The organism is Paucilactobacillus suebicus DSM 5007 = KCTC 3549 (genome assembly GCF_001434475.1).
GTDB classification, from domain to species: domain Bacteria; phylum Bacillota; class Bacilli; order Lactobacillales; family Lactobacillaceae; genus Paucilactobacillus; species Paucilactobacillus suebicus.
This window is the reverse complement of the sequence record NZ_AZGF01000020.1, coordinates 1-42,521: the sequence shown is the minus strand read 5'-3', so window position 1 is coordinate 42,521 and position 42,521 is coordinate 1. Positions and strand designations below refer to the sequence as shown.

General features: G+C 38.8%; 40 protein-coding genes. 35 read left to right on the top strand and 5 right to left on the bottom strand.

Going from position 1 to position 42,521, the window contains the following annotated elements:
- Positions 1-50: 50 nt before the first annotated feature.
- Positions 51-395, bottom strand: coding sequence for a hypothetical protein (locus FD16_RS08465; RefSeq protein WP_155804429.1), 345 nt, complete (start codon positions 393-395; stop codon positions 51-53).
- A gap of 52 nt (positions 396-447) precedes the next feature.
- On the opposite strand from FD16_RS08465, the gene FD16_RS08460 reads away from it, so the two are divergent.
- From FD16_RS08460 to FD16_RS08435, 6 genes are all read left to right on the top strand, one after another.
- The gene (locus FD16_RS08460) at positions 448-648 is read left to right on the top strand and encodes a hypothetical protein (RefSeq protein ID WP_010623231.1); all 201 of its coding nucleotides are present in this window, start codon (positions 448-450) and stop codon (positions 646-648) included.
- Positions 649-1,036: 388 nt separating this feature from the next.
- On the top strand, positions 1,037-2,266 hold the full coding sequence (locus FD16_RS08455) for an acyltransferase (RefSeq protein WP_010623230.1): 1,230 nt from the start codon (positions 1,037-1,039) through the stop codon (positions 2,264-2,266).
- Positions 2,190-3,725: an AMP-binding protein gene (locus tag FD16_RS08450; RefSeq protein ID WP_010623229.1), complete on the top strand. Its 1,536-nt coding sequence runs from the start codon at positions 2,190-2,192 to the stop codon at positions 3,723-3,725. The genes FD16_RS08455 and FD16_RS08450 overlap by 77 nt, the downstream gene beginning before the upstream one ends.
- Before the next feature lie 4 nt (positions 3,726-3,729).
- Entirely contained in the window at positions 3,730-4,884 is a 1,155-nt protein-coding gene (locus FD16_RS08445) for an acyltransferase (protein ID WP_010623228.1), read from the top strand.
- A 442-nt stretch (positions 4,885-5,326) separates the two neighbouring features.
- The gene (brnQ, locus tag FD16_RS08440) at positions 5,327-6,706 is read left to right on the top strand and encodes a branched-chain amino acid transport system II carrier protein (RefSeq protein WP_010623227.1); all 1,380 of its coding nucleotides are present in this window, start codon (positions 5,327-5,329) and stop codon (positions 6,704-6,706) included.
- A gap of 250 nt (positions 6,707-6,956) precedes the next feature.
- Complete coding sequence (locus FD16_RS08435) at positions 6,957-8,153, top strand: cation:proton antiporter (protein ID WP_010623226.1); 1,197 nt, start codon at positions 6,957-6,959, stop codon at positions 8,151-8,153.
- Positions 8,154-8,348: 195 nt separating this feature from the next.
- Here FD16_RS08435 and helD read toward each other — a convergent pair whose 3' ends face one another.
- Complete coding sequence (gene helD, locus FD16_RS08430) at positions 8,349-10,655, bottom strand: RNA polymerase recycling motor HelD (RefSeq protein ID WP_405045380.1); 2,307 nt, start codon at positions 10,653-10,655, stop codon at positions 8,349-8,351.
- A gap of 353 nt (positions 10,656-11,008) precedes the next feature.
- Here helD and trpS point away from each other — a divergent pair, with 353 nt between their 5' ends.
- From trpS to FD16_RS08310, 24 genes are all read left to right on the top strand, one after another.
- Positions 11,009-12,025: a tryptophan--tRNA ligase gene (gene trpS, locus FD16_RS08425; RefSeq protein ID WP_010623224.1), complete on the top strand. Its 1,017-nt coding sequence runs from the start codon at positions 11,009-11,011 to the stop codon at positions 12,023-12,025.
- A gap of 163 nt (positions 12,026-12,188) precedes the next feature.
- Entirely contained in the window at positions 12,189-13,106 is a 918-nt protein-coding gene (locus FD16_RS08420) for a Ppx/GppA family phosphatase (RefSeq protein ID WP_010623223.1), read from the top strand.
- A 128-nt stretch (positions 13,107-13,234) separates the two neighbouring features.
- Positions 13,235-14,491 carry a hydroxymethylglutaryl-CoA reductase, degradative gene (locus FD16_RS08415; protein WP_010623222.1) on the top strand — a complete coding sequence of 419 codons (1,257 nt, stop codon included), beginning with the start codon at positions 13,235-13,237 and terminating at the stop codon, positions 14,489-14,491.
- Between the two features lies 1 nt (position 14,492).
- Positions 14,493-15,446 carry a hypothetical protein gene (locus tag FD16_RS08410; protein ID WP_010623221.1) on the top strand — a complete coding sequence of 318 codons (954 nt, stop codon included), beginning with the start codon at positions 14,493-14,495 and terminating at the stop codon, positions 15,444-15,446.
- A 4-nt stretch (positions 15,447-15,450) separates the two neighbouring features.
- The gene (locus FD16_RS08405; RefSeq protein ID WP_010623220.1) at positions 15,451-16,149 is read left to right on the top strand and encodes an NAD-dependent protein deacylase; all 699 of its coding nucleotides are present in this window, start codon (positions 15,451-15,453) and stop codon (positions 16,147-16,149) included.
- Positions 16,150-16,203: 54 nt separating this feature from the next.
- Positions 16,204-16,527 (top strand): hypothetical protein, encoded by a 324-nt coding sequence (locus FD16_RS08400; RefSeq protein WP_010623219.1) that lies wholly within the window; start codon positions 16,204-16,206, stop codon positions 16,525-16,527.
- A gap of 63 nt (positions 16,528-16,590) precedes the next feature.
- Positions 16,591-17,451, top strand: coding sequence for a DUF72 domain-containing protein (locus FD16_RS08395; RefSeq protein ID WP_010623218.1), 861 nt, complete (start codon positions 16,591-16,593; stop codon positions 17,449-17,451).
- 130 nt (positions 17,452-17,581) lie between these two features.
- Positions 17,582-19,606, top strand: a complete 2,025-nt coding sequence (gene metG, locus FD16_RS08390) for a methionine--tRNA ligase (protein WP_010623217.1) — start codon at positions 17,582-17,584, stop codon at positions 19,604-19,606.
- A 227-nt stretch (positions 19,607-19,833) separates the two neighbouring features.
- Complete coding sequence (locus FD16_RS08385; protein ID WP_010623216.1) at positions 19,834-20,643, top strand: TatD family hydrolase; 810 nt, start codon at positions 19,834-19,836, stop codon at positions 20,641-20,643.
- Positions 20,630-21,187 (top strand): ribonuclease M5, encoded by a 558-nt coding sequence (gene rnmV, locus FD16_RS08380; RefSeq protein WP_010623215.1) that lies wholly within the window; start codon positions 20,630-20,632, stop codon positions 21,185-21,187. Before FD16_RS08385 ends, rnmV begins: the two co-directional genes overlap by 14 nt.
- A gap of 1 nt (position 21,188) precedes the next feature.
- Positions 21,189-22,085 (top strand): 16S rRNA (adenine(1518)-N(6)/adenine(1519)-N(6))-dimethyltransferase RsmA, encoded by an 897-nt coding sequence (gene rsmA / locus FD16_RS08375; protein ID WP_010623214.1) that lies wholly within the window; start codon positions 21,189-21,191, stop codon positions 22,083-22,085.
- Between the two features lie 86 nt (positions 22,086-22,171).
- Positions 22,172-22,420, top strand: coding sequence for a Veg family protein (locus FD16_RS08370; protein WP_010623213.1), 249 nt, complete (start codon positions 22,172-22,174; stop codon positions 22,418-22,420).
- A gap of 151 nt (positions 22,421-22,571) precedes the next feature.
- Positions 22,572-23,426, top strand: coding sequence for a 4-(cytidine 5'-diphospho)-2-C-methyl-D-erythritol kinase (ispE, locus tag FD16_RS08365; RefSeq protein ID WP_010623212.1), 855 nt, complete (start codon positions 22,572-22,574; stop codon positions 23,424-23,426).
- A 683-nt stretch (positions 23,427-24,109) separates the two neighbouring features.
- Complete coding sequence (locus FD16_RS08360) at positions 24,110-25,021, top strand: PLP-dependent cysteine synthase family protein (protein ID WP_010623211.1); 912 nt, start codon at positions 24,110-24,112, stop codon at positions 25,019-25,021.
- A gap of 23 nt (positions 25,022-25,044) precedes the next feature.
- Positions 25,045-26,184 carry a trans-sulfuration enzyme family protein gene (locus FD16_RS08355; protein WP_010623210.1) on the top strand — a complete coding sequence of 380 codons (1,140 nt, stop codon included), beginning with the start codon at positions 25,045-25,047 and terminating at the stop codon, positions 26,182-26,184.
- A gap of 22 nt (positions 26,185-26,206) precedes the next feature.
- Positions 26,207-26,758, top strand: coding sequence for a serine O-acetyltransferase (gene cysE, locus FD16_RS08350; protein ID WP_010623209.1), 552 nt, complete (start codon positions 26,207-26,209; stop codon positions 26,756-26,758).
- Positions 26,759-26,789: 31 nt separating this feature from the next.
- Positions 26,790-27,749, top strand: a complete 960-nt coding sequence (locus FD16_RS08345) for an alpha/beta hydrolase (RefSeq protein ID WP_010623208.1) — start codon at positions 26,790-26,792, stop codon at positions 27,747-27,749.
- Between the two features lie 176 nt (positions 27,750-27,925).
- Positions 27,926-28,543: a metal ABC transporter ATP-binding protein gene (locus FD16_RS08340; protein WP_010623207.1), complete on the top strand. Its 618-nt coding sequence runs from the start codon at positions 27,926-27,928 to the stop codon at positions 28,541-28,543.
- Positions 28,543-29,331: a metal ABC transporter permease gene (locus tag FD16_RS08335; protein WP_010623206.1), complete on the top strand. Its 789-nt coding sequence runs from the start codon at positions 28,543-28,545 to the stop codon at positions 29,329-29,331. Before FD16_RS08340 ends, FD16_RS08335 begins: the two co-directional genes overlap by 1 nt.
- Positions 29,332-29,500: 169 nt before the next feature.
- Positions 29,501-30,346, top strand: coding sequence for a pur operon repressor (purR, locus tag FD16_RS08330; RefSeq protein WP_010623205.1), 846 nt, complete (start codon positions 29,501-29,503; stop codon positions 30,344-30,346).
- A gap of 1 nt (position 30,347) precedes the next feature.
- Positions 30,348-31,715 carry a bifunctional UDP-N-acetylglucosamine diphosphorylase/glucosamine-1-phosphate N-acetyltransferase GlmU gene (gene glmU, locus FD16_RS08325; protein WP_010623204.1) on the top strand — a complete coding sequence of 456 codons (1,368 nt, stop codon included), beginning with the start codon at positions 30,348-30,350 and terminating at the stop codon, positions 31,713-31,715.
- Between the two features lie 66 nt (positions 31,716-31,781).
- Positions 31,782-32,759: a ribose-phosphate diphosphokinase gene (locus tag FD16_RS08320; protein ID WP_010623203.1), complete on the top strand. Its 978-nt coding sequence runs from the start codon at positions 31,782-31,784 to the stop codon at positions 32,757-32,759.
- A gap of 149 nt (positions 32,760-32,908) precedes the next feature.
- Entirely contained in the window at positions 32,909-33,526 is a 618-nt protein-coding gene (locus FD16_RS08315; RefSeq protein ID WP_010623202.1) for a hypothetical protein, read from the top strand.
- A gap of 91 nt (positions 33,527-33,617) precedes the next feature.
- Positions 33,618-34,334, top strand: coding sequence for an outer membrane protein assembly factor BamD (locus tag FD16_RS08310; RefSeq protein ID WP_010623201.1), 717 nt, complete (start codon positions 33,618-33,620; stop codon positions 34,332-34,334).
- Positions 34,335-34,379: 45 nt separating this feature from the next.
- On the opposite strand, the gene yidA is transcribed toward FD16_RS08310, so the two are convergent.
- From yidA to FD16_RS08295, 3 genes are read right to left on the bottom strand one after another with little or no spacing between them, the layout of a single operon-like run.
- Positions 34,380-35,192, bottom strand: coding sequence for a sugar-phosphatase (gene yidA / locus FD16_RS08305; RefSeq protein WP_010623200.1), 813 nt, complete (start codon positions 35,190-35,192; stop codon positions 34,380-34,382).
- Positions 35,193-35,204: 12 nt separating this feature from the next.
- Complete coding sequence (locus tag FD16_RS08300) at positions 35,205-36,557, bottom strand: HD domain-containing protein (protein ID WP_029508453.1); 1,353 nt, start codon at positions 36,555-36,557, stop codon at positions 35,205-35,207.
- Positions 36,558-36,571: 14 nt separating this feature from the next.
- Positions 36,572-37,393 (bottom strand): lipoate--protein ligase family protein, encoded by an 822-nt coding sequence (locus tag FD16_RS08295; RefSeq protein ID WP_010623198.1) that lies wholly within the window; start codon positions 37,391-37,393, stop codon positions 36,572-36,574.
- A 120-nt stretch (positions 37,394-37,513) separates the two neighbouring features.
- Here FD16_RS08295 and FD16_RS08290 point away from each other — a divergent pair, with 120 nt between their 5' ends.
- The 5 genes from FD16_RS08290 to FD16_RS08270 all read left to right on the top strand — a co-directional run bounded on the left by FD16_RS08290 (position 37,514) and on the right by FD16_RS08270 (position 42,442).
- Positions 37,514-37,942 carry a YwiB family protein gene (locus FD16_RS08290; protein WP_010623197.1) on the top strand — a complete coding sequence of 143 codons (429 nt, stop codon included), beginning with the start codon at positions 37,514-37,516 and terminating at the stop codon, positions 37,940-37,942.
- 45 nt (positions 37,943-37,987) lie between these two features.
- Positions 37,988-38,575: a DNA-directed RNA polymerase subunit delta gene (gene rpoE, locus FD16_RS08285; protein WP_010623196.1), complete on the top strand. Its 588-nt coding sequence runs from the start codon at positions 37,988-37,990 to the stop codon at positions 38,573-38,575.
- 176 nt (positions 38,576-38,751) lie between these two features.
- A complete protein-coding gene (locus FD16_RS08280) occupies positions 38,752-40,350 on the top strand; it encodes a CTP synthase (protein WP_010623195.1) in 1,599 nt (532 codons plus the stop codon).
- 471 nt (positions 40,351-40,821) lie between these two features.
- On the top strand, positions 40,822-42,102 hold the full coding sequence (locus FD16_RS08275) for a UDP-N-acetylglucosamine 1-carboxyvinyltransferase (protein WP_010623194.1): 1,281 nt from the start codon (positions 40,822-40,824) through the stop codon (positions 42,100-42,102).
- A 94-nt stretch (positions 42,103-42,196) separates the two neighbouring features.
- On the top strand, positions 42,197-42,442 hold the full coding sequence (locus tag FD16_RS08270) for a type B 50S ribosomal protein L31 (protein WP_010623193.1): 246 nt from the start codon (positions 42,197-42,199) through the stop codon (positions 42,440-42,442).
- Positions 42,443-42,521 lie beyond the last annotated feature (79 nt).

Sequence of the window (42,521 nt, the reverse complement as noted above, 5' to 3'; positions counted from 1 at the left end):
CCAGTCGAAAGACTGGCGGTTTTTTATTTATAAATAAAAATTATTGATTTTTACCGAAGAGCTTCGACCCCAATACTAAAAATTCGATCTAACTCATCGTAATCGCTAAAAATATTAAATTTTTGGTTTGTTCTTTGAATCCATTGAGGTATTGCTTTAACTCTGCCTACAAAAAAGCATTTATCTAATTCACTTATTTCCTGTCTTCTATTGATGAGCTGTTCTACAAAAAAATTAAAAAAAGCACTAATAAATTGATCATCATGACTTTGAAATTGAATTATGTCTTTAAGTTCGGAACTTTTTATTTGAGCTAATAGTTTAAAAGGATGCTCATACAAGGAATTTGTATCAATTGCCTCCTCATCCAAAACTTTTTGGAAGACTGCATTCAAAAACTCATACTTATCAGTAAAATGAACGTAAAATGATGAGGAACAACTGAAGATGCATGACATCGTAGAAAAAGTTGGTCAAGAATTAAAAATTCCAGTAAAGGAAGAATATGCTGACCCACAAGAATTAGACTTTGCGCATCAGTTGTTCGCCATGGATATTCCTGCTTCAAGTAAGTTAACCCGAGAAGCATTGAACTGGGTCCCAACTCATGCTGACTTACTAACAGATATGGAACGCTATTTTAAATAAGATCCGGAAAATAAATTTTTAGAATGTTGAATTAAAAGGTCACGTAACGAAGTACTAACTTTGTTACGTGACCTTTTTCATGAAATAATCAAATATTCGTTAGTTCTTCAAATTATTTACGTGAATATTCATATTATATCCTTCCTTTTTCGCATTTTGATCGTTGGCATTTCAAAACAGACGAGTAAATTTAACTCTTGAAATAAATAAACCAAAAGGAAGCGATCAAGATGAGAAAACATCGAAAACTAAGCAGAGCAGCATGGATCATCAGCAGCGTCGCCACTTTGTCATTGGTTGTCGCAATTATTAAGCTACATTAATTGCTAGTAAGAGATAGAGAGAAGAGGGATAATCATGATTCGATTTATTGAATGTGAGGTGCGTCATGGCATCTAAAAAGAAGCGCCCATATTTATACGAAGTTGATCTGATGAGAGTGATCTTCATCTTTGGGGTGCTTCTTAATCACACAACTACTGCGTTTGAACGAGCAACAACGAGTGGCTCTGCAAGCCAATTATTTTTTAACGGTTCACATTTGATGCTTCATTTTACCAGAATGGGCTTTATGTTCATGACTGGATTAGTGTTGACGTTGAATTATTATAATCGCAAAAAAAATTGGCCTTTGTTTTGGAAAAAGAGATATTTAAGTTCTGGAATTCCCTATGTTGCATGGAACGCTATTTTTATTGCGTTGGCAATGATTGGTACTGGGGTGGCCTTTAATTATTCAAGTTTCATTGGTAAGTGGGCTCACTCAATTTTATATGGCGATAGTTTTTACATGTACTATATTTTAGTCACTTTTCAACTATACCTACTATATCCACTCATTGTTAAATTGTTTAAAACGGTTAAAAATCATAATTTGATTTTGATTGGTAGCATTGTTATCCAATTAATTTTGTTAGTCACTTTCAAATATATTTTTCCACACATTGATACAAGCAACTGGTGGTACTTGTTCAGGTCTTATGGAGTCAATGTATTATCATATCAACTCTATTTTATCTTTGGTTCTTATGTTGCGGTTCATTACCGAGAATTCGATGAATGGGTTCATGCCCATGCCCGTGGCTTAGGTATTTCTACTGTACTTTTAGCATTCGGAACAATTGGACTTTATTTCTTTGATCGCAATGTTTTGCACTTAACGATGGCCAAAACACTAGAAGTACACCAACCATACTTGATGGTCTACGCACTTGTGATGATCTCGTTTGTTTTCTGGCTCGGTCGTCAATACGCATACAAACGACAGCATGGCTTGAATGCAAAGGTAGATTGGATTATTAGGATGGGTGCCAAAATTTCGTTTGGTGTATATCTTGATCAGACCATTGCTTTGTCAATTCTCAAAGGCATAATTTCTCAAACATCTCTGCCTTCTTGGGCGTACGTTTTTCTGTTGCCATTTGGCTACGTATTTGTGGCAGCCGGCTCATTCTTAATCGCTTGGTTCTGTTATAAGGTACCACCGTTTGGTATTTTAATCGGCAGGCCCCAAAAGAAACATCGAAAGGAAGTAACTGAATATGACAAAACTTACAAAACAACTTACAAAACAACTAGTATTACACCAAAACGAGGGTATGATCAAAGATTTGAATAGTGACCAATGGTTTACTGGTGGTCAAATTGCTAAGGATGTCGCTTCCTTACGTCAACATTTTATTAACCTCAAAGTACGCCAGTCTGACTTGGCACTTGTTTGTTTGGACAATTCAGCAGTCTATCCGGTGATTACTCAGGCATTCTTTGAGATGGGGATCATTGAACATCCGGTGGCAGCAACAACGCCGATTGCACAATTACAGTCCGAATTTAATGAACATGAATATGCTTTAGTAGTTGTCAAAGAAGAATTGGCTGCTCAAATAACTAATGATTCTAAATTGGAAAGGACTTCGATTCACCTAACAACGGAAGACAACTTAGCAGTGTTTATTAACACTAAACTTGTTAGTGATCGCGAAATTGAAAACCCTACTGAACCAGGTGAAGAAGACCTAGCATTAATTTTGAATACGTCAGGGACCACTGGAAAACCGAAACGCGTGGGTTTAACACATCGTATTTTGAACAATGCTGCTCATCATGATATTGAATCCCATGAGTTGACCGAAGATGATACAACAATGATTGTGATGCCAATGTTTCATATCAATGCACAAGTTATCTCGACTCTCTCGACTCGTCTGTCCTGCGGTAAAATTGTGATTGCACAAAAATTTAGTGCTAGTCGTTTCTGGCAGCAAGTTGCTGACAATGGTGTTACATGGGTTTCAGTTGTTCCAACGATTATTTCAATTTTACTAATCAACGACAAAGCTAACTTAATTTATTCACAATTACGTGATCAAATTCATATGCGTTTTGTGCGAAGCTCATCTTTCTCACTGCCAGAAAATAAATTTATTGCTTTCCAAGATAAATTTGATACTCAAATTTTAGAAGGCTATGGTATGACTGAAACTTCAAGCCAATGCACAATCAATCCGTTCAACGCTCAAAAAATTGGATCGGCCGGTAAGGCATTCGGCACAGAACTTGCTATTTTGGTGAATGGTAAATACGAAACTAACGATACTGAGATCGGTGAAATTGTTGTCCGCGGTGATCATGTCATTTCAAGTTATATTGATCCACAACCGACATCATTTCAGGATGGTTGGTTTCTAACTGGTGACCTAGGTTATCTTGACGAAGATGGTTACTTGTTTGTCAAAGGACGTAGTAAGGACATGATTAATCGTGGCGGTGAAAAGGTTGCACCAGCTGAAGTTCAGAGCATCCTATCGCAACTTGACTTTATTGAAGAAGTTGCTGTGATTGGTATGCCAGATGATTTATATGGTGAAGCAGTAACAGCGGTAATCAAGCCTAAAGATTCAATGGCTGATCATGATGAAATGGAGCAAAAACTGTTTGACTATGCACAGTTTAACTTAGCTAAGTTTGAACAACCAACTCAGGTTTACTTTGTTGAAGATTTTCCACGTAATCCAACCGGTAAGATTTTGCGTCCTAAATTAAAGGATGAATTACTTAGCGTTTCTGCTGGAAAGTAACAATATGAAGGTATTACAAAAGAGAACTAATTCACCATACTTGTTAGAGTTTGATTTGATGAGACTACTACTCATTATGGGAGTCTTGTTCACTCACACGGAAACGACAATGGGTAACGCAACCGATCCGTCATCTTGGAGCCGAATGGTTTTTAGCTACTCACATTTGATGTTGCACTTTACTCGCATGGGCTTCGTATTTATTACGGGGTTTGTGTTGACATGGAACTACAGTAGGCGACGCTTTAATTGGCTTAATTTTTGGCAGAAACGGTATGTTCGCATAGGTATTCCATATGTGTTCTGGATAACTGTGTATTTAGCGGGAATTATGCTGATTAAGACAAGTCGAATCAATTCTGCAAATTATTTTCACAATTGGCTTTCAACGATTCTTAATGGCAGCCAATTTTATATGTACTATTTAGTGTTGGCGGCTCTTTTGTATCTAATTTTTCCAATTTTTATTTGGGTATATGATCGGTTAGCAAAATATCACGCATTAATATTAATAGCCAGTTTTGTGTTACAGATGGTGTTAGTTTATATTGCTAAGTATGTCAGTTTGGCAGCCAATGTTCATCCGATGCTATCCGTGATTTATTATCACTACGGGAATGATCCTTTGCTCTACCAGCTTTACTTTATAATGGGGGCAACAATCGCCTATCATTACAAAACTCTTGTTCCTCTGATTGACCATTTTAAGAAATCAATCACACTTGTAGCCGTGTTGTTATCATTTAGCACGATTGGGCTTTACTGGTTTAATATTCACGTGTTGAGATTTTCACACCACAAGTCAGAATCTATTCATCAACCACTAGTTATGTTAATGGATGTGATGATGATCACTGCGCTATTTGCACTTAGTCATTGGCTAGTACCAAGAGTGAAGTATTTAAACCAAATTCATTTTAGTGGGCAAATGACTTTTGGCATTTATTTAACTCAAACAATTTTTCTGACCGGTTTGGCGGGACTTTTAAGATTGACTGATTGGCCTTCATGGGTTTATTTAGTGACAATGCCACTGGCATTTGCGTTAGTTTTCTCAGTTGCTTACGGCTTTGTTGCCATCTTATCCAAAGGTCGACTTACTCGCCTATTAGTGGGCCTAAAATTAGAAAATAAGAATAAAATGAAAAAATCCTATTGACAACACTTTAAATACGCGTTATTCTACTTACAACATTAAAGATAAATTAGAACGTTGATGAGAAGAGTAGGCCTTTGCAGGACTTAAGAGACCCCTAGATTGGTGAGAATGGGGAGCTTGTACAGGTTGAAAGTAATCTCTGAGAGTTGAATGCGAGTTTCGAGTGTTCAATGGGTGCACCCATTATAGTGCCAAGGTATCGTCACAATTGTGACCGTACCTGGTGAGGCATGTTCTGTGAAGAATGTGCAATTATGAGGTGGTAACACGCGATGCGTCCTTATTAGACTAGATAGTCTAATAAGGACTTTTTTTATCTTTAAATTTAAAGAAAGAAGGCTTAAGCATGGAATGTTTCAAAGCGAGTAGTAACGGCGGAATAATTCGAGTCAGTCTCTTAGAATAGTCAGATGTTATTGATTTATTCAAAGGGGATTAGATTATGAAAGACAAAAAATTAACTAAAGGTAATTATATTTTTATCGGTTCAATGTTGTTCGGAATGTTCTTCGGTGCAGGAAACTTAATTTTTCCAATCCATTTAGGTCAATTAGCTGGTAGCAACTGGTTGCCAGCTGCAATTGGATTTTTAATCACAGGAACACTTCTGCCATTGTTAGCGATTATTGCGATTAGTATTACAAAGTCAAATGGTATTTACGATTTGGCCAAACCGATTAGTAAGAAATATGCAACGATTTTTATGATTTTACTTTGTGCGACACTTGGGCCACTGTTTGCAACACCACGGACGGCAACGACACCGTTTCAGATCGGATTTGCACAACATTTGTCAGCAAGTCAAACACCAATTGCATTATTCATCTATTCACTGATTTTCTTCGGCATTACTTGGGCATTTGCTAGAAAACCAGGGGAAATTATTAATTCGATCGGTAAGTTGTTAAATCCAGCGTTCTTAATATTATTGGCTATCATCTTTGGTTTTTCTTTCATGTCACCAATGGGCAAAGCATCAGGTCAAGCAACAACATCAGCTTACCAACATGCATCGTTTTTAAATGGTTTCTTGCAAGGCTATAATACGATGGATTGTATCGCAGGATTATTATTTGGTATCGCAATTGTTACAATCATTCGTAATCTTGGGCCAAAAGATCCAGCAAATATCGCAAAGGCAACCGCTAAGTCAGGTTTAATTAGTATCACTCTTGAAGCAATTATCTATCTGATCCTCATTTGGATCGGTGCTACAAGCCTTGAATACTTTAAGGTTTCAGCTGACGGTGGAATTGCATTTAGTCAAATTGCTAATCACTTTATGGGTATTCCAGGTGAAATCATTTTAGCAATAATGGCAACTCTAACATGCTTAACCACATCAATTGGATTATCGACTTCATTTGCTGAAGCATTGCACACACGTTTTCCAAAGATCAGTTATGCCAAATGGAATGCATTTACTTGCTTGTTATCATTTTTAATCGCCAACCTAGGACTTGACCAAATCATTGCATGGTCATTACCAATGTTAATGTTTGTTTATCCGCTCGCAATTACTTTAATTGCACTTTCCATCTTATCGCCTTTATTTAAAAAGGCACGTATCGTTTATATTATGACAACGTTGTTTACGTTAATTCCAGCACTACTTGACGGAATCACTTCGGCACCTGCAATCATTTCTGCTAGTGCTTGGGCTAAAGCTTTATTGAAAATTGATTCATACTTGCCATTTGCTAGTTATGGAATGGATTGGGTTATTCCGGCAATTCTTGGATTCATCGTGGGTCTCATTATTTTAGGTTTCCAATTAGCAATGGGACGTTCTAACAAGACAATCGTGAGTCAAACAAATTAATAAATCACACATAAAATCACATCACATAGAAATATCACATATTAATTCAAGCACATAGTTTCAAAAACATATTGAAGTATTCTAACGATTAACACATAGAAAAACACATAGAAACGAAGTACTTTAACGATCAAACACATATAATATAAGTTAGACGTGAAAATGGGCATCGGTTTACGTAGCTGCTAAGTGTGGGCATAGCAAGCGCAAGTAGGCCGATTTTTCACATTACATAGAGGGAGGCGCAAACATGAAATTTATTGCAACATTAGCAGCATTATTGCTTTTGACGCAGATTGCCGCTCATCTTTGCCACCGATTAGAAATACCTGGTGTCCTCGGAGAAATATTGATTGGCATTATCGTGGGGCCGGCCATTCTTGGCTGGATTCATCTTGATCAAATGATGAATGAATTTCAAAATATTGGGGCCATTCTACTGATGTTTATTGGGGGATTAGAAAGTAATTTGGATTTGTTACGCAAATATTTACGGCCAGCAATTATTGTGGCCGTGATCGGCGTCATTTTTCCAGTAGTTTTAATGGGAGCTGCTAGTTTAATGTTTGGTTTTTCAATGATGGAATCACTGTTCATTGGAGTTGTTTTTTCGGCAACGTCCGTCAGCATTTCAGTAGCCGTGTTGAAAGAGTTCCACTACCTTGGAACTCGCGAGGGAGCGACAATTCTGGGAGCTGCGGTGGCTGATGATGTGATTGGCGTGATCTTACTCAGCATCATGATCAGCTTGATGCATCAAACAGGCATATCAACAAGTGGACCATCTACTAGTCTGATCCTAGTTTTCATTGAACAAATTCTATTTTTCACTGGCGTTTATTTATTGGTAAAATGGCTAGCGCCAATTTTAATGCGGTTAAGTGAAAGAATGCTAACGACGCTTGCTCCGACCGTTATGTCAATGGTGATTTGTTTTAGTATGGCAGCTGCAGCAGATTATGTTGGTTTGAGCGGCGCTGTTGGGGCGTTTTTTGCTGGAATTGCGGTGGCTCACACGAGAGAACGAGAAGTAATCGATAAAAGTGTGGAACCAATCGGATACGCCATATTTATCCCACTGTTCTTTGTTAGCGTTGGGCTTAATATGACATTGTCGCACTTGTCTCAGTCAGTAGTATTTGTACTGGTAATGACCGTGTTGGCATGCTTAACCAAGCTAATTGGTTGTGGTCTTGGTGCCGCAATTAGTGGCTTTGGGTTGCGAAGTGATTATTTAGTTGGTGCGGGGATGATATCTCGAGGTGAAATGGCGCTGATCACTGCTCAAATTGGCTTTAGTGCTCATTTGCTGTCATCAACTTATTATTCTGATATTATTTTGGTAATTATTTTAGCAACTGTGATCGCACCATTTGTTTTGAAACATGCTATTAAACATCATGGAACAACAGAACGGGAGACATCTGGAGTTGAAACCGTAATGTAAAAAGTGATAGCGAGAACATGCGATTTATCGAAAAAATAAGGCTCACAAGATCAAAATCCGAAATTTGATCTTGTGAGTCTTATTTGGTTAGTGACAGCCGTTTATTGCACCATTAGATTATATAAATTAAAGCAAGAATTAGTAATTTAGTACTGCTCATATTTCGACCAACTTAATTTTTTGAGTATATTGGCGCTACACTTTATGCTCAATCTCTAATAGCTCAGCAGGAGCTCCCGTAATGTACGGAGTCACTGAACCAATACTCAGCAATGTTAACGCATGCATTGCTCTGGAAGCCATTGTGTATAAAATACCGATCGAACGATCATTACCATAATTGTTTTCAGATACGTCGTAACAAATGACTGCATCAAATTCTAGCCCTTTTGCCAAGTAGATTGGTAACACGAGGATCCCAGTTGGCAACGTTCGATCTGTATCCGTTAGTAAAGAAACGTCAGTATGACGATGAAGTACTTGAAATACTTCGTTTGCCTGTTTTGCATTCTTAGTTAGAATAGCAACTGTTTTATATTCATCAGCTTGTTTTGTGGCCTCTTGTAGCAAGGCATCGTTCGCACCTACACTGTCATAGCGAACAACAATCCGTGGTCGGCTACCATGGCGGCTGAATGCCGTAATTTGATCACCATCCGGCAGCATGGCCTTAGCAAAGTTCGTAATTTCTGTTGTTGAACGATAACTTCGGTTTAGAGAAATTAAATTTGGCCGTTTAGCATTAAGAGCCGTGCTCAGACGCTCTAACATCACCTGTGGAAGTTCGATATTTTTAAATAAAGCCTGTTCACTATCGCCAAGAATGGTAAATTTAGCATTGGCAAAGACATGCTTGAAATAAATCAGCGAAGCAACCGAGTAATCCTGCATTTCATCAATAAAAACATACTGTAATGCACGATTTTGACCTGATCCAGTAATTAGGTCTCGTAGGTAAAGCAAGGGTGCACAATGCATCAGCTCGATTTGATGAAATTCAATTTGATGCTGATAACGGTTAATCATTGTTTGCCATTCATCATAATCAACGCTGTCCGTCAAATCCGATTGGCGCAAAAATGCACCATATTGAGCATAAAAATCAATGAAGTAGTTATTGTAAATGGCGTCATAGACGATCCTAAGTCGTCTACGTGCCAAACGCCGAGACAGATACCTAACTTGATCGTCTTCTGAATCGAATTCTTCTGGACGATGTTTTCCAAATAAATTAAGAATATCCTCGTCACCTAAGTGATTTAATTCCTCATTCACCCAGTCTTTTTTTGCTTCGGCTTTAATTCGTTGTTTTAATTCACGAATTAACGTGTTCTTGGTTGCTAGTATTTTATCTGTGAGATGGATAGCGGTTGGTTGTTTTGCAAAAATATTTTTGATATGGTCTGCACTAAAAAATACCTGACCTTCGAACAGAATGTTAGTAAATTGAATGTCGTCAATGTTTAGTTGAGCGGCATATCTGGCAACTTGCCGCATACATTCTGCGCCTTCAAGAACCGTTTGAACTGCTTTTTGATTGTTGGTTTGAGACTGTTCTGTTTCAAACCGTTCAAAAATCGTTTGGACATCCAAACCTTCAAGTCGTCTATTTAGAAATTCTGCCAAAGTAATTTGGCGCATATTGCGTTCACCCAAGCTTGGAAGAACTTCAGAAATGTAATGACTGAATAAACGGTTAGGTGAAAACAGTACTATTTGATCAGCATTTAGACTTGCCCGACTGTGATAGAGCAAGTAGGCAATTCGTTGCAGAATGGCAGATGTTTTACCACTGCCAGCGACACCTTGTACCAACAAGAGATCACTGGTGGTGTCGCGAATAATATCATTTTGTTCTTTTTGAATAGTAGCCACGATATTTTGCATGTACTGGTCGTTCTGACTGCCAAGTGCCGCTTGTAATACCTCGTCACCGACAGTTTCGTCGGTATCGAACATATTAGTGATTTCGCCATTTTTAATAGTAAATTGGCGTTTTTTTGTTAATTCAGTCGTTTGACTTCCAGCTGGTGTCTGGTAATGAACTTTACCTAACGTACCGTTGTAGTACACACCAGCAATTGGTGCACGCCAATCATATATCAAAAACTCAGATTTTTCTTCATTCATTAGCGAAGCAATGCCAATATACAACTTTTCTGAATTGATCTCTCCAGGATCCTTAATGTCAATTCGACCGAAGTATGGTGATCCCTGCAGGTTGTTCAGTGTGTCTAATTGGTGCCGCAAAATCGATTCGCTTTCAACAGCTCTTCTAACCAACTGCCGTTGTTGCTCAATCATCGCGTTAGTTTCCATTGCATCATCGACTTCATAAGTGTTAACAGACGCATTGTCACTGTAATTTTGTTCAACGGCACGCGTTTCATCATGAGCATTTGTTAAAAGATCCTTGGTGGTTTCAATCTGTTCTACTATTTGATGTTGAACGTTGGTCACTCTTTGTTGTTCTAGCTGTCGTTCATCTTGTTCTGTCACCAAAAAACCTCCATTTCAAAAATCCCGTTAAAAGTGTTTATTCATTGTAAGTCCTGTCACCAATGATCGCAAGCAATTGAGCCAAATATCCGCTAGTGATTAAGAATGTTTGTTATTTGAATTAGGGTTCTTTACTTTTGTTGCTTTGATCGGTACACTTAAAGAGTTATAAGTAGCGTCGATTCAGCGAGAAGTGCAGTTGGTGAGAAGACTTCAAGTACGCGAAATGGGTGAAGATGGTTTCCCGCCGTAAGGGATGAGAGGCAGCTCGAATGCTGCAAGTTAGGTGGTACCGCGCGACGACGTCCTATTGCATTATTGCAGTAGGCTTTTTTTATAGAATCGGAGGAAGCAGCATGGCAAAGAAAACAATTTTAACTGGTGATCGACCAACAGGTAAACTACACATTGGTCATTATGTTGGCTCACTTAAAAATCGAGTTGAATTACAAAATTCTGGAGATTACGATACATACATCATGATTGCTGACCAGCAAGCATTGACTGACAATGCACGTGATCCCGAAAAAATTAGACATAGTTTAATTCAGGTTGCATTGGATTATTTAGCCGTAGGAATTGACCCCGCTAAATCAACAATTTTAGTTCAATCGCAGATTCCTGCCTTGAATGAGTTAACAATGCATTACTTAAATATTGTCACTGTCTCACGTATTAGTAGAAACCCGACGGTCAAGACAGAAATTAAGCAGAAAAAGTTTGGTGAAAGCGTCCCAGCTGGATTCTTCATCTACCCCGTTAGTCAGGCCGCAGATATCACGGCATTTAAAGCCGATACAGTTCCTGTTGGGGATGACCAGGAACCGATGCTTGAGCAGACAAGAGAAATTGTCCGTTCATTTAACAGTATTTACGATAAGGATATCTTGGTTGAACCTGAAGGATACTTTCCAACCAAGGGACAAGGCCGGATTCCTGGTCTCGATGGCAATGCCAAAATGAGTAAGTCTTTGAACAACGCCATTTATTTGTCAGATGATGCAGACACAGTTTCCAAGAAAGTCATGTCAATGTACACAGATCCTGAGCATATTAAGGTCAGTGACCCTGGTCATGTTGAGGGTAATACTGTATTTACTTATTTGGATATTTTTGATCCAGATAAAGATCAAGTTGCTAAGTTGAAGGAACAGTATCAGGCTGGTGGTTTAGGTGACGTGAAAATTAAGCGTTACTTAAATGAAGTGCTGGAAGAGACCTTAAAGCCAATTCGCGAACGACGCTCACAGTACGAACAAGATATCGATTACGTTTATCAGATCCTAAAGGAAGGTTCTGAAAAAGCAAACATTGTTGCTAATCAGACGCTCAAAGAAGTTAGAGACGCAATTGGTATTAATTACTTTAAATAATAGTTAAGGATGACAGATTCAGTTATATCAGTAATGGTATGTTGAATCTGTTTTTTGCGCTTAAATACGATAATTTTGAGTGCTGTCTTGTTGATGAAATGGTATGATTAATAGGAATAAAAAAGTTAATGTAATTGATGTTTAATGTACTGGAGGTGAAATAGTGGAGAATTTGGCAATTGTGGATCTCGGCTCGAATTCAGTGAGAATGGCTATCACCGAAATTGCGGCTGACGGCAGCTTCCGGGAAATTAAACGAGTTAAGGAAGATTCACGAATTTCTGAAGGAATGGGACGCGAAAAAATCCTGCAGGAATCGGCAATGGAACGAACAATTGCTGCAATGAAACGGTTCAAAAAATTATACATTGGCTTGCCTAATCTACAAGTCCGTGCGATCACAACAGCCGCTGTTCGTCAGGCAAAAAATCAAGCAGAATTTTTAGAGCGAGTAAAAAAAGAAGTTGGACTGGATTTGCAAGTTTTATCAGGTGCTAAGGAGGCCTATTACGATTATCTAGGAGTCGTTAGAACTTTAAAACTTGAACATTGTCTTATCTTGGACACAGGCGGTGCAAGTTGTGAGCTGATATTAGTTCAGCACCAAAAAGCCAGAAATTTAATTTCAATACCAATTGGTGCCGTTAACTTATCGGAACAGTTTCATTTAGGTGGCTACGTGAAAGCCGTTGACCTGTTTAGAGCTCAAGTGTCTGTTAACGAAAGACTAACCAAAATTCCATGGCTTAAGTATGCGCATCACGTGCCCATTGTTTTATTGGGCGGCGCTAACAGAACTTTAGCAAGAATGAGTCGAAATTATCGACATAAGACACGGGGCAGTATTCATGGATATCGACTTTCATCAAGAGCGGTGTATGCCACCTATCGTGAGTTATTGAATAAAAATTTAGTTCAAAGAAAGAAAATATCCGGACTTGAACCAGAAAGAGCGGATATAATTATCGGCGGAATGTTACCACTTGTTTGTTTGCTTCAAAGGAGCAGTGACGGTCGTGTGATTTTCTCTGAAAGTGGTGTCAGAGAGGGCGTTATCGCGGAGTATGTTAAAAATAAGTAGAATGTAAAAAACTAATAGATTATGTGCGCTAACTGGTGGGTTAAACTATTTCTGACTTTGAAATGAGTTAATTCAGTGTTAGTCGCAATAATCTTGCTTTTTTTAGAGCTCTATTGTGGAGGATCTTCATGACAGATTGGCAACATGGTTTTTATAGACGCTCCCTTGCAGAACGTCAATCAATTATTGAAAGAACTTTTGACTTAAACGTTCAGCAACGTAATCTAATCGACAAAAAAAGTGATGAAATTGGTAATCAGATGGTAGAAAACTACTTTACTAGCTATTCATTACCTGAAGGACTGGCACTAAATTTAGTAGTAAATCAAAAAAAATATAGTGTACCAATGGTAACTGAGGAGCCCTCAGTAATTGCTGCTGCCAGTAATGGATCAAAGATTGTGGCAAAAAATGGTGGCTTTCTGGCTCCAGCACAACCACATTTAATGATTGGTCAAGTCGTGATAAACCAGGTTGAAGACTATTCAGCGGTGAAATCCTGGTTTACCAGTAATCAAGCACATCTGTTAGAAATAGCTAATGCTGCTCATCCATCAATGAAAAAACGGGGTGGTGGAGCTCGAAACTTACGTTTGCGATCATTAAAGGATAATTATTTGTCAGTTGATATCTCGATTGATACGGTAGATTCAATGGGAGCAAATGTTGTTAACACTATGTGTGAAGCGATTGGCAAAGAATTATCAAATGTGGGGATGCATGTTATCACGGCCATTCTCAGTAATTTAGCGACAGATAGTTTACAATCAGTGTCATGTAACATTGCCACGAGTGATCTGGCCACGGATAAAAAAAGTGGACGGGAAACTGCCCAGTCAATCGCCGAACTTAGCCATCTAGCACAAATTGATCCATACCGAGCTGCGACGCATAATAAAGGAATTATGAACGGCATTGACGCTTTGATGATTGCTACTGGTAATGATTGGAGAGCTGTTGAAAGCGGCGCACATGCATTTGCTGCGATGTCTGGTTCATACCGTGGCTTGAGCCAATGGTCGATTGATAAGGATATCTTGCATGGCGAAATGACCATTCCTTTACCTGTCGGAACGGTAGGTGGGTCAATTGGCATCGTGCCATTAGTTGGAGTAGGAAAGCAGATTACTAAGATTGACAATGCAAAAGAATTGTCGGCTGTTGTGGCAAGTATTGGATTGGCTCAGAATTTAGCCGCATTAAAAGCGTTAGCAACAACAGGAATACAATCAGGCCATATGAAGTTGCAGTATCGGTCACTGGCGATTGAAGTTGGGGCACAAACAAACGAAGTTGACGACTTGATTACACGACTTCAGGCACTAACTCGAGTTGATAAACAGTCTGTGAGACAAGAACTATTGAAGCTACGAAAGGATAAATAGTATGGCAGAAATTACTTTGAATAAAGAAGCACAGAGTTTGCTGGATGAAGTTAATGAAATGTACCCGGGTGTGGTGCTTGTTCATTTTGGTGACCAAAAAACTGGTTATGTTAGGCATGACCAGGCTAAGCAAGAAGGGCTATCAGGGGGAATCAAAATTACCGTTACGGACGTTACCGCGCCGAATTACACTGCCTCCCACGAGCTTTTGCATTTATTAATGATGCTACAGGGATTTCCTCAAATCTTTTTCCAAGTGACTTTTGGGGATGAAAAACTTGACGAACAATTAATGATTATGGCGACGGATCTTTACAATGCTGCAATGCATGTCTTGATTGTGCAAGAGCAGCGCAATCATAATTTGATTGACGATCAAGTTGAACAACTGTACTTGAAGGGCATCGATGAAACTCTGACTAAGGAGTCCGATAAAGAGGACGATGAACGGACACTACGCTTGTTTACACTATTAGACGCAATGGTGTTTTATGGTAATCATATCGATAAAGTAGCGACACATTTACAAGATCTATATCCGCAAGCATATGCAGCGGCTCAAAATATGTACACTGTGCTCATGCAAAAAAAGATTGACTCTCAATTTACTATGAGACGGGCAATTGTCAGATTGTTCCGTGCGTTTGATGATCAGATGGCTGACTGGGGCTTGCCAGCATTGCATAACAATGAATTTACCACTTTATCGGGCGTATTTAGTGAACGACAATTAAGACTTGAAGTTCGCCAATTGTTTGAAATTTTTCACTCTGATATGACTGACAAAAATAATAATCAAAAAGCATATATTGGATTGATGCGCGGCGATCGTCAAAATTCATTTGTGATTGAACCGCCAAAGGGCAAAACTGATACCTTTTTTAAAGATACTTATGACAAGACAGTACAAGAGTTGTTGACAGAAATTAATATGCCATACAGTGTAAGGAAGTAATCTAATGGATGAAGCAATTCAAGAACAGTTCGATCAAGCACATAACATTGTGTTTTTAACAGGGGCAGGTGTCTCCACAGCATCTGGAATTCCAGATTTCAGATCAGCCAACGGTCTGTACACACAAAATAAGAATGCTGAGTATTACTTAAGTCATGCCTATTTTTCTTCCGATCCGGATGGATTCTACGATTTTTGTAAGAAAAATTTGTACTTTCCAGATGCTAAACCTAACATTATTCATGAAAAGCAGTCAGCTCTGACTAACCAGGGTCGTGCTGCAGTCATTACACAAAATATTGACAATTTGTACGAAAAGGCTGATACCAAAAACTTGGTTGATTTTCATGGTAATTTGTTTAACGTTTATTGTGAAAAATGTCGTAAATCAGTTGATTGGCATGAATACTTGAAAAATAGAATTCATGAAGAATGTGGTGGTCCATTGCGTCCAGACATTGTTTTGTACGATGAAGGCATTGAATCAAAGTCCATTAATCGTTCATTAAATTATCTGCAAAGCGCAGATTTAGTCGTTATTGTCGGAACTTCAATGAGGGTTTATCCGTTTGCTGGATTACTTAATTATCGTAATCCCAATTCACAAGTAATTGCGGTTAACCAAGAAAAGTTAAACTTACCAATTGAATTTGAAATGATTCAACAGGATGCGACGGATTTTTTTGATCAACTAAAAGTGTGAAAATGTTTATTTCACCTATGAAATCGGTTACAATTGACGTAAGAGGTGATGATCATGACTCGGGACATGGTATTTGAACAATTAAGCAAAACAGTGACTAAAATGCGGGCTGTCCGCATGTCACAAGTATTGTTCGATTTTGCGATGATTTATGGCATCATATGCGTAGTGATGGGCGGTGCACGGGTTGTTATGTTCAACCAGACGTTCATTCAAAATGATGCTATGATTGTAGTTTTATTGATTTCCGTGGCTGACTTGTGTCTGGCTGTAATTCGTAGAAATTATCGTAGTCAAGGAATTGCGTTGTCAAAACAGTTAACTGGACGTCTGAGTGATCAAGAGGCACAATTGATTCAAGCATTGAAACGTTTTTAAGATTGAGAAGATATTAAACTATCGAGCGTGCTAAAGATGCACGCTTTTTTTAGGAGCTAATTTATGATAACAATTGGACTAACAACGTGGTTTGATCACCCGTCGTTGATTAAAGAAGACAGGCAGGTCAGGCTTGATGAATATGCGGCAAGATTTCCAACTGTAGAGGTTGATAATCCATTTTATGGGATTCCTACGACTTCCACGGTTAGACAATGGCAGACTGCAGTACCGGAAACATTTCAATTTATTTTAAAAGCTAATCGCGAAATGACAATGCATCCACAGGACGATCGCATGAAAGATCCAGTGACCGATGAAGCAAGGCGAAAAATATTTCAAGATTATCAGCAAATGTTACAGCCGCTGGTTGCAACAAACCAACTAAAAACAGTTTTGTTTCAGTTTCCACCCTATTTTAAAGCTGAACCGGATAATTTTACGTATTTGAGAAAAATTAGGGCAATGATGCCTACTACGCCAATTTCAGTTGAGTTTCGTAACGCATCATGGTTTGATCCTGTTATTTTTAACCAGTTGACTGAATATTTTAAAGATCTTAAATTTACGCTAGTAGCCGCTGATGAGGCTCAGACCGCAATTGGTTCTGTCCCATTTAATTTATCGGTTACCAGTCCTCATCTAGCATTTATCAGATTACACGGTCGTAACTTGGAGGGGTGGGGTAATGCCGGCCCAGAATGGCGCAAGAAGAGAACTTTGTATCGCTACAATGAAACAGAATTGGAACAATTAAAGCAAGCAATTGATAAAATTAAACCACAGGTGAAGGAAGTATGTGTGATTTTCAATAATAATTCAGGACACGATGCTGCTGATAATGCACTTCAATTGCAAAAAATGATGAACCTCAAATTTAATGGTTTGGCTAAAAGACCACCAGAACAATTAGATTTATTTTAGTCTTGATTATTCGGCTAAGTTCCAGTAAATCAAGGAGTTCTGTTCGCACTTTACCTACATATTTGCTATACTACTAGTTAATGTGTACTAATTTTAAAGATTAATTTTAAGTAAGAAGGGAAGGCCTCATATGGCTGAACAAAAACCAACATTTTATATTACCTCACCAATTTACTATCCATCTGGTAAGCTGCATATCGGCAATTCTTACACGACAATTGCCTGTGATGCAGAAGCACGCTTCAAGCGGCTAATGGGTTATGACGTATTTTACCTGACTGGTACTGATGAACATGGTCTAAAAATTGAAGAAAAAGCCGAAAAATTGGGTAAAGATCCGCAAACCTACGTTGATGAAATGGCTGATGGCATTAAAAAACTTTGGAAGTTATTGGATATTTCAAATACTAAGTTTATTAGAACCACTGATGATTATCATGAAGCAGCAGTTCAAAAAATCTTTGAAAAGTTGTTAGCTCAAGGAGATATTTATTTAGGTGAGTACGAAGGCTGGTATTCGGTTTCTGATGAAGAATACTTTACAGAAACTCAGCTTGCTGAAGTATATCATGATGACAACGGTAAGGTGATTGGTGGTAAAGCACCATCGGGTCACGAAGTTCAACTTGTTAAAGAAGAATCGTATTTCTTTAAGATGAGCAAGTACGCTGATTGGCTACTTGACTACTATCACCAGCACCCTAACTTCATTCAACCGACTGCACGGATGAATGAAATGATTAATAACTTCATCAAACCTGGTCTGGAGGATTTAGCCGTTTCACGGACAACTTTTAACTGGGGAGTTAAAGTTAAAAGCGATCCGAAACACGTTGTATATGTTTGGATTGATGCGTTGACGAACTATATCACGGCGCTAGGTTATGGTAGTGATGACGATGGTAATTTTAAAAAGTATTGGCCTGCAGATGTCCACATGGTTGGTAAGGAGATTGTCCGTTTCCATACCATCTATTGGCCCATTATTTTACATTCACTCGGTCTTGAATTACCAAAACAGGTATTTGGCCATGGATGGTTGTTAATGAAAGATGGCAAAATGTCTAAATCTAAGGGTAATGTCATTTATCCAGAAACGCTGGTTGAACGCTATGGCCTAGATGCTGTTCGCTATTATTTGCTTCGAGCAATGCCATACGGTAACGATGGTGTATTCACTCCTGAAGATTTTGTGGATAAAGTTAACTTTGATTTAGCCAATGATTTGGGCAACCTGTTAAACCGCACAGTGGCAATGATTAATAAGTACGAGGACGGCAAGGTTGTTGGTAATACTAGTGCTTCCACTGAATTTGATGCTGATTTGGAAAAGACGGCTAACGAGACAGTAGCTGAGTTCAAAGACTTAATGAACCAGATGCACTTTAGTGATGCTCTTCAAGCAACGTGGAAACTAGTATCACGTGCAAACAAGTACATTGATGAAACGCAACCTTGGTTATTAGCTAAGGATGAGTCAAAGAGTGCTGAACTTACTGACGTAATGAGTAATTTGGCAAAAAGTCTGCGAGTTATTGCGGGACTATTGCAACCGATTATGACTCAAGCACCTGCTAAGATTTTGGGACAATTGGGATTAGATGGTGAAAACCTACAAATTGATTCGTTAAGCTTTGATGATTTTCCTGAAAGTTCACAAGTGGTTGCCAAGGGTACGCCAATTTTCCCTCGTCTGGATGTTGATCAGGAAGTTTCGTTTATTCAGGGCGAAATGACTAAAGATGAAAAGAAAAAAGGCCGGGCAGCAATGGAAGAAGCAAAAAAAGCAGCACAAAATAAGAGTGAGCAAGTTATTGATGGTAAGAAGCCGATCAGAATTGAAGCTTTTGACAAAATTGAATTGAAAGTTGCTCAAATTAAAGCGGCAGGACATGTTGAAGGTGCTGACAAACTACTGAAGTTCCAACTTGATGATGGTACTGAGGAAGGTCGCCAGATTCTTTCAGGAATTGCCAAGTGGTATCCAGAACCAGAAAAATTAGTTGGTAAAAAGGTGATAATTGTTGCTAACTTAAAGCCACGCAAGATGCGTGGTGAATTGAGTCAGGGAATGTTACTATCTGCGGAACATGACGGTGAAGTCAAATTAGCCATCGTTCCTGATGATTTGGTTAATGGATCAGGTGTCGAATAAAAAGATTTGCAGTAATAAGAATATTGTTTGACAGTGTCTCTGACATTAATCATGAACTTTATGATCGTTGTCAGAGACACTTATCCGTTAATTTGAAACTATTAAGAAATTTATGGTATTCAATAGAACTTAATATCACCAAAAAATAAATTTATTTTTTGGTTATACATAGTTGGACAGTGAGGTTCAATAATCTAATAATCAGGCCATTACAGAGGAGACAAGCCATGGCAATCTACAATCACGAACAAAAACTAAATATTTACGATTCACATACTCATTTGAACGATGACACATTTTATGATGAAGTTCCAGCTTATATGGCTCGCGCCAAGCATTTTGGTGTAAACGAGATGAATATTGTTGGTTCAAATGCGATTTTGAACGAACGAGCTTTGAAACTAGCTCATGAATACGATAATTTACATGCAATTGTTGGGTGGCATCCAGAAGACTCCAAGTATTACAATGAGGATGTTGAAGAAAAGTTAATTGCTCAACTGGATGATGACGAGGTTGTCGCAATGGGCGAGATGGGGCTTGACTATCACTGGGATTCATCACCACAGGATGTTCAACGCAAGGTTTTTGCTAGACAGGTTGAGATTGCTAAGAATTTGCACTTGCCAATTTCTGTGCACGATCGTGATGCTTTTGAAGATACTTACAATATATTAAAAGCTGCGGATGTGCGGGACATTGGTGGTGTAATGCATAGCTTTAACGGTGATCCAGAGTGGTTGAAGAAGTTCTTAGATCTGGGGATGCATATTTCATATAGTGGTGTAGCAAGTTTTAAAAATGCACACGAGGTCCATGATTCTGTTAAACAGACTCCGATTGATATGATGCTGGTAGAAACTGATGCGCCTTACCTAACCCCCACACCGTACCGGGGAAAACAAAATGAGCCTGGTTTCACCAAGTTTGTGGTTGATGCAATCGCTGAGTTACGTGAAGTGACACCCAAAGAAATTGCTGATGCTACTTTTGCAAATACCGTACAACTTTTCGGGAGTCAAAATGCAAAAAATTAAGGAAGTACTTGTTGTTGAAGGCAAGGATGATACTAAAAGAATTGCGCAGGCAGTCAATGCAGACACGTTCGAAACGAATGGGTCTGCTTTGTCGTCTCAAGATATTGAAAGGCTTAAGAAATTACAGCAATCTCGTGGATTGATTGTGTTCACAGATCCGGACTTTAATGGTGAACGTATTAGAAAAATGATTGCTGTGGCAATTCCAGGTGTTAAACATGCATTTATTAAAAGAAGTGAGGGCGTACCTGAACTTGCGGGAGGTAGCTTGGGCGTTGAACACGCGACGCCAGATGTCATTCAGAGAGCTCTTACCGATTTGTACACTCAGGAAAGCTCTGAAGCAAAACCTGAAATCACTGCCAGTGATCTCAGACAAGCTAAGTTAATTAATGATCCAGATTCTAAACGCCGGCGTGAACAATTGGGTGATATTTTAGGAATTGGGTACGGGAACGGGAAACAATTGCTTAAGAGGTTAAATATGTTTAGAATTCAGAAACAGAAATTTGACCAAGCAGTTGATCAAATAACGGAGGAATGAAATGAATCAAAAACCAGAAGTAGGCAGCCGAGTGAGAACTCGTGCGATCATGGAACGATATGGATTGAGAGCAAAAAAAAGTTTGGGACAGAACTTCCTGACTGATCTCAACGTTCTGTCGAAAATTGTTAGTGCAGCTGATGTTGGTCCTGAAGATAATGTAATTGAAATTGGGCCAGGAATTGGTGCGTTAACTGAACAGCTAGCGTTAGCTGCTGGTCAAGTTGTCGCTTTGGAAGTTGACACTAGTTTATTACCAGTTTTGGATGAAGTACTGGGCGAATATGATAATGTTAAGGTAATTAATCAGGATGTTCTTGATGTTGATATCGCAGCGCTAATTGATCGCGAGTTTGATGACCCCAGTAAACCGGTTAAAGTGGTGGCAAACTTGCCTTATTACATCACAACACCAATTTTATTACAGCTACTAAATACTGAAGTGAAATGGTCCAAAATAGTGGTAATGTTACAAAAAGAAGTAGCTCAGAGGCTAGCTGCTAATCCGGGCACCAAGGCCTATGGCACACTATCTTTGACTGTTCAGTACAAAATGGACGCCGAGCTAGCTTTTGAGGTACCCCGAACAGTATTCGTTCCATCTCCTAATGTTGATTCTGCAATTGTGTCGCTAGAACCTAGAAAAAAAGAATTGGCCGTCAAGCCTGATGATGAGAAACTCTTATTTAGGTTAATTAAGGGCTGTTTTAGCCATCGACGTAAAACGTTGTCCAATAATCTGCAATCAGTTCTTGGAAAGGGTGCAGAGATTAAAAAGCAATCGCTGCAATTACTAGAAGATTTGAATATTTCGCCAACAATTCGACCGGAATCGTTATCACTTGACCAATTTATTTTACTGGCAAATCAACTTAAACAGCGTAATTTAATGCAATAGAGACCTTGCTAATTTTAGATAAGTATGGTAAAATTTGCAATTTTTGTGAAACAGGCGTATAATAGTTTCACAGTGAGGTGAATTGGATGCCAATAACAATTGCGAGCATCAAAGCTAAACTTGACGCCCGAGTGGGTGACAAGTTGTTAGTCGTTGCGCAGGCAGGGCGCAAGAAAGTCACTAAACGTCATGGCGTTTTAAGTGAAACCTACCCAGCAGTTTTCGTAGTCGATTTAAATCAAGATGAAAATTCATTTGAACGAGTTTCTTATAGTTACACTGATGTGTTGACTAAGAACATCGAAATTGATTTTGAAGACGATCCAATAATTTAACTAAAAACGCCAATGATTTTAATCATTGGTTTTTTTAGTTTATTAATTTTAAACTTAATAATTTTTTATTCATGGTAACCGATCGTTGCCGATAGCTCATTTAATTAGTATAATTATTTTTAATAAAACAGTTTTTAAGGAGGCGCATCCAGTGAACGTAATCGAAAAAGCACCAGCTAAGATCAATCTGGGACTGGATACACCGATGCGCTATTTGGATGGGTCACCGCAGTGGAATATGGTGATGACTTCTGTTGACTTGGCAGATTACGTCAATGTTGAAGTCCATCAAAAAAACAAACAGATTAAGATTTATACTGATAGTGGTTTTTTACCCAATGATCAACGTAATTTAGCCTATCAGGCAGTACATATCTTAAGAAATAGGTTTCACCAACGAGATGGCGTCACGGTAAAAATTAAAAAAAATATTCCAGTTGCTGCAGGACTGGGTGGCGGATCAGCTGATGCAGCGGCTGTATTGCGTGCGCTGAATCGAGTTTGGAATTTAGGACTGAGCCTGGAGGAATTAGCGACTATTTCGTTGACAATTGATTCTGACGTTCCTTACTGTGTTTACAATCAAACCGCACACGTTACAGGACATGGAGAAAAAATTGAACTCCTTGATCCATTTCCACATTATCCAGTGGTAATTGCTAAACCTAAAGTTAGTGTATCAACCCCTACGATTTTAAAAAAAATTGATTACGAACATTTGAATCACAATGTGGATATTGATCAGATTATTGAAGGATTGGAAACGAGCAACGAAGAATTATTATTTAAAGCCATGGGTAATGTTCTCGAACCACTGACCAATCGTTCATACCCAGAAATAACGAAACTAAAACAAAAAATGCTGATGCATGGGGCAGAAACGGCCCAAATGAGTGGAACGGGTCCCACGGTATTTGGAGTATGCAAAAAATTATCAAGAGCAAAACGCCTACAAAATAGTTTGCGAGGATTTTGTCACGAGGTTTATTTGGTTAGGGCATTATAACAGTGCAATTCTCCACGGTTAGATGCTGATATATAAGAGCCACCAGGACGTTGATCGCGAACTATGCGATTGATGTCCTGGTGGCCCTTATATATTGAACATCTGTGGAGAATTGCACGACTAGGCAGCAGTAAAATACAATACGAACTATGCGATCAATGTCCTGGCGACCCTCATATATTGAGCATCTGTGGGGAATTGCACGACTAGGCAGCAGTAAAATACAATACGAACTATGCGATCAATGTCCTAGCGACCCTTATATATTGAGCATCTGTGGAGAATTGCACGACTAGGAAGAAATCATCAAAAACAGCGTATTGTAAATAAAATTTTATTTTACAAAAGGTTACAATATAGCTGATAGTAGCGGTATTTATTCAATATTTAATAACATCAAATAAGCTAAAAATAATATTTTTTTATTTGACATGTTAAAAAAACTAAGGTATTCTGATTTCAATCAATTGGAGGTAGTTTGAATGACACAAACATACATCAACGCAAATAATAGTATTGCTGCTGCATGTTGCTGTGGATCGCGTCTTATGCGACCCACTAGTTGGTGTGCCTAAATTTAAACTAGCACTCAATTAAATCGGGATGAATCGTATAAGACGTAAATTCAATTTTGAATTTACGTCTTTTTTTATTCCTCATAAATCGAAGGGAAGATGTTAAATATGTTGGTAGATAGCGTTTATGATTTGATTGGACACACGCCGTTAATGAAATTAAACATTGCTACGCCTAATGAAAGCATTATTTATGCTAAGCTGGAGTCTTTTAATCCCGGTGGCAGCATTAAGGATCGTTTGGGCATGGCACTAATTCAACGCGGAATTGAAATTGGTGAAATTAGTGAGGGAACGACAATTATTGAACCAACTGCAGGTAATACAGGAATTGGAGTTGCACTTGCTGCTCAAAGATATCACCTTCCAGTCAAACTAGTTGTACCTGAGAAGTTCAGTTATGAAAAACAAACTTTGATGGCGGCGCTAGGAGCCGAAATTATTAATACCCCTTCCGAAGAAGGCATCAAAGGGGCAATGAAAAAAGCGCGTGAACTGGCTGAAAATATTGCTAATTCATATGTACCAATGCAATTTGAAAATCCTGCAAACCCATCAGTTTATCAACATACGCTGGGGCCTGAAATCTTAGCAGATTTAGCAAACCAAAAAATTGATGCATTTGTGGCTGGAGCTGGCAGTGGTGGAACGTTTGCAGGTACTGCCAAGGCATTACAAGATGCTTACCCAGAAATTAAAACGGTGGTGGTAGAGCCTGAAGGATCAATTTTGAATGGTGGCACGGCACACAGTCACAGAACTGAAGGTATTGGCGTTGAATTTGTACCACCGTTCTTTGATGGTTTAAAGATCGATGTTACTAAGACGATTAGTGATGATGATGCATTTAATAACGTTAAGATGCTAGCTCATGATCTTGGCCTGTTTGCTGGTAGCTCTAGCGGTTCTGCACTGGCGGCCAGTTTGCAAATGGCTGCAGAATTACCATCCCACTCTACAATCGTGACTATCTTTCCGGATTCAAGCGAGCGTTATATGAGTGAACACATTTACGATTAATATTAATTTGGAGGAAATCAATTATGAAATTTAATACAAAACTTATTCACGGCGGTTACAGCGAAAATTCAGAGACGGGTGCAGTTTCAATGCCAATTTATCGAGCATCTACTTTTCATCAGAAGGTACTTGGTGGGGAACCAAAGTGGGAGTATTCAAGAACTGGAAATCCAACTCGAGCAGCCGTTGAAAAATTAATTGCCGATTTGGAACAGGGGACTGCTGGTTTTGCTTTTGCATCTGGGTCTGCAGCTATTCACACCGTATTTTCAATGTTTTCTGCTGGTGATCACTTTGTTGTCGGTAACGATGTGTACGGTGGAACATTCAGATTAATCAACAAAGTATTGAAAAAATTTGGTCTTGAATTCACTACCGTTGATATGAGCGATCTGAAACAGGTTGAGGCGGCAATTCAAGATAATACGGTTGCGATTTATTTTGAAACACCAACAAATCCATTATTGAAGATTTCAGATATTGCTGCAGTTGCTAAAATTGCCAAAAGTCACAACATCAAGACGATTGTTGATAATACGTTTGCGACACCTTATAACCAAAATCCATTAGCGTTGGGTGCCGATGTGGTTGTTCACTCAGCTACTAAGTATCTTGGTGGTCACAGTGATTTGGTTGCCGGCTTTGCAGTTACGAACGATCCTGCAATTGCGGAAGAAATTGGATTCCTTCAAAATTCAATTGGCGGCGTTCTTGGACCTGACGACAGCTGGTTACTTCAACGAGGAATTAAAACGTTGGGGGCACGGATGCGTGTTCATCACGAAAATGCAGCAGCTGTGGTTGACCTACTAAAAAACGATGATCGCGTTGCTAAGATATATTATCCTGGTGATCCTGACTTTGAAGGATATGAAATTGCTAAAAAACAGATGAAACACTTTGGTGCTATGATTTCATTTGAGCTTCAAGATGGACTTGACCCGAAAAAATTTGTTGAAGGGTTAAACATTGTTGCCTTAGCAGAAAGTCTTGGAGGAATTGAAAGTTTAATTGAAATTCCAGCAGTAATGACTCATGGTGCCATCCCTCGCGATATTCGCTTGAAGAGTGGTATTAAGGATGAATTGATTCGTTTATCAGTTGGTATCGAAGATGAAGAAGATTTAATTGATGATCTAAAGCAAGGATTGGCACAACTATAGTCAGAGAAAGGAGCTGCCAGGAATGTTTGATGCAGCACGCTACATTGTAAAACAAGATCCTGCGGCTAAAAGTGTGTGGGAAGTGATTCTAACATACTCCGGGTTTCATGCACTTGGTATTCATAGGATTGCTCACTGGTTATATCGCCATCATCGGTATTTGTCCGCATCACTAGTGGCTCATTTGTCTAAAGTGATGACAGGTGTTGAAATTCATCCAGGGGCCAAGATTGGGAAACATGTTTTTATTGATCACGGGCTCGGTGTCGTAATTGGTGAAACAGCGGTTGTTGGCGATTACGTGACTATTTTACATGGGGTCACATTAGGATCAAGAAAGGCGCAATCAGGACGGCGACACCCTGTGGTAGGAAATCATGTGTTTATTGGTGCCAATGCAATGTTATTAGGCAATATTACGGTAGGTGCACAAGCAAAAATTGGTGCGGGTACTGTAGTTTTAAATGATGTACCTGCTTCATCAACAGTTGTTGGCAATCCAGGTCATATAGTTCACCAGTCCACCCCTCAAATAGTTCGAACTTATTCGAAAACAGTTGTTAACAGTGTATAATAGATTGTTAAATAAGTGAGAGGGTGAAACTGTGAGTAAAAAAACGACAAATTTTAAACTTGCCCGCTATACAACCGGTGCATTGGGTGCCGGATTGGTTTTGGGTTCAGCAATGGTGTACAGATTTGCCACAGGTTTTTCTGATAAACAAAAAGTTAACGGTCAAACTAAATCGATTGAACAAAATAATCCGGTTGATAACGATTGGATTAAAACATTAAAACAAGAGGATTGGTCGATTAAAACCGAAGATGGACTGAAATTATCAGCTAGTTTTGTGCAAAACCCGGCTTCAACCGGGAAAGCTGTTATTTTAGCTCATGGGCTTCATCATTCTCGTCAACAGGTATGGGTATACGCAAGAATGTTTTATAAGATGGGTTTCAGTCTTCTGATGCCTGATGCTCGTGCCCACGGTAAGAGTGAAGGCAATGTGATTGGATTAGGTTGGCTAGATCGCTCTGACTACCTTCAGTGGATCAATGAACTGATTAAAAAACAAGGTGAAGATTCAAAAATCCTGTTATTTGGTATTAGCATGGGTGCCACAACAGTTTTGGCCGTTAGTGGTGAAGATTTACCTAAAAACGTATTTGGCATTATTGCAGATAGTGGATATAGTAATGTTTTCTCAGAAGGCAAATATCGTTTAAGTCATAAGTATCACTTTCCGTCTGTACCATTTGTGGCAATTGCGAGCACAATTTCTAAATTCCATGATGGATATGCTTTTCAAGAAGGCGACATTTTGAAACAGGTTCAGAGAAATCAATTGCCACTGCTCCTGATTCACGGTGGTCGTGACAGGACTGTACCAGTGAAAAATGTTTTTGAACTTTATCATGCGGCCAATCAACCTAAAAAACTATATGTTGAACCGAACGCGGACCACATCGAGTCAATCTATGTCAATCCTGAAAAGTACCAGCGAGTAGTTGAATCATTTTTAGCTCTAACAGACAGAGTTCAGTCAACTTCAAGTGATAAATAGTTAAGATTCTTTCATCTTATTAGGATGGAAGAATTTTTTTGTTGCTAAACTAAATTTGTTTTAGTAAACTACTAAATAGTAATTATTACAATTTACTGGGAGATGTAACTATTAAAAATGTATTAACCGTTAATCGTCTTGCTCTATCGTACGGTGATGAAGACGTAATTGATGACTTGAATTTTAATCTTCAACCGGGTGGATTCCTAGTAATTGTCGGAGAAAACGGCGTTGGTAAGACAACCTTAGTTAGAGCATTACTGGGTCAATTACGACCAAAGAGCGGATCAATAGAATTTAATGGACCTAAAAAAAATGTAAAAATCGGCTACGTACCACAATTTAGAAATTTAGATGAAGAATATCCGCTGTCGATCAGAGACTTTGTTGGACTGAGCTTAATGAATCGTCGGGTTCCATGGTTAGGTCGAAGTGAGGTTTTACGGCTTAACGATATTATGAACCAAACAAATCTTGAAAAAATTGCTGACCGTCCAGTTGGATTAGCCTCTGGTGGTGAAAAACAAAGGGCATACCTAGCACAGGCACTGATCAACAAACCCGAGCTGTTAATTCTAGATGAATCCACTGCTAGCTTAGATAATGAGATGAAGTATGAATTATTAGATTTAGTGGCTAAATTCCAACATAGCGATCAATTGAGTGTAATATTCATAACTCATGATCTTCCGTTAGCACAAAAGTATGCAGATCGTTTCTTATATATGGAACATTTTAAATACAAAACTGGCCCGATTGCTGATTTACCAGTTGAACAAGTGGAGGGACGGTAATGTTTGCTTTTGATTTTATGCGTCATGCGTTTGTTGCAAGCACCTTTATTGCGGTGATTTGCGGCATAATGGGCGTTTTTGTAATCGCTCGTAACATGTCATTTTTAACTCACACACTAGCTGAAATTGGCTTTGCTGGTGCAGCATTTGGCGTGTTTGCCGGCTGGCCAGCACTCAATGGAATGCTACTATTTACTATTGTAAGTTCTGCCATGGTTGGGCAAATGAGCGTTAAGTCAGCTCGAAGAGAGTCGGTAATTAGTGCTGTATCGGCATTATTTTTGGGATTAGGAATTTTATTTTTATCAATTTCTGATCAGACTTCAAGTTCTGCTACCAGCATCCTGTTTGGTAGTGTGATTGGTATTAGTGTTAGTGAAGTATGGCAGATAGTGATTTTGTCGATATTCGTTTTGATTGTTGTGTTATTGATGTACCGTTCGTTGAAATTTGAGTCCTTTGACTCAATTGGCGCCCGTGTGAATGGCGTGAACGGTCCACTAATTTCAATCGTATTTTTGGTTCTACTAGCGCTCAGCGTCAGTGTAGCGGCACAGATTGTCGGATCCTTGTTAATTTTTATATTGCTGACCTTACCGGCAGCTAGTGCCAAGTATTTTGTTCACGGTGTTGCAAAAATGATTGTATTAGCAACGCTATTTGCACTCGTTGGTACTTGGCTTGGATTATATTTAGGATACTTAACTAACTGGCCGGTTAGCTTTTTCATTGCCACAATTGAAGTTATTATATTTGTTGCTGCACTAATTCATGCTCGAAGGGCGTAACATACGTGGTTTTAGAACCGTTAAGAATTCTTTCTTAACGGTTCTTTTTTAATTAAACATGTTAAATTGATATTTTTTATCATTATTCGAGCAAAACACGAACATTTATGGTATTATTTCTAAGGATAATATTCAAAATAACAGCACGTGATGTAAAGGGGTAAGAGTGATGAAAATCAGGCGAAGCGACCGCTTAGTCGATATGACACGATACTTACTGGAACATCCCCGGACGTTAGTCTCATTGAAATTTTTCGGTGAACGCTATGGTTCTGCTAAGTCGTCCATTAGCGAAGATTTGGGAATTTTAAAACGAACATTTCAGGACCGGGGAACTGGAATACTCGAAACATTGCCTGGTGCAACTGGGGGCGCCCGCTTTATTCCTTACATTTTAAGGGAAGAGGCAGAGGAGTTCATTGAACGAATTGTTGGCGAAGTTAGTGATGAGAGCCGACTATTGCCAGGTGGCTACGTTTATTTATCGGACTTGCTTAGCCGTCCTGATGTGCTAAGGCAGGTTGGACGTCTGATCGCGACACAATATCTTAACCAAGACATTGATACAGTTATGACGGTAGCTACTAAGGGTATTCCAATCGCTCAAAGTGTGGCCACTTATCTGAACGTGCCATTTGTAATCGTGCGTAATGATTCGCATATTACTGAAGGACCGACAGTTAGTGTTAACTACGTTTCTGGGTCTTCAAAGCGTATTGAAAAAATGGAACTTTCACGACGTAGCCTTCAAGAGGGTGCCAATGTCTTAGTGGTTGATGATTTTATGCGTGGTGGTGGAACTCTTAACGGTATTCGTTCATTAATTAATGAATTTAATGCACACTTAGTGGGGATGACAGTGTTTGCTGAGGGTGAATTTAATGGTAATCGTTTGGTTGATGACTATACTTCATTGATTAAAGTCAACGCTGTTGATGTTAATGATCAAACAATCGCAGCTCAATCTGGTAATTATTTAAGTACAGTGTTTGGTACGGAAATGGGGAACAAGTAGAATGGCAACAAGAAATGCAATTATTTTAGCAGCTGGTAAGGGAACCCGAATGAAGTCTAAACTTTATAAAGTCCTTCACCAAGTTTGCGGTAAAACAATGGTTGACCATGTTCTGACTCAGATCGAAAAAAATAAGATGGATAATGTTGTGACTGTTGTCGGTTTTGGTGCTCAAGATGTTGAAGACGAATTGGGTGAGAGAACTAAGTACGTTTTACAAAAGAAGCAACTTGGTACCGGTCACGCCGTCATGCAAGCCGAAGATATTTTAGGTGACCTAGATGGAGAAACAATTGTTGTTAGTGGTGATACGCCACTGTTTACAGCGGAAACTTTTGCCCATTTATTTGAATATCATGAAGCAAAAAAAGCTGCAGCCACTGTTTTAACCTCCGTTGCTCCTGATCCTACCGGATATGGACGGATTGTGCGTAATGACATTGGAATTGTTGAAAAAATTGTTGAACAAAAAGATGCCAACAGTGATGAACAAGCTATTAATGAAATTAATACGGGTGTTTATTGTTTTGACAATAAAAAACTATTTGCGGCTTTACATTTGTTGACGAATGATAACGCACAAGGTGAATACTATTTGACCGATGTCATAAGTATTTTGAAGCAACGTGGGGACATTGTTGGCGCATACCGCATGGATGACTTTGATGAATCGATGGGTGTTAATGATCGAATTGCACTGGCTCGTGCTAACGAAGTTATGAGAAAGCGAATCAATACTAAACTAATGATTAGTGGCGTTACGTTGTTAGATCCTTCAAGTACTTATATTGATGCTGGTGTGAAGATTGGTTCTGATACGGTTGTCGAAGGTGGAGTGCTGATTAAGGGCAATACAGTGATTGGTTCTGATTGTTACATTGGTGCTCATTCTGAAATTATCAACTCTACATTACACGATGAGGTTAAGGTCACTTCATCGACTATCGAAGATTCTGAAATGCATACTGGCAGTGATATTGGTCCATATAGTCATTTACGACCAGCTGCAGAAATCGGCGAAAATGTGCATATTGGTAACTTTGTTGAAGTTAAGAAGGCCTATATTGGTAAAGGCACAAAAGTCGGACATTTGACCTACATTGGCGATGCAACATTAGGGGCCAATATTAATGTTGGCTGTGGTGTGGTATTTGTTAATTATGATGGTACGGCCAAACATCATACTAATGTTGGTGATCATGCATTTATCGGTAGCAACAGTAATTTAATTGCACCCTTAGAAATTGCTGCTGATTCGTTTGTGGCAGCTGGTTCTACCATTACTGATGGAACCAAACAGTTTGATATGGCGATTGCGCGTGCCCGTCAAACGAATAAACCAGGGTATGCTAAAAAGTTGCCGTGGTAAAACACTTGCAATTTAAAATTTGAATTTATATGATAATTGAGACAAATAACTAAATCGGAGGGCCTAATGGAACAGCAATATTTTGATCCCAAACTAAAGATCTTTGCACTTAACTCAAACAAGCCATTAGCGGAGAAGATTGCAAGCACAGTGGGAGTCGAACTCGGGAAGTTATCCGTAGATCGCTTTAGCGATGGAGAAATTCGGATTAATATTGAGGAAAGCATTCGTGGGGATAACGTATACGTTATTCAATCAACTTCAGCACCAGTTAATGATAATTTGATGGAACTACTGATTATGATTGATGCATTAAGACGGGCGAGTGCCAATACGATTAATGTTGTAATTCCATATTATGGTTATGCACGTCAGGATCGTAAGGCCCGCTCGCGTGAACCAATAACGGCAAAATTGGTTGCCAACATGTTGGAGAAGGCTGGTGCATCTCGAATTATTGCGCTTGATCTACATGCGGCACAGATTCAAGGGTTCTTTGATATTCCACTTGACCATATGATGGGAGCCCCTTTGCTGGCTGACTATTTTATCAATCATGGAATTGCCGAAGACGCAGTTGTAGTTTCCCCCGATCATGGTGGGGTTACTCGTGCTCGTGCGTTAGCTGAGTTTTTAAAGGCTCCAATCGCAATTATTGATAAAAGGCGTCCATGCGCAAACGTTGCTGAAATAATGAACATTATTGGTAATGTTGAGGGAAAAAAATGTATTTTAATTGACGATATGATTGATACAGCAGGAACTATTTCTCTTGGATCACAGGCATTAATGGATGAGGGTGCAACGGAAGTTTATGCCTCATGTACCCATCCAGTTTTGTCTGGTCCAGCGATTGAACGACTAGAAAAAGCACCAATTAAGCAATTGGTTGTAACTGATTCTATCAACCTTCCAGATGAGAAGCGAATTGATAAGTTGGTGCAGATTTCTGTCGGGCCTCTTATAGGTGCCGCTATCAAGCGTATCAACGAGAATAAGCCCGTTAGTCCATTGTTTAATAATCGTTTTCATTCGGAATATTAATGTAAAAGTTACAAAAAGCAACACTTTACCAATAAAGTGTTGTTTTTTGTTGATTAAATATTAACAATCAATGACATTATTATTACAGCATTGTTACAAAAATCCAAAAAAATGATATAATATGGTTGTAGAGCAAGGAGGGGATCAAAATGACATTCATTAACAATCGAAAAAAAATTATACTTGGGAGTGTAGCAATTATGGCTGCAGTATTGCTTGGTGGATGTACAAGCAATACTTTGAATAGTAGCGATCATGCCTCAACCAAATTGGCTGATTCTAGTAGTTTGTCGGTCGGTCGCGTTAGTCATAAAAAAGATCAACATAGTATAAAAAATTCCCAATCAAGTTCTAGTGAAAGTAATAAAAATATTAATGACAGTAGTTATTCAGCAATTGCTAATAAATCCTTAAACGAAACTAAGAGTAGTTATGTTGAATCAAATAGTAAAGTGAATGAGTCCCAATCATCTGCTACTTATAAACAAAAAAATAACACAGAAAAAAGTTATGTCAGTGAGTCGTCTAATCATAATATGATGCAAAACGGCAAGAACGATAGTTACAATGATAAGGTGAATAATGATCCTCAGTCAGGAATCAACCAATCGCAAAACATGATGCAAAATGGGGTGAACGACAGTTTCGACAATAAAGTAAACAATGATCCTGATGCGGGAAATAATATAAATCAAAACATGATGCAAAATGGAGCTAACGATAGCTTTGACAACAAAGTAAACAATGATGCTAATGACGGTGAGTGAATTAGAACGCAGTATACCAGATAAGCAAATATTAACGTTTATCTAGTATACTGTTTTGTAGTGGGTTAAGATCTAGTGAGAGGTGAACAATTTGTCAAAAACAGTTAGAAATCAAATGAAAATTTTCACGGTAATTGCAATAGCATGCACGCTTGTTCTCAGTGGTTGTGGTAATGGAAAACAGGATAGTAAGTCTAGTAACACTAGCGGGTCTAATGCCCAAACTGAACAATCAACCACTAAAAACGATGCACAAAGAATAGTAAAAAAAGCTAAAAAATTAATTACTGCGGGAGAATATGAACAGGCACTTTCGTTACTTCAGAAAATTAAATCGCCTACTAATCAGGATAAGAGGTTAATTAAGGACGTAAAAAAACTAATTGAATCTGAATCTGATTATAAAAATGGCAATTATAGCAGTGCTGAGAGTAGTACCAATTCACTTCAACAGTCTGATACAACTGAAGTTTCCAATGCTGCTGCTAGTTTATCAAGTAAAATAGATAGTGCCAAAACCAGCAGTGCTGCATCAAGTTCCACTTCTGGGACAGTGGCTGCTAATAATGCTTCAAGCTCGACTGCTAGTTCGACAACGAGTGACAGCACCAATAATAGTGTAATTTCTAAATTTGCTTCAGCAATTGGTTTGTACGGTAAATCAGGTTATGGATTTACTATTGATAGCCAAAGTGGTTCAACGTACACAATTGAAGTACGTCAAAACAACCAGGCTAACGACGTTGCTAACTTAGTTGGTATTTACCAATATAATTCGTCAACTGGAGCAGTTACTAAGACTAACTAACAAAAAAGAATTAAGTCTGGAAAATTTCCTGGCTTAATTCTTTTTTTACACTAGTTTATTGAGTACAGCTGCGACCCCGTCTTCAGCATTGGTCAAGGTTACTTGGTCAGCATGTTCTTTGACTTCATCAATTGCGTTGCCCATTGCGACCGATGTGCCGGCATAATCAATCATGGTTAAATCATTTCCTTGATCTCCGATTGCCATCACATCATCACGAGAGATGTTCAATTTTTGGCACAGATCATGCAGCGCGTTGCCCTTACTGGCACTCTTATTCATAATTTCAAGGAAAAATGGCTCACTTTGAACAATATAAAATCGATCATCAAAGTCGTCAGGCAATAAATGTTCATTTTGAATTCTACTAATCAATTCAGGATCATCAATGATCATCCCCTTAGAAATTGACAATTTAGGACTCATCTCACTAACTTCTCGATATCTAATGGGCATTCTCACAAGGTATGCCTCTCCAATCGTATACGGGCTTAAATTTTTGTTTGCCGTATATATATATTGATCAGTTTCACAGTGAAAATGAACACCAATTTTTCTAGTTACTGCTTCAATATCAATATAATCGTTAAATTCAAGTGTGTGGCGGACTAAGATACTGCCAGTAGTTGACTGTACTAACGAGCCATTGAATGTGATTACATGCTGATTACTGTCATTATCAAGGCCCAATTTTTGCAAGTATGGCTTGGCGCCTGTTAAGGGGCGGCCAGTACACAGGACAATTTGAATTCCATTGCTACGAACTTTTTTTACCGCATCAATGGTGGCCTGATTTAGTTTACTTTGTGGGTTTAGAAGGGTGCCATCAATATCGATGGCGATTAGTTTGATACTCATTAAAATGCTCCTTTAGTTTGGGTTAATAATTTGATTATTATGGATGTGTGCTTGAAAATCTTCATAAATTGGGTCAAAAATTTCAATATTTTGGTGTTGCTCCAACATTTCTTTTGGGAAAAAGAATCGTTGGTCTCCCGATACTTTGCCGGAAATAGCTGCTACCAACGTACTGATTTGTGATAATTCAACCAGCTCACCATTGGGCTGAATTAATTCAATTTGTGTTTGAGGCTTTGCTACTTGTGGATTGTAGGTGTCATACGTCAATTTGTAGCTATCATTTACTGCCGTGTAGTATGAACTGTTGAAACCAGCGGTCTGAATTAAATCACGCAATTTAGGCAATAGAGGCTCCGTTTCGGCAGAATAGATCACGGATTTGAGTGGCTTGCGGTCTAAAAACCGTGAGGCCAGGTCAGACAAAATATTATCAGGAAATTTGCGCCAACTTGCAAAATAAGTAGTTAATACACCGTCGTCCAGGGTCAGGTAATCTTGTAATGTGAAGCTGCCGTTAAAGAATGGCGTCAACATTTGTGGAGCAAAATCAATGTCAGTGACGTTACCCTTGTATAGTTTATCTGCGCGTTCAAGCAGGTGCTCTAGAATTGCTTCCATGGCACGAGACACGGGGTGAAAGTATATCTGCATGTACATCTGAAATCTACTTAAAATATAGTCCTCAACGGCATGCATTCCCGATATTTCAAACGTAATACCACCTTCGTATGGCCTCATTACGCGTAAAATTCGTTCTAGATCAAATTTGCCATAGTTAGTACCGGTATAGTAAGCATCTCGTTGTAAATAATCCATTCGATCGGCATCAATTTGACTGGAAATCATCTGAACTACCTGAGGATTAGAATATGTGTGGGTAATGACGTTTGCAACCTGCTTAGGAAAATCTGGCGAGACTCGTCTAAGTATTTTATTGATATTAGTTTCAGGAGAAGTAATAATTTGAGTGGTGATCTGTTCATGGTTAGTATGGAAAATATGTTCAAATGTGTGTGAAAAGGGCCCGTGACCGACGTCATGAAGTAATGCCGCACATAGTGCAACTAATCGTTCATGGTCGTCCCATAGTCCATCGCCAGGATTTTTGGAAGGATAGTTTCGTTGGAATAGGTTACAGATACGGCGGGTAATTTCATAAACACCTAAACTATGACCGAAGCGACTATGCTCTGCTCCGTGAAAAATTAGCGAAGTTGTCCCAAGCTGCTTGATTCTTCTAAGTCGTTGAAACTCTGGAGTATCAATTAGGTCAAGAATAATGCGGTTATCGACATAGATATAGTTGTAAATTGGATCCCGCAGGACTTTTTCTTTTGGTAAGTGTTCATCATCCATGTTCATGGGTAAGACCTCTCTTAGTTAAATGTTGTTAATTTCTGTTGGCGAATCTGCATTTTATGAATTTGATCATTCAATGCGTCTTTAAAGCTATTGTTGGTTTTATTGAAATTAAATGTAATCATCCGTCGTCCTGACATTGAAGACAACTGCTTGCTAATTATTTTTTTGACTGTTTCAACTGTGATTAAATCGTTTGATAATTCACTGATTGTGGTCATTGATGATGGCCAGACATCAGGAAAGTTCCAAGTGTTTTTTTCATTTGACAGGCCCTTTAGGTAAAAATCTCTAATCAAGCTGCTTCGCGAGATCTGCGGTCCGTTTACACTAATGTAAAGCATGATAACAACACCAGTCTGATTCCTACGTTGCGACATACCGCCGATTTTCACACCGTTCACAGCTAAGTCAAATTTACCTGGACAGTACGAATGAGGTATTTCACGGGCCTCGATATTAAGTGTAGGGAAAGATGACTGAATTAAGTCAGTCATCTGCTGGTAGCCTTGATCTACACTAAGTTCATCTGAGCCGTTGGGCAAAAATAGCGAAACATTTAGCACCCCTGCGTCACTAATCACAGCCAGGCCACCAGAGTTACGGACAAAATAGTGATAATTTTTACTATGAATTAGTTGCAGTGCGCTATCTAGATGTGGTAAACGCTGATCCTTTAAACCGAGAATCACTGTATTTTCCAATGTCCAAAAGTGAAGGACAGGTCTGCTAATTGTCGGTAAAAGATTAAGTATTGTATTAGTGTAAGCAAACGATTGTAGGTTGTCAGTTGGCTTGAAATGCTGATCAACTATATCGAAGTATTTTTGACTTGTCATTTTTATCTCTTCTTTAGTCAGTTTACATGCTATTATACATGAATCATTTACATCCATAAAGCGTGCCAGATCGGTCAATTTCGAGTATAATGATGATCGATATGAACAAGGAAGGTGACAGTGATCGAGACAGCAATGCCGGTTCGGGTCCAATTAGAAACGACAATTGAACAAGATGGACAAAAACAAAGTTTTAAATTTGATGAGCAGGGTCAATTGGTGAGCATGAATAATTCTTATTATTTACGCTATTCTGAAACTGGAGGACAGGGCAATGTGCCGGTGACGTTTAAGTTCGCTGAAGACCATACCGTTGTACTAAGCCGTGACGGTGAAAATCGGCTGAGAATAATATTTAACCCTGATAATGAACAGGAAACTCATTATCGCACTGCGTACGGTATGATGAAACTGATGGTTAAAACTAATCGATTGTTGTCGGATCTGGACTTGATTACAGGAAACGGTAAGATAGTTGTGGATTATGAGTTGCATGGTCAAGATCAGTTGATCGGCAAGTATCAAATTAGGTTGCAATTTAATGGTTAATGTTGTATTATGTAGTTTAGACTTTTTGAAGGGATGTGCACCAATTTGGATTTAAAAGTTTTTGACGGCCAAGACAAATCAGAACTTTCAATGATCGAAGTCGCACACGCTATTTTAGCCCAACATGGGGATGCAATGGCGTTTGTTGACCTAGCAAACGAGGTTCAACAATATTTGGGTAAAAGTGACGAGGAAATCAGAGAACGTCTGTCTCAATTCTACACAGATTTGAATGTCGATGGCAGCTTTATTTCCCTTGGTGACAATACATGGGGCCTTCGTGCCTGGTATCCATTTGAATCTATCGATGAAGCTACAATTCATGATGACGATGATGATCAGCCAAAGCGCAAGAAGCGTAAGAAGGTTAATGCATTCTTAGTTGATGCTGGGGATGATGATGACGTTATTGACTACGATGATGATGATCCTGAAGATGATGATCTGGATAGTGATGATGATGACGATGATTTTGAGTCATCAAAAGATGATGATGACGATGATGATTATGATTCAGAAAATGTTGATGAAGACGAAGACGTGCCTGATGACGGAATTGAAGGTCAACTAGCTGAGTTGGATGATGATGAAGACTTCGGTGATGACGACGATGAAGATGACGACGAAGAATAATTGAGTTTTAATTCTTGACGAATCAGGCGTTGCCTTGTATTATCTTATATGGGCTCCCAATTACCAATTGGGAATTGTTCGTTTAATAATAAGCTCCCTATTACAAACTAATAGGGGGCTTACTTTTTTTGTTGTAACGATTAGCTGCCTCAAAATTTTCCCAAAGGAGTTTTAAGATGACAAAGTATATTTTCGTGACTGGTGGAGTGGTTTCATCTCTCGGCAAAGGAATTGTGGCTGCTTCCCTTGGCCGTTTGCTTAAAAATCGGGGGTTAAAAATAACCATTCAAAAATTTGATCCCTATATTAATGTTGATCCAGGCACGATGAGTCCGTATCAACATGGTGAAGTTTTCGTCACTGATGATGGTACCGAAACAGATCTCGATTTGGGCCATTATGAACGCTTTATTGATATTAATTTAAATCAATATTCAAATGTTACGACTGGGAAAATTTATTCAGAGGTATTACGTAAGGAACGTCGTGGCTATTATCTAGGCGCCACCGTTCAAGTTATTCCACATATTACTGATATGATCAAAGAAAAAATTATGCGTGCTGGTAGCAGTACAAACGCAGATATTGTGATCACTGAAATTGGTGGGACAGTAGGAGATATTGAATCATTGCCATTTATGGAAGCTCTTCGTCAAATGAAGAGTGATGTTGGTTCAGATAATGTTTGTTATATTCACACAACCTTGATTCCATACTTGCGCGCAGCTGGAGAAATGAAGACTAAGCCAACACAGCACAGTGTGAAGGAATTACGTGGATTAGGTATTCAACCAAATATTTTAGTTGTACGGACAGAACAACCAATTACCGAAGATATGTGCAAGAAGATCGCATTATTCTGTGATGTTAAACCAGAGGCAGTTATTGAATCACGCGATGTCGACACGTTATATCAGATTCCGCTCAATCTGCAGGCGCAGAATATGGACCAAATAGTGTGCGACCATTTAGGCGTTGAGGCTCCTCAAGCTGACATGACGGAATGGAGCGAATTGGTTGAGCACGTTCGCAATTTAGATAAGACGATTAAAATTTCAATGGTTGGTAAGTATAGTGATTTGCAAGATGCATATATTTCTGTTAACGAGGCACTTAAACACGCTGGCTATCCGGTCAATGCTAAGGTTGAGATCACTCATTTGAATTCGGAAAATGTTAACGAAGAAAACGTTGAAGAATTATTGGGTGATGCTGATGGAATTTTGGTTCCTGGTGGGTTTGGTACTCGTGGAATTGAAGGTAAGATTGCTGCAATTCGTTATGCTCGTGAAAACGACGTACCATATTTAGGAATTTGTCTTGGAATGCAAATGGCATGCGTAGAATTTGCACGTAATGTGGTTGGGTATCAAGATGCAAATTCGACAGAAATTGATCAGGATACTCCACATAACATTATTGATTTGATGCATGATCAAGAAGACGTGACAAATATGGGTGGAACACAACGCTTAGGTGCATATCCTTGCAAGTTAAAGCAAGGAACGGTTGCGGCAGCTGCCTACGACAATCAGGCACTGATTCACGAACGTCATCGTCATCGTTACGAATTTAACAACGAGTATCGCGAAGATTTCGAAAAACACGGCATGGTATTTTCAGGAACTTCACCAGACAACCGTTTAGTAGAAGTTGTTGAACTACCAAAAAACAAATTTTTCGTGGCTGCACAATATCACCCAGAGTTTCTCTCAAGGCCTAATCGACCAGAGGGATTATTTAAGGCATTTGTTAAGGCTGCTAGTGAAAAATAGAAATAAGAGCGAAAACAAGCACGTTTAGATGCTGTTTCATAAGAGAGCCCCAAATTGATTGCGTTTTTGGCAATCAGTTTGGGGCTCTCTTATGAAATGAGCGTCTGTGCTTGTTTTCGCGTTTCAGCAATATAGATGATGATTTGGAGCTCTATTATGATATTTTTTTTGATTGTCTTGATAAAAATCTAATATATTAGTTTCAAACAACTAAAAAATTATTGACTAGGAAAATGATGTGCATGTTTTCGGTTTACAATTAAATCTTACCGGTTAAAATACGTTTAAAAAATTAGATATCACTAAGAAATTTGGTAAATTTTGGAGTTTTTATATATATGCGTAAAATTTCTGATAATATTGATATTGAATCCATTTAAATGGTTGTAATTTGACTATGGTTTCTATATTATTACAGTTGATTGTTTTTAAACAATGCAATAGTTTTTTTAACAGTGAGGAATTTAAAAAATGAAAAACATGATCATTCAAGGAGGAAACCGGCTATCAGGTGAAGTTACGATTGGCGGTGCAAAAAATAGTACGGTCGCACTTATCCCGGCTGCAATTTTAGCCGATACCCCTGTTCAGTTTGATACAGTGCCGGATATTTTGGATGTTCATAATTTAATGATCATTTTGAAGTCGATGAACGTAGATTCAAGCTTCAAACATGGCGTTTTAAACATTGATCCGACACAGATCGTTGAAAGTGAATTACCCAGTAAAGCAATTAAAAGTCTCAGAGCATCATATTATTTCATGGGCTCTCTATTAGGACGGTTTCATCGTGCAACATTAACATTTCCCGGTGGTGATAACATTGGCCCCCGGCCGATTGACCAGCATATTAAAGCATTTAAAGCATTAGGCGCAACAGTTGAAGAAAATAACGGTACGATCCATATTGAAGCACCAAATGGATTACATGGTACGAGAATATTTTTAGATATGGTTTCTGTAGGGGCCACGATCAATAGTATTTTAGCAGCGGTAAAGGCGAGCGGAACTACAATCATTGAAAATGCTGCTAAGGAGCCTGAAATCATTGATTTAGCAACATTTTTAAACAACATGGGCGCTAAAATTCGTGGCGTTGGAACGGATGTAATTAGAATTGAGGGAGTCGACACTCTCAGTTCAACAAACACACACACTATTATTCCAGACCGCATTGAAGCTGGAACGTACCTCTCATTGGCTGCAGCAATGGGAGATGGTATTACTTTGCACAACATTATTCCTGAGCATTTGGAAGCATTTACTAGTAAGTTAATTGAAATGGGCGTCAATCTTCAAATTGGTGAGGATAGTATTTATGTACCACAAAGTGATGATTTAAAATCCATTAACATTAAGACATTGCCATTCCCAGGGTTCGCGACTGATTTACAACAGCCGATAACTCCGCTTTTAACGCGGGCAAATGGGGTTAGTGTGATTGTTGATACAATTTATCCGCAAAGAACTAAACATATTATTGAACTTCAGAAAATGGGAATGAATGTCACTGCTGAAGGCGGTTTAATCATGGTTGAACGTACTCATCACATGCATGGAGCACAGGTGTCTGCTGGAGAAATCCGAGCTGGGGCTTCTTTGATGATCGCTGGATTAATGGCAGATGGACAAACAATCATTACTAAAGCAGACAATATTTTGCGTGGATATGACCGCATTGTTTGGAAATTAAATCGATTAAATGCTGATGTTCGTATCCAGGATGAGTCTGGTGTCGAAGTGATTGAATAGCCTTGCAGTTTTAAATAGATTATGTTAATCTGTTAGGGTTAATGATAAATAACTATGTCTCAGCAAATGACTCATGGCAAAGGAGCGTATAAACATGAAACAAGGAATCCATCCAGATTATCACACAGTTGTATTTGAAGATTCATCAACTGGCTTCAAGTTCATCTCTGGATCAACAGCCACTTCAAAAGAAACTGTTAAATGGGAAGACGGTAACGAATACCCATTGATCCGTGTCGAAGTTACTTCAGATTCACACCCATTCTATACTGGTAAGCAAAAGTTTACTCAGGCCGATGGTGCTGTCGATCGTTTCAACAAGAAGTATGGTTTGAAGTAAATCATTCTAATTGTCAAAAAAGCTTGTCATCTTATATCGATGACAAGCTTTTTTATTTCGTCTTGAAGACCTAGTTGAG

Coding starts and splice junctions, on each gene's coding strand:
- FD16_RS08455 (WP_010623230.1), top strand. CDS start 1,037: ATGGCATCTAAAAAGAAGCGCCCATATTTATACGAAGTTGATCTGATG.
- FD16_RS08300 (WP_029508453.1), bottom strand. CDS start 36,557: ATGAACATGGATGATGAACACTTACCAAAAGAAAAAGTCCTGCGGGAT.
- rsmA (WP_010623214.1), top strand. CDS start 21,189: ATGAATCAAAAACCAGAAGTAGGCAGCCGAGTGAGAACTCGTGCGATC.
- FD16_RS08410 (WP_010623221.1), top strand. CDS start 14,493: ATGGCAGAAATTACTTTGAATAAAGAAGCACAGAGTTTGCTGGATGAA.
- FD16_RS08400 (WP_010623219.1), top strand. CDS start 16,204: ATGACTCGGGACATGGTATTTGAACAATTAAGCAAAACAGTGACTAAA.
- FD16_RS08450 (WP_010623229.1), top strand. CDS start 2,190: ATGACAAAACTTACAAAACAACTTACAAAACAACTAGTATTACACCAA.
- FD16_RS08320 (WP_010623203.1), top strand. CDS start 31,782: ATGGAACAGCAATATTTTGATCCCAAACTAAAGATCTTTGCACTTAAC.
- FD16_RS08275 (WP_010623194.1), top strand. CDS start 40,822: ATGAAAAACATGATCATTCAAGGAGGAAACCGGCTATCAGGTGAAGTT.
- FD16_RS08280 (WP_010623195.1), top strand. CDS start 38,752: ATGACAAAGTATATTTTCGTGACTGGTGGAGTGGTTTCATCTCTCGGC.
- FD16_RS08395 (WP_010623218.1), top strand. CDS start 16,591: ATGATAACAATTGGACTAACAACGTGGTTTGATCACCCGTCGTTGATT.
- FD16_RS08315 (WP_010623202.1), top strand. CDS start 32,909: ATGACATTCATTAACAATCGAAAAAAAATTATACTTGGGAGTGTAGCA.
- FD16_RS08295 (WP_010623198.1), bottom strand. CDS start 37,393: ATGACAAGTCAAAAATACTTCGATATAGTTGATCAGCATTTCAAGCCA.
- FD16_RS08415 (WP_010623222.1), top strand. CDS start 13,235: ATGACAGATTGGCAACATGGTTTTTATAGACGCTCCCTTGCAGAACGT.
- FD16_RS08360 (WP_010623211.1), top strand. CDS start 24,110: ATGTTGGTAGATAGCGTTTATGATTTGATTGGACACACGCCGTTAATG.
- FD16_RS08445 (WP_010623228.1), top strand. CDS start 3,730: ATGAAGGTATTACAAAAGAGAACTAATTCACCATACTTGTTAGAGTTT.
- purR (WP_010623205.1), top strand. CDS start 29,501: ATGAAAATCAGGCGAAGCGACCGCTTAGTCGATATGACACGATACTTA.
- FD16_RS08370 (WP_010623213.1), top strand. CDS start 22,172: ATGCCAATAACAATTGCGAGCATCAAAGCTAAACTTGACGCCCGAGTG.
- FD16_RS08335 (WP_010623206.1), top strand. CDS start 28,543: ATGTTTGCTTTTGATTTTATGCGTCATGCGTTTGTTGCAAGCACCTTT.
- trpS (WP_010623224.1), top strand. CDS start 11,009: ATGGCAAAGAAAACAATTTTAACTGGTGATCGACCAACAGGTAAACTA.
- FD16_RS08270 (WP_010623193.1), top strand. CDS start 42,197: ATGAAACAAGGAATCCATCCAGATTATCACACAGTTGTATTTGAAGAT.
- FD16_RS08385 (WP_010623216.1), top strand. CDS start 19,834: ATGGCAATCTACAATCACGAACAAAAACTAAATATTTACGATTCACAT.
- yidA (WP_010623200.1), bottom strand. CDS start 35,192: ATGAGTATCAAACTAATCGCCATCGATATTGATGGCACCCTTCTAAAC.
- rnmV (WP_010623215.1), top strand. CDS start 20,630: ATGCAAAAAATTAAGGAAGTACTTGTTGTTGAAGGCAAGGATGATACT.
- glmU (WP_010623204.1), top strand. CDS start 30,348: ATGGCAACAAGAAATGCAATTATTTTAGCAGCTGGTAAGGGAACCCGA.
- FD16_RS08435 (WP_010623226.1), top strand. CDS start 6,957: ATGAAATTTATTGCAACATTAGCAGCATTATTGCTTTTGACGCAGATT.
- FD16_RS08405 (WP_010623220.1), top strand. CDS start 15,451: ATGGATGAAGCAATTCAAGAACAGTTCGATCAAGCACATAACATTGTG.
- brnQ (WP_010623227.1), top strand. CDS start 5,327: ATGAAAGACAAAAAATTAACTAAAGGTAATTATATTTTTATCGGTTCA.
- FD16_RS08460 (WP_010623231.1), top strand. CDS start 448: ATGCATGACATCGTAGAAAAAGTTGGTCAAGAATTAAAAATTCCAGTA.
- FD16_RS08355 (WP_010623210.1), top strand. CDS start 25,045: ATGAAATTTAATACAAAACTTATTCACGGCGGTTACAGCGAAAATTCA.
- metG (WP_010623217.1), top strand. CDS start 17,582: ATGGCTGAACAAAAACCAACATTTTATATTACCTCACCAATTTACTAT.
- cysE (WP_010623209.1), top strand. CDS start 26,207: ATGTTTGATGCAGCACGCTACATTGTAAAACAAGATCCTGCGGCTAAA.